The sequence below is a fragment of the Streptomyces sp. NPDC057743 genome (assembly GCF_042798755.1).
In the GTDB taxonomy this organism is placed as follows: Bacteria; Actinomycetota; Actinomycetes; order Streptomycetales; family Streptomycetaceae; genus Streptomyces.
In genome coordinates, this window is record NZ_JBHVJX010000025.1 from 56,351 (window position 1) to 114,021 (window position 57,671).

47 protein-coding genes and 1 pseudogene (2 of these 48 running past the window's edge) are annotated in these 57,671 nt (G+C 68.2%); 19 read left to right on the forward strand and 29 right to left on the reverse strand.

The features are described from left to right. Positions 1-185, forward strand: the 3' portion of a protein-coding gene (locus ACFVFQ_RS26510) for an AI-2E family transporter (protein ID WP_383420384.1). Its footprint begins 1,450 nt before the window's first position; the window shows 185 of its 1,635 coding nt (coding positions 1,451-1,635); its start codon lies beyond the left edge, outside the window; its stop codon occupies positions 183-185. 125 nt (positions 186-310) lie between these two features. Here the strand turns inward: ACFVFQ_RS26510 and ACFVFQ_RS26515 are convergent, their stop codons facing one another. Further along, entirely contained in the window at positions 311-844 is a 534-nt protein-coding gene (locus ACFVFQ_RS26515) for an alkyl hydroperoxide reductase (RefSeq protein ID WP_383420386.1), read from the reverse strand. A gap of 5 nt (positions 845-849) precedes the next feature. Further along, positions 850-1,404 (reverse strand): peroxiredoxin, encoded by a 555-nt coding sequence (locus ACFVFQ_RS26520; RefSeq protein ID WP_274913583.1) that lies wholly within the window; start codon positions 1,402-1,404, stop codon positions 850-852. 140 nt (positions 1,405-1,544) lie between these two features. Between ACFVFQ_RS26520 and ACFVFQ_RS26525 the strand changes: the two genes are divergently transcribed. Then, positions 1,545-2,504: a LysR substrate-binding domain-containing protein gene (locus ACFVFQ_RS26525; RefSeq protein WP_383420389.1), complete on the forward strand. Its 960-nt coding sequence runs from the start codon at positions 1,545-1,547 to the stop codon at positions 2,502-2,504. A 4-nt stretch (positions 2,505-2,508) separates the two neighbouring features. Here ACFVFQ_RS26525 and ACFVFQ_RS26530 read toward each other — a convergent pair whose 3' ends face one another. The 8 genes from ACFVFQ_RS26530 to ACFVFQ_RS26565 all read right to left on the reverse strand — a co-directional run bounded on the left by ACFVFQ_RS26530 (position 2,509) and on the right by ACFVFQ_RS26565 (position 11,401). After that, positions 2,509-3,111 carry a Uma2 family endonuclease gene (locus ACFVFQ_RS26530; RefSeq protein ID WP_383420391.1) on the reverse strand — a complete coding sequence of 201 codons (603 nt, stop codon included), beginning with the start codon at positions 3,109-3,111 and terminating at the stop codon, positions 2,509-2,511. Positions 3,112-3,204: 93 nt separating this feature from the next. After that, entirely contained in the window at positions 3,205-5,622 is a 2,418-nt protein-coding gene (locus ACFVFQ_RS26535) for an FtsX-like permease family protein (protein ID WP_383420393.1), read from the reverse strand. Beyond that, positions 5,619-6,305 (reverse strand): ABC transporter ATP-binding protein, encoded by a 687-nt coding sequence (locus ACFVFQ_RS26540; RefSeq protein WP_383420395.1) that lies wholly within the window; start codon positions 6,303-6,305, stop codon positions 5,619-5,621. The genes ACFVFQ_RS26535 and ACFVFQ_RS26540 overlap by 4 nt, the downstream gene beginning before the upstream one ends. After that, positions 6,302-6,823, reverse strand: coding sequence for a PadR family transcriptional regulator (locus ACFVFQ_RS26545; protein WP_274913578.1), 522 nt, complete (start codon positions 6,821-6,823; stop codon positions 6,302-6,304). The genes ACFVFQ_RS26540 and ACFVFQ_RS26545 overlap by 4 nt, the downstream gene beginning before the upstream one ends. A gap of 122 nt (positions 6,824-6,945) precedes the next feature. Continuing rightward, the gene (locus tag ACFVFQ_RS26550) at positions 6,946-9,318 is read right to left on the reverse strand and encodes an FtsX-like permease family protein (RefSeq protein WP_383420397.1); all 2,373 of its coding nucleotides are present in this window, start codon (positions 9,316-9,318) and stop codon (positions 6,946-6,948) included. Continuing rightward, positions 9,315-10,001, reverse strand: coding sequence for an ABC transporter ATP-binding protein (locus ACFVFQ_RS26555; protein ID WP_383420399.1), 687 nt, complete (start codon positions 9,999-10,001; stop codon positions 9,315-9,317). The genes ACFVFQ_RS26550 and ACFVFQ_RS26555 overlap by 4 nt, the downstream gene beginning before the upstream one ends. A gap of 162 nt (positions 10,002-10,163) precedes the next feature. Continuing rightward, positions 10,164-10,454, reverse strand: a complete 291-nt coding sequence (locus ACFVFQ_RS26560) for a hypothetical protein (RefSeq protein WP_383420401.1) — start codon at positions 10,452-10,454, stop codon at positions 10,164-10,166. Next, entirely contained in the window at positions 10,451-11,401 is a 951-nt protein-coding gene (locus tag ACFVFQ_RS26565; RefSeq protein WP_383420403.1) for an SPFH domain-containing protein, read from the reverse strand. Before ACFVFQ_RS26565 ends, ACFVFQ_RS26560 begins: the two co-directional genes overlap by 4 nt. 274 nt (positions 11,402-11,675) lie before the next feature. On the opposite strand from ACFVFQ_RS26565, the gene ACFVFQ_RS26570 reads away from it, so the two are divergent. Next, positions 11,676-13,982, forward strand: a complete 2,307-nt coding sequence (locus ACFVFQ_RS26570; protein ID WP_383420405.1) for a transglycosylase domain-containing protein — start codon at positions 11,676-11,678, stop codon at positions 13,980-13,982. Positions 13,983-14,055: 73 nt separating this feature from the next. Here the strand turns inward: ACFVFQ_RS26570 and ACFVFQ_RS26575 are convergent, their stop codons facing one another. From ACFVFQ_RS26575 to ACFVFQ_RS26595, 5 genes are all read right to left on the reverse strand, one after another. Next, a complete protein-coding gene (locus ACFVFQ_RS26575; RefSeq protein WP_383420407.1) occupies positions 14,056-15,519 on the reverse strand; it encodes a catalase in 1,464 nt (487 codons plus the stop codon). Positions 15,520-15,758: 239 nt separating this feature from the next. Continuing rightward, complete coding sequence (locus tag ACFVFQ_RS26580; RefSeq protein WP_383420409.1) at positions 15,759-18,266, reverse strand: SpoIIE family protein phosphatase; 2,508 nt, start codon at positions 18,264-18,266, stop codon at positions 15,759-15,761. 87 nt (positions 18,267-18,353) lie between these two features. Then, positions 18,354-19,037 (reverse strand): class I SAM-dependent DNA methyltransferase, encoded by a 684-nt coding sequence (locus ACFVFQ_RS26585; RefSeq protein ID WP_383420411.1) that lies wholly within the window; start codon positions 19,035-19,037, stop codon positions 18,354-18,356. A gap of 246 nt (positions 19,038-19,283) precedes the next feature. After that, a complete protein-coding gene (locus tag ACFVFQ_RS26590) occupies positions 19,284-20,009 on the reverse strand; it encodes a DUF402 domain-containing protein (protein ID WP_383420471.1) in 726 nt (241 codons plus the stop codon). Between the two features lie 68 nt (positions 20,010-20,077). Next, a complete protein-coding gene (locus ACFVFQ_RS26595) occupies positions 20,078-21,472 on the reverse strand; it encodes a class II fumarate hydratase (protein WP_383420413.1) in 1,395 nt (464 codons plus the stop codon). A gap of 635 nt (positions 21,473-22,107) precedes the next feature. Here ACFVFQ_RS26595 and ACFVFQ_RS26600 point away from each other — a divergent pair. After that, positions 22,108-22,311: a hypothetical protein gene (locus ACFVFQ_RS26600; protein WP_383420415.1), complete on the forward strand. Its 204-nt coding sequence runs from the start codon at positions 22,108-22,110 to the stop codon at positions 22,309-22,311. Between the two features lie 414 nt (positions 22,312-22,725). Here ACFVFQ_RS26600 and ACFVFQ_RS26605 read toward each other — a convergent pair whose 3' ends face one another. Next, positions 22,726-24,402 carry a fumarate hydratase gene (locus ACFVFQ_RS26605; RefSeq protein WP_383420417.1) on the reverse strand — a complete coding sequence of 559 codons (1,677 nt, stop codon included), beginning with the start codon at positions 24,400-24,402 and terminating at the stop codon, positions 22,726-22,728. A gap of 302 nt (positions 24,403-24,704) precedes the next feature. Between ACFVFQ_RS26605 and ACFVFQ_RS26610 the strand changes: the two genes are divergently transcribed. Then, positions 24,705-25,415 carry a DUF1707 domain-containing protein gene (locus tag ACFVFQ_RS26610; RefSeq protein WP_383420473.1) on the forward strand — a complete coding sequence of 237 codons (711 nt, stop codon included), beginning with the start codon at positions 24,705-24,707 and terminating at the stop codon, positions 25,413-25,415. A 181-nt stretch (positions 25,416-25,596) separates the two neighbouring features. Continuing rightward, the gene (locus ACFVFQ_RS26615) at positions 25,597-25,959 is read left to right on the forward strand and encodes a WhiB family transcriptional regulator (protein ID WP_383420419.1); all 363 of its coding nucleotides are present in this window, start codon (positions 25,597-25,599) and stop codon (positions 25,957-25,959) included. 108 nt (positions 25,960-26,067) lie between these two features. On the opposite strand, the gene glpX is transcribed toward ACFVFQ_RS26615, so the two are convergent. Beyond that, positions 26,068-27,099 carry a class II fructose-bisphosphatase gene (gene glpX, locus ACFVFQ_RS26620; protein WP_383420422.1) on the reverse strand — a complete coding sequence of 344 codons (1,032 nt, stop codon included), beginning with the start codon at positions 27,097-27,099 and terminating at the stop codon, positions 26,068-26,070. Positions 27,100-27,327: 228 nt separating this feature from the next. On the opposite strand from glpX, the gene ACFVFQ_RS26625 reads away from it, so the two are divergent. Continuing rightward, positions 27,328-27,864: a DUF4245 domain-containing protein gene (locus ACFVFQ_RS26625; RefSeq protein ID WP_383420475.1), complete on the forward strand. Its 537-nt coding sequence runs from the start codon at positions 27,328-27,330 to the stop codon at positions 27,862-27,864. Positions 27,865-27,972: 108 nt separating this feature from the next. Here ACFVFQ_RS26625 and ACFVFQ_RS26630 read toward each other — a convergent pair whose 3' ends face one another. From ACFVFQ_RS26630 to ACFVFQ_RS26645, 4 genes are all read right to left on the reverse strand, one after another. Next, positions 27,973-28,566: a malonic semialdehyde reductase gene (locus ACFVFQ_RS26630; RefSeq protein ID WP_383420424.1), complete on the reverse strand. Its 594-nt coding sequence runs from the start codon at positions 28,564-28,566 to the stop codon at positions 27,973-27,975. 250 nt (positions 28,567-28,816) lie between these two features. Continuing rightward, positions 28,817-29,089 (reverse strand): exodeoxyribonuclease VII small subunit, encoded by a 273-nt coding sequence (locus ACFVFQ_RS26635; protein ID WP_383420426.1) that lies wholly within the window; start codon positions 29,087-29,089, stop codon positions 28,817-28,819. A 10-nt stretch (positions 29,090-29,099) separates the two neighbouring features. Further along, the gene (gene xseA / locus ACFVFQ_RS26640) at positions 29,100-30,356 is read right to left on the reverse strand and encodes an exodeoxyribonuclease VII large subunit (protein ID WP_383420428.1); all 1,257 of its coding nucleotides are present in this window, start codon (positions 30,354-30,356) and stop codon (positions 29,100-29,102) included. 60 nt (positions 30,357-30,416) lie between these two features. Further along, positions 30,417-31,805, reverse strand: a complete 1,389-nt coding sequence (locus ACFVFQ_RS26645) for an APC family permease (protein WP_383420430.1) — start codon at positions 31,803-31,805, stop codon at positions 30,417-30,419. Positions 31,806-31,883: 78 nt separating this feature from the next. Here ACFVFQ_RS26645 and ACFVFQ_RS26650 point away from each other — a divergent pair, with 78 nt between their 5' ends. Next, complete coding sequence (locus tag ACFVFQ_RS26650) at positions 31,884-32,885, forward strand: 4-hydroxy-3-methylbut-2-enyl diphosphate reductase (protein WP_383420432.1); 1,002 nt, start codon at positions 31,884-31,886, stop codon at positions 32,883-32,885. 66 nt (positions 32,886-32,951) lie between these two features. Beyond that, positions 32,952-33,878, forward strand: a complete 927-nt coding sequence (gene ppgK / locus ACFVFQ_RS26655; protein WP_383420434.1) for a polyphosphate--glucose phosphotransferase — start codon at positions 32,952-32,954, stop codon at positions 33,876-33,878. 10 nt (positions 33,879-33,888) lie between these two features. Here ppgK and ACFVFQ_RS26660 read toward each other — a convergent pair. Further along, a pseudogene (locus ACFVFQ_RS26660) lies at positions 33,889-34,581 on the reverse strand (DUF6542 domain-containing protein); the annotation flags it as partial. A 306-nt stretch (positions 34,582-34,887) separates the two neighbouring features. Here ACFVFQ_RS26660 and ychF point away from each other — a divergent pair. The 9 genes from ychF to ACFVFQ_RS26705 all read left to right on the forward strand — a co-directional run bounded on the left by ychF (position 34,888) and on the right by ACFVFQ_RS26705 (position 46,168). Further along, entirely contained in the window at positions 34,888-35,976 is a 1,089-nt protein-coding gene (ychF, locus tag ACFVFQ_RS26665) for a redox-regulated ATPase YchF (protein ID WP_383420436.1), read from the forward strand. Positions 35,977-36,952: 976 nt separating this feature from the next. Next, positions 36,953-37,135: a helix-turn-helix domain-containing protein gene (locus ACFVFQ_RS26670; RefSeq protein WP_383420438.1), complete on the forward strand. Its 183-nt coding sequence runs from the start codon at positions 36,953-36,955 to the stop codon at positions 37,133-37,135. 40 nt (positions 37,136-37,175) lie between these two features. Further along, the gene (locus ACFVFQ_RS26675) at positions 37,176-38,357 is read left to right on the forward strand and encodes a tyrosine-type recombinase/integrase (protein WP_383420441.1); all 1,182 of its coding nucleotides are present in this window, start codon (positions 37,176-37,178) and stop codon (positions 38,355-38,357) included. 852 nt (positions 38,358-39,209) lie between these two features. After that, positions 39,210-40,310 (forward strand): hypothetical protein, encoded by a 1,101-nt coding sequence (locus tag ACFVFQ_RS26680; RefSeq protein WP_383420443.1) that lies wholly within the window; start codon positions 39,210-39,212, stop codon positions 40,308-40,310. Positions 40,311-40,491: 181 nt separating this feature from the next. After that, complete coding sequence (locus tag ACFVFQ_RS26685) at positions 40,492-41,259, forward strand: hypothetical protein (RefSeq protein ID WP_383420445.1); 768 nt, start codon at positions 40,492-40,494, stop codon at positions 41,257-41,259. 62 nt (positions 41,260-41,321) lie between these two features. Next, entirely contained in the window at positions 41,322-43,403 is a 2,082-nt protein-coding gene (locus tag ACFVFQ_RS26690; protein ID WP_383420447.1) for a DNA phosphorothioation system restriction enzyme, read from the forward strand. A 49-nt stretch (positions 43,404-43,452) separates the two neighbouring features. Then, the gene (locus ACFVFQ_RS26695; RefSeq protein WP_383420449.1) at positions 43,453-43,638 is read left to right on the forward strand and encodes a hypothetical protein; all 186 of its coding nucleotides are present in this window, start codon (positions 43,453-43,455) and stop codon (positions 43,636-43,638) included. Next, a complete protein-coding gene (locus tag ACFVFQ_RS26700; protein ID WP_383420451.1) occupies positions 43,635-45,695 on the forward strand; it encodes an AAA family ATPase in 2,061 nt (686 codons plus the stop codon). The genes ACFVFQ_RS26695 and ACFVFQ_RS26700 overlap by 4 nt, the downstream gene beginning before the upstream one ends. Then, a complete protein-coding gene (locus ACFVFQ_RS26705; RefSeq protein WP_383420453.1) occupies positions 45,695-46,168 on the forward strand; it encodes a DNA phosphorothioation-associated protein 4 in 474 nt (157 codons plus the stop codon). The genes ACFVFQ_RS26700 and ACFVFQ_RS26705 overlap by 1 nt, the downstream gene beginning before the upstream one ends. A 63-nt stretch (positions 46,169-46,231) precedes the next feature. Here ACFVFQ_RS26705 and ACFVFQ_RS26710 read toward each other — a convergent pair whose 3' ends face one another. The 6 genes from ACFVFQ_RS26710 to dndB all read right to left on the reverse strand — a co-directional run bounded on the left by ACFVFQ_RS26710 (position 46,232) and on the right by dndB (position 55,929). Continuing rightward, on the reverse strand, positions 46,232-47,974 hold the full coding sequence (locus ACFVFQ_RS26710; protein ID WP_383420455.1) for an ATP-binding protein: 1,743 nt from the start codon (positions 47,972-47,974) through the stop codon (positions 46,232-46,234). A 1,019-nt stretch (positions 47,975-48,993) separates the two neighbouring features. Continuing rightward, positions 48,994-50,712 carry a DUF262 domain-containing protein gene (locus ACFVFQ_RS26715; RefSeq protein ID WP_383420457.1) on the reverse strand — a complete coding sequence of 573 codons (1,719 nt, stop codon included), beginning with the start codon at positions 50,710-50,712 and terminating at the stop codon, positions 48,994-48,996. A 98-nt stretch (positions 50,713-50,810) separates the two neighbouring features. Further along, positions 50,811-51,191 (reverse strand): DNA sulfur modification protein DndE, encoded by a 381-nt coding sequence (gene dndE / locus ACFVFQ_RS26720; protein WP_383420459.1) that lies wholly within the window; start codon positions 51,189-51,191, stop codon positions 50,811-50,813. Further along, entirely contained in the window at positions 51,181-53,205 is a 2,025-nt protein-coding gene (dndD, locus tag ACFVFQ_RS26725) for a DNA sulfur modification protein DndD (RefSeq protein WP_383420461.1), read from the reverse strand. The genes dndE and dndD overlap by 11 nt, the downstream gene beginning before the upstream one ends. Continuing rightward, on the reverse strand, positions 53,192-54,793 hold the full coding sequence (gene dndC, locus ACFVFQ_RS26730; protein WP_383420463.1) for a DNA phosphorothioation system sulfurtransferase DndC: 1,602 nt from the start codon (positions 54,791-54,793) through the stop codon (positions 53,192-53,194). Before dndC ends, dndD begins: the two co-directional genes overlap by 14 nt. Then, positions 54,790-55,929, reverse strand: a complete 1,140-nt coding sequence (gene dndB / locus ACFVFQ_RS26735; RefSeq protein WP_383420465.1) for a DNA sulfur modification protein DndB — start codon at positions 55,927-55,929, stop codon at positions 54,790-54,792. The genes dndC and dndB overlap by 4 nt, the downstream gene beginning before the upstream one ends. A gap of 240 nt (positions 55,930-56,169) precedes the next feature. Here dndB and dndA point away from each other — a divergent pair, with 240 nt between their 5' ends. After that, positions 56,170-57,321 (forward strand): cysteine desulfurase DndA, encoded by a 1,152-nt coding sequence (gene dndA, locus ACFVFQ_RS26740; RefSeq protein ID WP_383420467.1) that lies wholly within the window; start codon positions 56,170-56,172, stop codon positions 57,319-57,321. A 12-nt stretch (positions 57,322-57,333) separates the two neighbouring features. On the opposite strand, the gene ACFVFQ_RS26745 is transcribed toward dndA, so the two are convergent. After that, a protein-coding gene (locus ACFVFQ_RS26745) for a DNA phosphorothioation-associated putative methyltransferase (RefSeq protein WP_383420469.1) crosses the window boundary here: on the reverse strand, positions 57,334-57,671 show its 3' portion. Its footprint extends 1,204 nt past the window's final position; the window shows 338 of its 1,542 coding nt (coding positions 1,205-1,542); its start codon lies off the right edge, out of view — the gene reads right to left on this strand; its stop codon occupies positions 57,334-57,336.

Below are 57,671 nucleotides of genomic sequence, written 5' to 3' on the forward strand. Positions count from 1 at the left end.
GCATCGGCGGCGCGGTGGTGGCCGTTCCGCTGGTGGCCGTCACCAACACCGTCGTCGGCTATCTGCGGGCGTACTCGCAGGAGCGGGCGCTGCGGATGACGGTGCCGCCGCGCGGTGCGACCGCGATGGCGGTGGCCCCGACCCCGCCGCCGCGCCACCCCGAACACCCCTCGGACAGGACCTAGGAGTTGACCCGAGGGCCCACGGCCCGCACGCAAAGACCCCCGCGGACACGAGGTCCGCGGGGGTCTTTGCGTCAGACGACCGGGCGTCGGAGGGCGCCCGCCTCGGCTGGCCTACTCGACGAGGTTCACTCGGCGAGGGCCGCCTCGGAGTCCAGGGTGGCGCCGACGGCCTGGAGGACCGCCGCGATCTTGACGGCCTCCTGGATCGTCTCGCGCTCGACACCGGCCTTGCGCAGCACCTGCTCGTGCGAGTCCAGGCACATGCCGCAGCCGTTGATGGCGGAGACGGCGAGCGACCACAGCTCGAAGTCGACCTTGTCCACGCCGGGGTTGCCGATGACGTTCATCCGCAGACCGGCGCGCAGGTTGCCGTACTCCGGGTCGGAGAGCAGGTGGCGCGTCCGGTAGAAGACGTTGTTCATCGCCATGATGGCGGCGGCCGACTTGGCGGCGGTGTACGCCTCGGCGGAGAGGTTGGCCTTCGCCTCCGGCTCCAGCTCGCGCAGCACCTTGGGGGAGCGCGAGGCGATCGCGCAGGCGAGCACCGTGCCCCACAGCTGCTGCTGCGGCAGATCGGAGTTGCCGATCACCGAACCGAGGTTCAGCTTCAGGTCCTTGGCGTAGTCCGGAACCGCGGACTTCAGGTCATCGAGGGACATGGGTGTCACTCACCAGCCAGCAGGGCGACCGGGTCCAGGGTGTCCTCGCCCTTGCTCCAGTTGCAGGGGCACAGCTCGTCGGTCTGCAGGGCGTCCAGGACCCGCAGGACCTCCTTGGGGTTACGGCCGACGGAGCCGGCGGTCACCATGGTGAACTGGATCTCGTTGTTCTGGTCGACGATGAAGACGGCGCGCTGCGCGAAGCCGTCCTCGCCCTCGATGCCCAGGGCGCGCATCAGCTCGTGCTTCGAGTCGGCCAGCATCGGGAAGGGCAGGTCGGTCAGGTCCGGGTGGTCCTTGCGCCAGGCGTGGTGCACGAACTCGGAGTCGCCGGAGAAGCCGAGGACCTGGGCGTCACGGTCGGCGAACTCGTCGTTCAGCTTGCCGAAGGCCGCGATCTCGGTCGGGCACACGAAGGTGAAGTCCTTGGGCCAGGCGAAGACGATCTTCCACTTGCCCTCGTAGGTCTTGTGGTTGATCTGCTCGAACTCCGCGCCCTTCTCCAGCGAGACGCAGGCGGTCAGGTCGAACTCGGGGAACTTGTCACCGACAGTGAGCACGCGCTCTCCTTGTTGCAAGAAAGTCCCCTATGGGGTCTTTCTGGTCTTTCCTTGAGGCTTGGACGGGATCCACAGTGCCACAGGAGGCATTGATCAGGGAAATAGTTAGACTTGTGGATGTTGATCGGAGGTGGTTATCAGTGGCTTCTCCTACGAGTCCCGGCGGACGGACCCGTCAGCCCAGCCTGGCCCAGCTGAGGGCCTTCGTCGCGGTCGCCGAGCACCTGCACTTCCGGGAGGCGGCGGCCGAGATCGGCATGAGCCAGCCCGCGCTCTCCGGCGCCGTCGCCGCGCTGGAGGAGACCCTGGGCGTGCAGCTCCTGGAGCGTACGACCCGCAAGGTGCTGCTCTCGCCGGCGGGGGAGCGGGTGGCGGCCCGCGCCCGTACGGTGCTGGACGCGGTCGGCGCGCTGCTGGAGGAGGCGGAGGCGGCCCGCGCGCCCTTCACCGGCGTGCTCCGGCTCGGCGTCATCCCCACCGTCGCCCCGTATCTGCTCCCCACCGTCCTGCGGCTGGTCCACGACACCTATCCCGACCTCGACCTCCAGGTCCATGAGGAGCAGACCGCCTCGCTGTTGGACGGTCTGGCGCACGGCCGGCTCGATCTGCTGCTGCTCGCGGTGCCGCTCGGCGTTCCCCAGGTCACCGAAATCCCCCTGTTCGACGAGGACTTCGTGCTGGTCGCGCCCCAGGACCACTGGCTCGGCGGTCGCGGCGACATCCCGCGCGCGGCGCTGAAGGAGCTCGATCTGCTGCTGCTGGACGAGGGGCACTGCCTGCGCGATCAGGCGCTCGACGTCTGCCGGGAGGCGGGGCGGGACGAGAACGCGCCGGTGACGACGAGCGCGGCCGGGCTCTCCACGCTGGTGCAGCTGGTGGCCGGCGGGCTGGGCGTAACGCTCCTGCCGCGTACGGCACTTCGGGTCGAGACCGCCCGCAACGACCTGCTGACGACGGGCTACTTCGCGGACCCGGCGCCGGCCAGGCGGATCGCCCTGGCGATGCGCAGTGGCTCGGCGCGACAGCCCGAATTCGAGGAGTTCGCACGGGCGTTGCGGGGGGCCATGCGGGGGTTGCCGGTGCGGGTTGTGAGCGCTTGACGCCCTAGGGGTGGGCGGCTTCGAGGATCGCTGCGACGTCGAGCGTGACTTCGGCGTCGCCGATGGAGCCGGGGAGAGTGGCTTGCTCGCCCGGGGCGTAAAGGCGGTGTTGGCCGTATTCGTTGGCGAGGGGGTCTTGCAGGACGTGCAGGCGCTCGTGCTTGCGGTCGACGATCACGTACACCGGAATCTTGGCGTTGGCGTAGGCAGCGACCTTGATCTTGAGGTCAGAGTTGTAGTTGGACGAGGTGACCTCAAGCGCCATGCGGAAGACATCGGGGGAATAACAGTTGTTCTCGATTAGGTGATCCCTGAAGTCAGCATCGACGACTGCCAGATCCGGTACTGCGAAGTCGTACGGGCCGCTTGGGAGCCACAGACCGATGCCTTGGATCACGTGAGATCCGCCACCGTGCAAGGGGGCGAAGGCAAAGGTGAGGTCGGTCAGCGACAGTCCGTGGGGGCCGTCGGGCGGTGGGGTCACGGTGATTACTCCCCCGAGGATCTCGATTCGATAGCCGGGGTTCCGCTCAGCGAGCCTCTCGGCCTCGTCGAGCAGAGTCGGTGGCTTACCGTCACAGGGGTGCTCGACCGCTGCGGCAGACATGGCGCCTCCTAGTGGCTGGTGTCGAGGCCATCATCGTAGGCAGAGACGGCCGTCCCCGTCCCGTACGAAAATGTTCGTTCGATGGGGGACGCCTCACTCCGTGCGCAGGCCGTCGGGCCGCATCATGCGCCACAGGGGCGGCAGGCTCAGCGCGGTGACGAAGAGGATGACGGCGCCGCCGATGCCGACCATGCCGGCGACCACCGGCCAGTCGACGACCACCCCGTGGCCGATGATGCCGAGCAGCAGCGAGCCCAGGGACAGGCCGCAGGCGAGCGCCAGGCCCAGGCCGAGGACGACCGGGAGGGCGGTCTGCCACAGCACGGACCAGCCGAGGGTGGCGCGGCGGGTGCCGTACGCGTCGAGGGTGGAGAGCAGTCGGCGGCGCTCGTAGAGCTGCTCGACGGTGGAGATGATCAGGCCCGCGCCGATCAGGAGCAGGGTGACCACGGCGCCGATGAAGAGCGCGTTGCGGATGCCGCCGTACTGCGCGTCGTGCGGGTTGTCGAAGGAGGAGCCCTCGTACATCGCGGGGTTGATCCGGGCCGCGGTGTTGCGGATGTGTTCGAGCACGTCGGGGGTGCCGCGGTCGAAGCGGACGAGCATCTGCACGTTCGGCTCGACGAACCGGGCCGAGTCGAGGATCGAGGGGGTCAGCAGCAGGTCGTAGTAGACGGGGCGGCCGTCGTCGACCGGGAGGAGCTTGGCGGCGCGGGCGTCCGTCGGGATCGTCCAGGGGGCGGGGGTGTGGCGCTGATCGTCGTGACTGCGCCGCTGGTTGAGGTCGAGGAGGGTGCCGGGGACGGGGCCGCTCTCCTTGAGGGAGGCGCGCGCGTTGGCGTCGGTGAGGAAGACGTCGCCGTCCCGGCAGGACGGCAGCGCGGCCAGCTTGCGCAGCTCGGTGCAGCTGCCGACGGCGACGTTCACGGAGAGGTCGCGGCTGGGGTCTTGGCCCGGGGTGGGCATCCCGCCGGCGATGATGCTGATGACGCCGCGGGCATCGGTGACCCCGGGAGTGGCGCGCAGCGCGGAGAGCGCCCGCTCGGTCTCCGGCCAGCTCTGGGCACTGCCCCAGTAAGTGATCTGCGGCAGTCGCCCGGACTTGGCGTAGGCGGCGGCGAACCCGCCCTGCATACCGGTCATCAGCATGTGGATGGCAATCGCCCCGGCCAGCGCGACGGTGATGCCGCTGACCGCGCGGGTCGCCGGGCCGCTGCTGAGCTGGAGGCGGCGGACGGCCAGCTGCCAGGGCACCGGGCCGCCGCGCAGCAGGCCGACGACCCGGTCGACCAGCCACGGCAGCAGCGCGGTGACGCCGAACAGCAGCAGCGTCGCGCCGGCGGCCAGCCGGGTGGTCTCCAACGGATCGTCGACCGGGCCGGGGTCGACGGCCATCGGGACCAGCAGCGCCGCGCCGACGAGCGGCAGCGCGACCCGCCACCACAGCCGGCGGCGGACCGGCGGGCGGTGGCGGACGATGCCCAGTGGTTCGACGGTGATGCCGCGCTGGGCGACGAGGGTGACCAGCACCGCACAGGTCGGCACAAGGACGGCGATCAGCAGGGCGACGAGCGGCTCGGGCGTGACGTCCGAGGGGAAGACGTTGATGTCCCACAGGGTGATGGCCGGGGCGAGTTGGCGGCCGGCGAGGAACAGCGCGGTGCCGCCCACCAGCCCGAGCAGCGAGCCGAGCAGCGTCTCGCCGGAGGCGATCCGGCGGGTGGTGCGGACGTCGGCGCCGACCAGGCGGAGGGCGGCCAGCCGACGTTCCCGGCGCTCGTTGCCGAAGCGGACGGAGGTGCCGAGGAAGACCATCACCGGGGTCAGCAGCGCCACGCAGGTCATGATCACCAGGACCAGGCCGGGCGCCGTCAGCGGCTGTGATTCCCAGTTCTTGCCGAAGTGGTCGATGCGGTAGCCGTCGGGTTCGTGGAGGGTGTCGCTGCCCGCGAGGAAGGTCAACTCCCGCGGGCCTTTGAGGCCCTCGTCGCCGATCACGCCGGCGATGCGGTAGGTGCTCAGGCGCTCGCGGAGCAGCGCGTTGCCGGGGTCGTCCAGCATCTTCTTCAGGGCCGGGGAGACCAGCATCCGGCCCGGCCCGGGCAGGTGGTCCATGCCGGGCGGCACCGGCGGGTGCGCGCCGTCCGGGCGGACCAGGCGGCCGCGGATGGCGGTGCCGTGGAAGGTGGTGTCCGCCGAGCCGTAGAGGACGGTGCGGTCGCTGCGCGGCGGCGGGTGCGCCTGGCCGAGGTTCTCGCGGGCCTTCTCCCGGCCGTGCCAGGCGTTCATCAGGGTCGGGGCGGAGGCGCTGCACAGCAGTACCGCCATGCCGAGCGCGACGCCGGCGGCGGTCAGGGCGGTGCGGATCCAGCCCTCCCGGCCGCCGCCGACCGCGAAGCGCATGCCCAGGGCGAGGTCGCGGGCCCAGGTGAGCGGGCCGGAGCGGGGGGTGGTGGGCACGCCGACGCTCCGCGCGCCGTTGGTGCCGGTCCGCGGGTGGAGCAGGGTCATACCGGGCCCGCCAGATCCTTCACCCGACCGTCGCGGACGACGATCTCCCGGTCGGAGTAGGCGGCGACCCGGGCCTCGTGGGTGACCAGCACCACGGCCGCGTTGGTGTCCCGGGCGGCGTCGGTGAGCAGGCCCATGACGCGCTCGCCGTTGAGGGAGTCCAGGGCGCCGGTGGGCTCGTCGGCGAAGAGCACGCGGGGGGTGGTGGCGAGCGCGCGGGCGACTGCGACCCGCTGGCCCTGGCCGCCGGAGATCTCGCCGGGCCGCTGCCGGTCCACGCCCTCGACCTCCAGGCGTTCCAGCCAGTGGCGGGCCTGGCGTTCGGCTTCCTTGCGCTTGGTGCCGTTGAGGCGGAGCGGCAGGGCGACGTTCTCCAGGCAGGTCAACTCCGGTACGAGTTGGCCGAATTGGAAGACGAAGCCGAAGTCGGTGCGGCGCAGGGCGCTGCGCTGGGCGTCGCCGAGGTCGGTCAGGGTGTGCGGGCCGTAGCGGACGGTGCCGGAGTCGGGGCGGATGATCCCGGCGAGGCAGTGCAGCAGGGTCGACTTGCCGGAGCCGGAGGGGCCCATGACGGCGACGACCTCGCCGGGGTGGACGGAGAAGTCGGCGCCGTCGAGCGCGGGCGTCGGCCCGTACGCCTTGCTGAGGCCCTCCGCGGCGAGCAGGGATCCCTCGGGCGTCATCTGACCGCCTCGGCCAGCTTGTCCAGGCGGGCGGCGGTCAGCTCCAGCCAGCGCAGGTCCGCCTCCAGGTGGAACAGCGCGTGGTCGCAGATCAGTTGGTCGGCGAGGTCGCCGGAGCGCTTGCGCTCGGTCAGGCCGCGCATCAGCCGCAGGTGCTCGGTGCGCTGGGTGTCGAGCAGCTCGGCCGCGTCCCGCTCGGTCAGCAGGGCCAGCACGACCTTGGTGTAGAGGGTCGACTGGAGGTACGGCTCGGGCTTCTCCGGTCGGGCCAGCCACTGGGCGACGTCGGTGATCCCGGCGTCGGTGATGGCGTACCGCTTGCGCTCCGGGCCGGCCCCGGCCTCCACGCCGTCGACCTCGACCAGACCGTTCTTGAGCAGCCGGGACATGGTCGAGTAGACCTGCCCGTAGTGCAGCGGGCGGTCCTGCCCGAAGTGCTCGTCAAAGGCCCGCTTGAGGTCGTAGCCATGGCGGGGGCCGGACTCCAGAAGGCCCAGCAGCGTATGACCGATTGACATGCGGACCACCTTACTCCGGGGTGTATCGCCGGTGTATACGCACGGGGTATACACCGGCGGGTGAGGGCGGGGCGAGGGGGCGGGGCGGCCGAGCCGGCCGGCCGGGCCACCCCGCGGCGCCCTCACTCCGTGCGCAGCCCGTCGGGCCGCATCATCCGCCACAGCGGCGGCAGGCTGAGCGCCGTCACCAGCACCACCAGCGCGGCCCCGGTGGCGAGCGGCGCCCACAGCACCGACCAGTCGAAGCTGGTCTTCCCGGCCATCCGCAGCAGCGACAGGCCCAGCCCGCAGCCGCCGGCCAGCGCCAACGCCAGCCCCAGGAGCACCGGGAGGGCGGTCTGCCACAGCACCGACCAGGCCAGCGTGGCCCGCCGGGTGCCGAAGGCGACCAGAACGGACAGCAGCCGGCGGCGCTCGCGCAGTTGCTCCAGCATCGTCACCAGCATGCTGGCGGCGATCAGCACCAGGGTCGCGGTGGAGGCGACCAGCAGCCAGGTGCGCACGCTGGTGAACTGGGAGTCGCGCTCGACGTTTTGCAGCTCATGGACGCCCATCACCGGGTTGATCCGGGCCGCGGTGTTCCGGACGTGCTCGACGGCGTCCGGCACGGTCGGGTCGATCCTGAGCTGGACGAGGCCCTGCGGGTCGTCCAGCAGCCTGCCGTCCAGGGCACCGGGGGTGACGAAGAGGCCGAAGGAGGAGCGGCCCATCGCGTCCGGGCGGGAGTCGACCGTGCGGGCCGTCTTCGGGACGGTCCACAGCCGGGGTGCGACGGGCGGCCCCTGCTCGTTGTGCACGACGAGGTCCACCGTGGCGCCGGGCCGGGCGGTCTGGGTGATGTAGTCGGTGTCGACCTGGCCGGTGTGGTCCCGGACGACGAAGACATCGCCGTCCTTGCAGGAGCCCAGGCGGGCCATCTCGCCCAGGCTGGCGCAGTCGCCGTAGACGAGCTGGGTGATCGGGACGAACGGCTCGCCCTTGCGCTGCGGGCCGGGCCGGGACGCGTTGGAGGCGATGGTGGCGATGACGCCGCGGACGCCCTCGGTCTCCTGGAACATCCGCTGCGCCGTGCGGATCGTGCCGATGTCGTGCGCGGGCAGCGACGCCTGCAGCTGCGCCCGCGTCGGGTCCTGGCCGGTGACCTTCATGAAGTCGCCCTGCACCGCGGAGAAGAGCAGTTGGAGCGCGATCGCGCCGGCGACCGCGACGGTGATCCCGCTGACCGAGCGGGCGGCCGCGCCCGAGCTGAGCTGGAGCCGCCGCACCGCGAGCTGCCAGGGCACCGTCCCGCGGCGCAGGCGGGCCACCGCCGCGTCCACGGCCCAGGGCAGCATCAGCGTCACCCCGAGCAGGAACACCACGGCGCCGCCGCCGACGAGGTACGGATTGACGCCGCCCCCGGGGGCGTTGAGCCTGCCGTTGGCGATCAGCAGCGCCACGCCGGCCAGCAGGAACGGCAGCCGCCACCACAGCCGGCGCCGGCGGGCCGCGCCGCTGCGGACGACGCCCAGCGGCTCGATGGTCACCCGGCGCAGCGACAGCAGCGTCACGAGGACGGCGGCCAGCGGCACCGCGAGCGCGATCACCGCGGTCAGCCACGGGGCCGGGGTCAGGTCGGAGGGGAAGGCGGAGACGTCCCAGACGGTGATCTTGGAGGCCAGCTGCCGGGCGCCCAGGAACAGCCCGGCCCCCACCAACAGGCCGCACAGCGAGCCGAAGAGTGCCTCGCCGGCCGCGGTCCGCCGGGTCATCCGGGCGTCCGCGCCGATCAGCCGCAGGGCGGCCAGCCGGCGGTCGCGCTGCTCCCCGCCGAACCGGACCGCGGTGCCGATGAAGATCGCCACCGGCATCAGCAGCACCACGAACGCCACGATGATCAGCGCCAGCAGCTTGGGGTCCAGCGGATCGCTGGTGGAGCCGATGCCGAAGCCGGGGATCCGGTGGCCGCCGTTGGCCTCGGTCAGGGTGTCGCTGCCGGCGTAGAAGGTGAGGTCGGCGGGGCCGACCAGACCGCTCTGCGCGATCAGGCCGACGTCCTTGTACGGCAGCCGCTCGCGCAGCAGCGCGCCCTGAGGCGAGTGCAGCAGTTCGCGCAGCGCGGGGGAGACCACCATCTCGTTCGGCCTGGGCAGCGCGGCCACCCCCGGCGGGGCGGGCGCCTTCGGGCCGTCCGGGCGCAGGAGTTCGCCCCGGACGGCCTGGGTCCGGTACGTCGTGTGCACGTCGCCGACGAGCAGCGTGGCGGCGCTCGGCCGCGTGGTCCGGTCGACCTGCGCCGGAGCCTGGGCCTGGCGGCGCTCGCTCCGTTCCGCGGTGATGGTGGGGATGGACGCCGCGGTGAGCAGCAGCATCACGCCCAACCCCACGCCGAGCGCGGTCAGCAGGGTGCGGATCCACCCCTCGCGCCCGCCGCCGACCGCGAAGCGCATGCCCATGACGAGGTCCCGGGCCCACCCGCGCGGCCCGCGCTCGGCGCTTGTCGTGTGGCTGCTCATGCCGCGCCCGCCATCTCCCGCGCGATGCCGTCCCGCACCACGACCTCGCGGTCGGCGTACGCGGCGACCCGGGCCTCGTGGGTGACCAGCACCACGGCCGCGTTGCTCTCCCGCGCGGCATCCGTCAACAGGCCCATGACCCGCTCGCCGTTGAGGGAGTCCAGGGCGCCGGTGGGCTCGTCGGCGAAGACCACCCGCGGGCGGCCGGCGAGCGCGCGGGCGACTGCGACCCGCTGGCCTTGGCCGCCGGAGATCTCGCCGGGCCGCTGGCCCGCGACGCCGTCCACCTCCAGGCGTTCCAGCCAGTGGCGGGCCTGGCGTTCGGCTTCCTTGCGCTTGGTGCCGTTGAGGCGGAGCGGTAGGGCGACGTTCTCCAGGCAGGTCAACTCCGGTACGAGTTGGCCGAATTGGAAGACGAAGCCGAAGTCGGTGCGGCGCAGGGCGCTGCGCCGGCCGTCGCTGAGGTCGGTCAGGGTGTGCGGGCCGTAGCGCACCGCCCCGGAGTCGGGGCGGATGATCCCGGCGAGGCAGTGCAGCAGGGTCGATTTTCCGGACCCGGAGGGGCCCATGACGGCGACGACCTCGCCGGGGTGGACGGAGAAGTCGGCGCCGTCGAGCGCGGGCGTCGGCCCGTACGCCTTGTGCAGCGCGCGGGCTTCGAGCAGGGAACCGGCCGGGGTCATACGTGGGCCTCCGGGAGTGCGAGCAGGGCATGACGAGGGCCGACGCGCTCAGGGCAGCGCCGACCCACGGGCATGTTCCGCACTCTACATGAGGTGTATACGCGTGATGTATAGACGCGGTGTTGAGTTGTCCCTACCGGACGCGCTCGGCGCCGCTCGCCGTCACGCGCCGCCCCCGTCCCGCCCCTCCTCTATCTCCCGTCGCTTGGGCGGGCGGCCGCGGCGGGGAAGGCCGCCCGCGCCGCGGGGGAGGCGGCCGGCGTCGCCCAGGGCCTTGCGCAGCAGGAACTCGATCTGGGCGTTGGCGCTGCGGAGTTCGTCGTCGGCCCAGCGGGTCAGGGCGTCGTGGATCAGCGGGTCCAGCCGCAGCAGCACCTGCTTGCGCTGCTGCGGCCGGCGGGCGGGGGGCCGTTCGCGCTCGGCGTCGGGCTCCTCTGGGGTGTCCGTGCTCACTGGTACAGCGAGCCCGTGTTCAGCACCGGCTGTGCGGCGCGGTCGCCGCACAGCACCACCATCAGATTGCTGACCATGGCGGCCTTGCGCTCCTCGTCCAGCTCGACGATGCCCTGCTCGTTGATGCGCTCCAGGGCCGACTCGACCATGCCCACCGCGCCCTCGACGATCTGCTGGCGGGCCGCGACGACCGCGCCGGCCTGCTGCCGCTGGAGCATCGCGGAGGCGATCTCCGGGGCGTAGGCGAGGTGGCTGAAGCGGGTCTCGATGATCTGCACGCCGGCGGCCTGGACGCGGGCGGTCAGCTCCACGGCCAGCTTCTCGGTGATCTCCTCGGCGTTGCCGCGCAGCGAGAGGCCGCCCTCGTCGTGGGCGTCGTAGGGGTACTCGATGGCGATGTGTCGGACCGCGGCCTCGGTCTGGGTGGCGACGAACTCCAGGAAGTCGTCGACCTCGAAGAGCGCCTGGGCGGTGTCCTCGACCTTCCACACGACGATCGCGGCCAGCTCGATCGGGTTGCCGTACGCGTCGTTGACCTTGAGGACCGAGGTCTCGTGGTTGCGGACCCGGGTGGAGATCTTGCGGGCCGAGGTGAGCGGGTTGACCCACCGCAGGCCGTCGGTGCGGATGGTGCCGACGTACCGGCCGAAGAGCTGGATCACCCGCGCCTCGCCCGGCGCCACCATCTTCACGCCGGTCATGCAGAAGAACGAGCCAACCATCAGCAGGATTCCGACGATCACCAGCGGGGCGGCGGCCGCGCCGTTGCCCTTGTTGCCCAGGACCCCGCCGATGATGATCACGACGATGCCGACGGCGACGCCCAGAACGGTCAGCAGCAGGGCCAGCCCGCCCGGGATGCTGTGCGCGGCCCGCTCGCGGACCTGCGGTTCGGGCATCTCCGGAGCATCCCCGGCGCCGTGCGGAGCGGGTGTCGTGGCGGTCATGTGGTCCCCGTTTCTCTCTTGATGGCGCGCCCCGCGGTGCGTGATGTGCGCCGCAGCGCGCGCTGTCACTGGTCTAGCAAAGTGATAGCACTTTAACGCGCTGGCCTGCTGCGGTCCAGCGGGTCGCGGCTACTGCCCGGACGGTTGCGCTCGATCCCCGTGCTCTTTGTCACGTAGGGAAAAGCCTTGATCGATGAGTATTTGTTGTCAGATGCGGTGTTAGCTTCAACAGCTGAGTTATGCCGGGGGCGGAACGACTGGAGTTGCACGAGCGATGGGCCGAGCTGACGCGAGGCGGGCGGCGCAGAGCAGTGCCCGCCGGACTGGAAAGAACAAGAAGAAGTCCGGCATACGCCGCCTCTTCACCTGGAAGAAGATCCTCGGCACGTTCCTGGGCGTGTGCCTGCTGGGCATCCTGGGGTTCATCGGGCTGTACCTCTACGTGGGCGTGCCCGCAGGCAACAAGAGCGCGCAGCTCCAGAGCAACGTCTTCAAGTACGCGGACGGCACGGTCATGGCGCGGGCCGGCCAGGTCAACCGCGAGACCGTCCCGCTGAGCAAGATCCCCAAGGCCGTCCAGCACACCTTCGTCGCCGCCGAGAACAAGACCTTCTACGAGGACTCCGGCGTCGACCTGAAGGGCACCCTGCGCGGGGTCATCAACACCCTGAGCGGCAAGGGCAAGCAGGGTGGTTCGACGATCACCCAGCAGTACGTCAAGAACTACTACCTGAGCCAAGAGCAGACGATCTCCCGCAAGCTCCAGGAGATCGTGATCTCCCTCAAGGTGGACCAGAAGTTCTCCAAGAACGACATCCTCGCCGGCTACATCAACACCAGCTACTACGGCCGCGGCGCCTACGGCATCCAGGCCGCCGCCCAGGCGTACTACGGCGTGGACTCCGAAAAGCTCACCGTCTCGCAGGGCGCCTACCTGGCCTCGCTGCTCCAGGCACCCAACCAGTACGACTGGGCCATCGCCTCCGACGCCGGCAAGCAGCGCGTCCAGGAGCGTTGGGCGTACACGCTCAACAACATGGTCGAGAAGAAGTGGCTCAGCCCGGAGGAGCGCGCGAAGCAGAAGTTCGACGTGCCCAAGCCGCCCAAGCCGCTGCCCGGTCTGACCGGCCAGACCAGCTACATCGTCGACGCGGCCAAGCGGGAGCTCTTCGCCCAGGGCGTCGACCCGGGCGAGTTCGAGGCCGGCGGCTGGACCGTCACCCTCGGCATCGAGAAGAACCGGCAGAAGGACCTGGAGGCGTCGGTCAAGCGGAAGCTCCTCGACGACCTGAAGCCCGACCAGCGCGCGGTGGACCGTGACGCCCAGCTCGGCGCGGCCTCGGTGGACCCCAAGACCGGCCACGTCGTGGCGATGTACGGCGGCGCGGGGTACCCGAAGCACTACACCAACAACGCCACCCGCGCCGACTACCAGGCGGCCTCCACCTTCAAGCCGCTGGTCCTGGCCTCGGCGCTGCAGAACGGCGCGCAGACCCGGAACGGCGTCCGGATCACCCCCAACACGATCTACGACGGCGCCAACCGCCGCCCGGTCGTCGGCGGGACCAAGCCCTTCGCCCCGCCGAACGAGGACGAGCGCACCTACGGCAAGATCAGCGTCCAGACGGCGACCAACAACTCCGTCAACGCCGTCTTCGCGCAGATGGGCGCCGACGTCGGCCTGGACCAGGTCAAGCAGACCGCGGTCCAACTCGGCCTGAACGTCCCCAAGTCCGAGGTGCAGCCCGCGATGGCGCTGGGCACCATGGGCGCCAGCCCGCTCCAGATGGCGGGCGCCTACGCCACCCTCGACAACCACGGCACCAAGGTCACCCCGACCATGGTCGTCAAGGCGGTGCACACCCAGAACGGCGTCGACAAGGAGGTCCCGCTCAAGGACCCGATCGGCGACGAGGTCCTCTCGCGCAAGACCGCCGACACCGTCACCTCCGTCCTGACCGGCGTGGTCGACGACGGCACCGCGTCGAGCGCGGTGAAGAACGCCTCCTACAAGGCGGCGGGCAAGACCGGTACCTCCGACGACAACAAGTCGGCCTGGTTCGTGGGCTACACGCCCAAGCTGGTCACCGCGGTCGGCATGTTCGGCGAGTCGCCCACCGGCGGCAAGCAGGTCACCCTCAAGGGCACCGGAGGCGGCGGCCGGGTCAACGGCGGCGGCTACCCGGCGCGGGTGTGGGCCGACTACACCCAGTCCGCGCTCGGCGACAGCGGTGGCGGCGAATTCGACCTGGAGACCGACATGGGCGCCGCGGTGCCGCCGCCGCCCACCTCGACGCCGAGCCACACCCCGAGCTCCACCCCGACCACGACCCCGACGCCGACCCACACGCCGTCGGGCCCCCCGACGCCGACCGGCACCCCGACGGACAGCGGCACCGGCCGCCCGACCGGCCGGCCCACGCCGACCGACAGCGGCTCCGGCCCGCCGAACGGCGGCACCGGCGGCAACCCGGGCGGTAACACGGGCACCGGAGGCAACACCGGCACGGGTGGCAACAACGGCAACCCGGGCGGCAACACCAGCACCGGCGGCAACAACCTGCCGAACCTCGGCAACTGACCGGCCCGGCCCCCCAAAGCATCGCGGCCCGCACCCTCAAGGGGTGCGGGCCGCGGCGCTGTTCGCGCGCGGATCAGCCGCCGTTGACCTTCTTGGCGACCCGGTCGCCGAGGTTCTTGTCGACGTTGCGCCAGTACTGGAGCGCCCGCTCCAACACCGGCCGGCTCACCCCGTCCAGCAGGTGCCCGGCGATGTTGTTGACCAGCCGCTCGCGGGCCGCGTCGTCCAACACCTCGCGGACCATCGTGCCCGGCTGCCCGAAGTCGTCGTCGTCCCGGCGCAGCGTGTACGCCTCGCGCACCATCGCACCGCTGGACTCCCAGCCCGCCGGCTCCCCGTAGCGCTCGGTGTCGGCCGCCGGGCCGCCGTAGGAGTTCGGCGCGTACGGCCGGGCCGTCCGTGCCGGGTCGAACCGCATCGGGCCGTCCTTGGCGTACGAATGGGCCGGCACGTGCGGGCGGTTGGGCGGCAGCTGCGCGTAGTTCGGGCCGATCCGGTACCGGTGGGTGTCCGGGTACGAGAACAGCCGGCCGAGCAGCATCTTGTCCGGGGACGGGCCGATGCCCGGCACCATGTTGGACGGCTCGAACGCGGCCTGCTCGATGTGGATGAAGTAGTCCTCCGGGTTCCGGTTGAGCGTCATCCGGCCGACCTCGATCAGCGGGTAGTCGCCGTGCGGCCACACCTTGGTCAGGTCGAACGGGTTGAAGCGGTAGTCCGGGGCGTCGTCGAACGGCATGACCTGGACGTACAGCGTCCACGACGGGGCGTTGCCGCTCTCGATGGCGTCGTACAGATCCCGGCGGTGGAAGTCGCCGTCCTCGCCGGCCAGTCGGTCGGCGTCGGCCTGGGTGAGGAAGTCGATGCCCTGGTCGGTCTTGAAGTGGTACTTGATCCAGAACTTCTCGCCGCCCGCGTTGACCCACATGTAGGTGTGCGAGCCGTACCCGTTCATGTGCCGGTAGGTCTTGGGGATGCCGCGGTCGCCCATCAGCCAGGTGACCTGGTGGGCCGACTCCGGCGAGAGCGTCCAGAAGTCCCACTGCATGTCGTTGTCGCGCAGCCCGTTGTCCGGGCGGCGCTTCTGCGAGCGGATGAAGTCCTGGAACTTGATGGTGTCCCGCACGAAGAACACCGGGGTGTTGTTGCCCACCAGGTCGTAATTGCCCTGCTCCGTATAGAACTTGAGGGCGAAGCCGCGGGGGTCGCGCCAGGTGTCGGGGGAGCCCTGCTCGCCGGCGACGGTCGAGAAGCGGGCCAGCATCTCGGTTTCCTTGCCGGGCTGGAAGAGGTCCGCCTTGGTGAACTGGCTGACGTCGCCTGTGACCTTGAAGAAGCCGTAGGCGCCGCTGCCCTTGGCGTGCACCACCCGCTCGGGGACCCGCTCGCGGTTGAACTGGGCCATCTTCTCGATCAGATAGTGGTCGTGGAGCAGGATCGGGCCGTCCGGGCTCACGGTCAGTGAGTGCTCGTCGCTCTCCACCGGGATGCCGACGTTGTTCGTGGTGGGCGGGACGTTGCGCGCGGTGCTACTCATTGGAGGAACGCCTCCCGTTCGATGACTGGCGGTGGGGTGGGTGGGCCCGGGGCCGTCAGTCCCTTCCGAGGGCGGCTGGTCCCGTTCGGTCCCTTTTGTTCCCCACCCAAGCAGTCAACGCCGCCGGCGGCACCTCGGCAAGGGGTCCCCGGCGTCCGGTCGAGTCCCGAACACGCCGACGGGGACCCGGCCCGGTCCGGGCGCGGGTCCCCGTACGTGTGACGGCGCGGGCCGCGGCCTCAGTGGCGCGTCCCCGGCGGCATCGACAGCTCGAACCAGACCACCTTCCCCATGCTCAGCCGGGTCGCGCCCCAGCGCCGCGCCATCCGGTTGACCAGGTACAGCCCCCGGCCGCCCTCGTCGGACGGCCGGGCGTTCCGCAGCCGTGGCAGCTGCGGCACGTCGTCGCCGACCTCGCAGCGCAGCACGTCGGTGCGCAGCAGCCGCAGTGTCACCGGCCGCTCCGCGTACCGCACCGCATTGGTCACCACCTCGCTGACCAGCAGCTCCAACTGGTCCGACAGGTCGTCCAGGCCCCAACGGGCCAGCGCCCGGCGGGCCAACCGGCGCGCCTGCCCGGCCGTCTGCGCCTTCGGGTCGAGGTACCAGTACGCGACGTCGCTCGGCGCGATCCCGTCGAAGCGGGCGGCCAGCAGCGCGATGTCGTCATCGCGGTCGCCGGGCCCGAGCATGTCCAGCACCTCGTCGCACAGCGGCTCCAGCGGCGGGGGATTGGGCCCGGTCAGCCGGGCCGTCTCGGCCAGCCGCTCGCGCAGCTGCTCGATGCCGGTCCACACGTCCCGGATCCGGGACTCCACCAGGCCGTCGGTGTAGAGCACCAGCGTCGCGCCCGCCGGGGCGTCCAGCTCCACCGCCTCGAAGTCCACCCCGCCGACGCCGATCGGCGCGCCCGGCGGCACCCGCAGCACCTCCGCGCGCCCGCCGCGGTGCAGCATCACCGGCGGCGGATGCCCGGCGTTGGCGACGATGATCCGGTGCGCCACCGGGTCGTAGACCGCGTACAGACAGGTCGCCATCCGGTCCGAACCCAGCCGCTGGGCCTGCTCGTCGAGGTGGTGCAGCACCTCCTGCGGCGGCAGGTCCAGGCCGGCCAGGGTCTGGGCGGTGGTCCGCAGCTGCCCCATGATCGCGGCCGAGGTCATCGAGTGGCCCATCACATCGCCGACCACCAGCGCCACCCGGCTGCCCGGCAGCGGGATCGCGTCGTACCAGTCGCCGCCCACCCGGGCGGTCTCCGCGGCCGGCAGATAACGGCTGGCCAGCCGGACGCCGGTCGGCTGCGGCAGCGAGTCCGGCAGCATGGTGCGCTGGAGCGCGTCGGCGATGTACGCCTCGCGGCCGTAGAGCACCGCCTTGTCCACGCCCAGCGCGGTGTGCGTCGCCAACTGGGCCGCCACCAGCAGGTCGTCCGGATCGAACGCCGGCCGGTCCGGGCGGCGCAGGAAGACCGCCGCGCCGATCACCCGCCGGCGCCCGCGCAGCGGCGCCAGGATGACCCGATGGCCGCCCGGCAGGCGGGTGTCCGGGCCCAGCAGCTCCGGCAGCGCGGCCCGCGCCGCCTGCGCCTCGCCGAACAGCGGCCGGACCCCGCGCAGCACCTCAGCCAGCGGCCCGCCCGCCCGCACCTCGGACAGCTCCGCGGCGCTGCCGCCCATCGCCGGCCCCAGATCCGGCTGCGCCGGCAGCACCGGCAGCCGCAGCCCACCGGTGTCCGGCTCCTCCGGGATCCGGTCGGTACGGCGCAGCCGCAGCACCACCGGGCCGGTCGGCCGCTCGTCGCCCACCGGCAGCGGATCGCGCAGATACACCAGGATCGCGTCGGCGAACGTCGGCACCGTCGCCCGGCACAGCCCCAGCACGATCTCGTCCAGGTCTATCCCGCGCGCGATCCGCCGGGTTGCCGCCCCGATGAACCGCAGCCGGTCACCGCTGGCCTGCCGGGCCGCGGTCGACTCCCGGCCCTCGCCACCCTCGCCGGGGTGCGCCGAGCGGGCCGGCGGCACCGCGGGCGGCTGCGGCGGCCCCGCCTGGGGCGGGAGTTCCGCGCCGCCGGGCCCGCCGCCCCGTACGCCCGGGGGCTGGCCCGGCGGCGGCCCGCCCGTCCCCGGTTCACCGCCGTGCGCCTGGGACGCCGCGCTGCCCTCCCGGGGCCGCCCAACTCCCTCGCCACCGGGCCGCGGTTGCGCGTGCCCCGGCTCCTCGTCCGGCTCGGGCGCCCCGGCGCGACCCAACGCGCCGTGCGCCACCGGCCGGCCCGCCCGGACCGCCGCGCGCTCCCCGTCCGGCACGCCGCCCGGTCGTCCCTCAGCGGACATGGCCACCTCCCCGTACATGTCGTACGAGCCCCCGTACGACCCGGCGCGCGCGCCGTAGGAACTGTCGCGAGACTCGCGGGCCGCACCGTACGCCCGCGCGCCGTCGCCGGCCGGGCCGTGGTCCGCGGTCGGTTCGGCGTCCCCCTGCCGCTCCGGCGGACCCGCGGAGGCCGTGGCGGCGCGTCGGCCGGCCGCGCCGGCCTCGAAGCCGGAGTCGTCGCCGCCGCGCACCGCGAACCCCGTGCCCGGGCCCGGCTCGTGGCCGGCACCGGCGGGCTGCTGGAGGGCGCTGCGCGGGTCGGGTACGCCGCCGAGCGGCGCCGTACCGGCCGTCCCCGCGGGAGGGGACGCCGAGGACGCGGCGGTCGGGGCCGACTGCCGCGTTTCATGGGAGGTGGGGTGCTCCGTCACGCGTGGGGTTCCGTCCGTCCGGGGCTGGCGCCGGCGCGCCGCGTCCGGTGCGCGCCGCCCGAGCGGCCGCGCCCGAAGCGGTGCGTCTCAGGCGCGTCGCAGGTGCAGAAAGAGCTGGATTTCGGGTGGTACGTCCGTGCTCGCCGGGGCATACGCATACGAGTCCTCCCCGACGATGTCGAATCCCGCGTCGCGCACGACCCGGCGCAGGTCTTCCCGCAGATATCCGGATACCCGGATCGTGCTGCCGAGGAACGGAAGGGGGAAGTCGTCGATATCGGCCTCGACCATTGCCAGGGCCAACAGCCCGCCGGGGCGCAGCAGGTCGTGCAGCATGCCCAGCGCACAGGGGATTTCCGCCCGGGGCATCATCAACAACGAGAAATAGGCGGCGATTCCGTCGAAGGAGCCGGCGCCGCCCAGCTGGCCGTCGCGCAGATCGGCGATGTCCAACCGGTGGAATTCGGCGCCCGGGACGTTCTCCCGGGCCAGTTCGACCATCCCGGGGGAGAGGTCGATTCCCACGACCCGGTGGCCCGCGTCGGTGAGTTGACGGGCTGTCGGCAGGCCCGTTCCGCAGCCGGCGTCGAGGATCCGCGAAGCCGCCGGCAGCGCTCCGCTCAACCAGGTGCCGGAGGCGATCTGGCCTTCCTTGTGTGGAAAGGCCGTCTCGTACTGATTGCCGATCGTGTCGAACGCCTCGGCCTGTCCGGCCCGGTCGAGTCCTAACCGGTTCAGACCCTCGTACGCGTCGTAGCTCGTCGCGCTCACGACCTCGCCTCTCCTGCGACCGAAACGGTCAAGTTCGTTTTCTCGTTCTGGAGTTGCGCCTGTGCAGTCTTGCGGAGGACGATCCTACGTTTGAAGGCCCAGGGCGCAGCAAGGGGGCTGACCACCGCTTCTCGTCCAGCGGGAACGCCGTGGGAAGCCAGCGGGAAACAGCTTCGCCCATAGGCGCACCTTTCCACCGTTCGCCCCCTTCACTCGCTTCATTCTCTTCTTTTCGCGTTTGCTACCTCACGGCAGCAAACGATCTGGCGGTCGATCCCAGTTGTCCGGAAGCGTGGGAACCTCCCAGGCGGGATCGGGCCGCCAGTCCTCCCAGCGGTCGGCGAACGGCCCGCCCCACGCCTCGATCTGTGCGACCGCGGCGCGTCCGGCGGAGGCGACCTCGGCCGCTTGCCCGTCCGTCATCAACCCGTCCCGCCGCGCCTGCGCGAACTCGTCCTCGTCCCGCCACTCCCAGCGCCGGTCCGGATAGACGCAGATGTCGAGGAAATGGTCGAGCGAGTCGATTCCGCCCGACCAACGGCGGCGCGGCTCCTCCAGATTGACGTACCAATTCTTGAAGTGCCAGCCGCTCTCCCAGAACAGCCAGACCGACCAAGGATCCCCGGGCCGGGCCAACTTCAACACACCGGTGCCGAACCACTGGTCGCGCTGGGTCCGGCGCGGTGTGGTGTAACGGGTGGCGAGCGGCTCGCGGTGCACCGGCGTGCCGTCGGCGAGCACCGGCTTGATGCACGAGGTGCCCGGCGCCATCCACACCGCGAGCAACTCCTCGGTGTCCCGCACAACGGTCACCGGACGGCAGATGTGGAACCGGCGGGGGTCGGCGTTGTCGCGGTAGCGCCACAGGACGTGGTCACCGGGCGCCCAACGGCCCCCGCCCGCGCCCCGGTTCCCCGCTCCGCCCGTCGGTCCGGGCACACCGCCCGTCCCGCCCTCCGCCGTCTCCACCATGTCCGCTGTCATGCGCAGATCTTAGGGGCGTCGCGTTACGCGCGCGGTGACATGCGCCGCACCGGTGGTTACGGATGGGTCATGCGCAACACATCGAGCGCCTCGTCGAGCTGCTGAACCGTCAGCAGTCCGCGCTCGACATAACCGCCCTCGATGACCACCTCGCGGATCGTCCGCCGCTCCGCCAGCGACTGCTTGGCGACCTTCGCGGCCTCCTCGTAACCGAGGTACTTGTTCAACGGAGTGACCACCGATGGGGACGATTCGGCGTATTCGCGGGCCCGCGCCACATTGGCGGTGATGCCGTCCACCGTCCGATCGGCCAGCAGCCGCGACACATTGGTGAGCAGCCGCACCGACTCCAGCACATTTCGCGCGATCACCGGCAGCATCACGTTGAGTTCGAAATTGCCGGATGCCCCGGCCGCCGCCACCGTCGCGTCATTTCCGGTGACCTGCGCGGCGACCATCAACACCGCCTCCGGAATCACCGGATTGACCTTCCCCGGCATGATCGACGAACCCGGCTGGAGATCCGGCAGGTTGATCTCGGCGAGCCCCGTCCGCGGCCCCGACGCCATCCACCTCAGGTCGTTGGCGATTTTCGTCAGCCCCACCGCAATCGTCCGCAACTGACCGCTGGTCTCGACGATTCCGTCCCGCGCGCCCTGCGCCTCGAAGTGGTCGCGCGCCTCGGTCAACGGCAGCCCGGTCGCCCGCGCCACCTCGGCGATCACCGCCGCGGAGAATCCCGGCGGGGTGTTGATGCCCGTGCCCACCGCCGTTCCCCCGAGCGGCAGTTCGGCCAGTCGCGGCAACGACGCCCGCAACCGCTCCACGCCGTAGCGCACCTGCGCCGCATAACCGCCGAACTCCTGCCCCAGCGTCACCGGCGTGGCATCCATCAAATGCGTCCGCCCCGACTTCACCACCTCGGCGAATTCCGTCGCCTTGCGCTCCAGCGCCGCCGCCAGATGCTCCAGCGCCGGAATCAGGTCATGGAGCACGGCCGAGGTCGCCGCGATGTGGATCGACGACGGGAACACGTCGTTCGACGACTGGCTCGCATTGACATGGTCATTGGGGTGCACCGCGCGCCCCAACCGCTCGCTGGCGAGGGTCGCGATCACCTCGTTGGCGTTCATGTTCGACGATGTCCCCGACCCCGTCTGGAACACGTCCACGGGGAAGTCCTCGTCCCACCGCCCCTCGGCCACCTCCGCGGCCGCCTCCGCGATGGCCCCCGCGAGGTCCTTGCCCAGCACCCCCAGCTCGGCGTTGACCTTGGCGGCCGCCCCCTTGATCCGCGCCAACGCCTCGATGTGCGCCCGCTCCAACCGCTGCCCGGAGATCGGGAAGTTCTCCACCGCCCGCTGGGTCTGGGCCCGCCACTTGGCGTGCGCGGGAACCCGCACCTCACCCATCGAGTCGTGCTCGATCCTGAATGCGCTGTTTTCGCTCATGCCTATGACAGTGCCCGCAAGGCCGGATCTGTTCCCGGCCGCCCACGGATGTCACCTGCCTGCACCGCCACCCACCGCGCCGGCCGGGGACGGGCGGACGGGATGCCTCCGCTTCTGCCCTTCGCCCTCCGTGACGGCTCGCCCCGCCCCTGGCCGCCCTGCCGGCCTCGTGCCCCACCTCCCCTCCTCGCCCGGCGAGTTGACTGTCACAGCCCCCGCCAGCCCCTTCGCCGTCGACCGCGCCGCAGCGCACCACGATGCGCGCCCCCGCCCGACGGCTCAGGCGGTCCCGACGAGCGCGACGGACCACGCCAACTACCCCCGCATCACGGCGGCTTCACGGCCCTCCCGCCCCGCGCCCCCGAACGCGGACACGACCCAATCCCCTTGGCCATGGCCTCACTTCCTCACCTCCCGACTTCTCGTCGACTCATCGACTTCTCCCCGACTTCGCATTCTTACGTCTGTAGGACTCAGCTCTCACTCCTTCCCAAGGTTACGGCGCAGGGTGACGATGGGAACACGGAACGTAGCAATCCGCGGAAAGTTAAGGCGATCCCACGACGGAACCAGGGGAGCCGCCCTCGCACCTAACAGGACAGCGCCAACACCCCCCACCGAACAGGAGCATCACCATGGCCACGAGCGCCGGCCACACATCATCGGGCTCGCGATCCCGGCAGTCACTGATGACCCTGCGCGTCTACACCACGACCCGCGACGGCGTCGTCGTCCAGGAGCGCGCCCAGATCCACGTCGTCGCCGGTGACCGCTTCGATCTCTACGGCCTCACCCAGGCTTGGCCCCCATGCGCCTGCCCCCGCCATCGGGGGCGTTAGGGCCTGTCCGGTGGGTCAAGGGTGGACGGGCCCGATTCCAGGCCCAAGGCCGGGGCGCCTTGTCGACCTGTCGTCGAATGGCCTGGCGCTCTTCGCGCATCCTGCGGCGTGCGCGGGTGACCGGCGCCCGATGAGCTGGTGGTGGGAGTGCGGGGGGGGGGAGTGATGGCGACGGCTGGTGGCGAGCGGGTCAACTCTGCTGATGGTGCGAGGTTTTGCGCGCCTGCCTCCTGGTCGTTCGAGCGTCGCCGAAGAGAACGATTCCGGAACGGACGGCGCCCCACCGGGAATTGCCGAAAGGCTCACGGCCGTCACCCACGCGCGGTGGGTGACGGCCGTGACCGTACCGTCCGTCCGGAAGTCCGGAAGCCCGGAACTCCGGTTATCCGGGACGGAATTGGCGGGGGCGGGGAGTTACGACCCCTGGCGGACCGGGATCGACGTGAAGGTCGGGGTCGTCGGGGCCGGGTCGGCGAAGAAGTCGTTGCCCTTGTCGTCGACGACGATGAAGGCGGGGAAGTCCTCGACCTCGATCTTCCAGACGGCCTCCATGCCGAGCTCCTCGTATTCGAGGACCTCGACCTTCTTGATGCAGTCCTGGGCCAGGCGGGCCGCGGGGCCGCCGATGGAGCCCAGGTAGAAGCCGCCGTGCGCGGCGCAGGCGTCGGTGACCTGCTGGGAGCGGTTGCCCTTGGCGAGCATGACCTTGGAGCCGCCGGCGGCCTGGAACTGCTCGACGTAGGCGTCCATCCGGCCGGCCGTGGTCGGGCCGAAGGAGCCGGAGGCGTAGCCCTCGGGGGTCTTGGCCGGGCCGGCGTAGTAGACCGGGTGGTCCTTGAGGTACTGCGGCATCTCCTCGCCCGCGTCCAGCCGTTCCTTGATCTTGGCGTGGGCGATGTCGCGGGCCACGACCAGGGTGCCGGTGAGCGAGAGCCGGGTCTTGACCGGGTGCCGGGTCAGCTCGGCGAGGACCTCGTCCATCGGGCGGTTGAGGTCGATGGCGACCGCGTCGAGGTCGGCGCCGGCGCCCTCGGTCAGTTCCTCGTCGGTGGTTTCCGGCAGGAAGCGGGCCGGGTCGGTCTCCAACTGCTCCAGGAAGACGCCCTCGGCGGTGATCTTGGCGACGGCCTGGCGGTCGGCGGAGCAGGACACCGCGATGGCGACCGGGCAGGACGCGCCGTGCCGGGGCAGGCGGACCACGCGCACGTCGTGACAGAAGTACTTGCCGCCGAACTGCGCACCGATGCCGATCTTCTGGGTGAGCTCGAAGACCTTGTCCTCCAGCTCCTTGTCGCGGAAGCCGTGGCCGGTCGGGGAGCCCTCGCCGGGCAGCTCGTCCAGGTAGTGCGCGGAGGCGTACTTGGCGGTCTTCAGGGCGTACTCGGCCGAGGTGCCGCCGACGACGATGGCCAGGTGGTACGGCGGGCAGGCGGCCGTGCCCAGCGAACGGATCTTCTGCTCCAGGAACTTCATCATGGACGCCTCGTTGAGGACGGCCTTGGTCTCCTGGAAGAGGAAGGACTTGTTGGCGCTGCCGCCGCCCTTGGCCATGAAGAGGAACTTGTACGCGTCGCCGTCGGTGGCGTACAGCTCGATCTGCGCCGGGAGGTTGGAGCCGGTGTTCTTCTCCTCCCACATGGTCAGCGGCGCCATCTGCGAGTAGCGCAGGTTGAGCTGGGTGTAGGCGTCGTAGATGCCGCGGGAGAGGGCCTCCTCGTCGCCGCCCTGCGTCAGCACGTGCTGACCGCGCTTGCCCATGACGATCGCGGTGCCGGTGTCCTGGCACATCGGCAGCACGCCGGCCGCGGCGATGTTGGCGTTCTTCAGCAGGTCCAGGGCGACGAAGCGGTCGTTGGCGCTGGCCTCCGGGTCGTCCAGGATCTTGCGGAGCTGGGCGAGGTGGGTCGGGCGCAGGTAGTGCGCGATGTCGTGCATCGCCTCGGCGGCGAGCTTGCGCAGCGCCTCCGGCTCGACCTTGAGGAACGTCCGGCCGTCCGCTTCGAAGGTGCTGACGCCCTCCGAAGTCACCAGGCGGTAGGGGGTGTTGTCCTCGCCGGTGGGAAGCAGGTCGGTATAGGCGAAGTCCGGCATCGCGGAAAAATCCTTACTCGGAGGGGTCGTGGCTGGCTTCTACGGCAGCGCCCGACCAGCGTAGAACCCCGGCCCGGCGCCGCTGTTGTGAGGTAGGGCTCAGTCCACGGCAGACGCGCCCGCGGATCCTCTAGTCGCGATCTATCGCGTTTCGGTACGCTGGGCGCGTGGACGCTTCAGGAATCGGGGGACGCCCGGGCCCAGACACCCCGCCCGGGCCGCTTGCTGAGCAGGACCAGCAGGTGGTGAAACTGACCAAGGGCGAGGCGAAACCGCAGGCCAGGCCGGTCGCCGAGGCGGATATGCGGGCCTCGGACGCGGACCGCGACCGGATCGCGGAGATCCTGCGGGAGGCGCTCGCCGAGGGTCGGCTGGACGCCGAGGAGCACGCCGAGCGGATCGACGTGGTCTACCGCGCCAAGACCATGGGCGAGTTGGAGCCCGTCGTCCGGGACCTCCCCGGCGTCGACGGCCGGCCGCAGCCGGAGGCCGGGCCCCACGCGTACGGCCCGGCCCCCGCCGGCGCGGACCAGAACCTCGTCGCGATCTTCAGCGCGGCCGAACGCAAGGGCCGTTGGCGCGTCCCGCCGCGGATCAACGCGGTCGCGGTCTTCGGCAGCGTGGAGATCGACCTGACCGAGGCGGTCTTCCCCCAGCAGCGCGTGCAGATCAACGCCACCTCGATCTTCGGCAGCGTCGAGGTCCGGGTGCCGGAGAACGTCACCCTGCGCAGCAACGGCTCCGGCATCCTCGGCAGCTTCGAGGTCGAGACGCACGAGGCGGAGGACGGCGACGCCCCCGAGATCGACATCAACGGCTTCGCGCTGCTGGGCAGCGTGGAGGCCAAGCCCAAGCGCGGTGCCTGGATCCGCGATCTGGGCAGCCGGCTCAGGGGTGACCACCGCGAGCGGATGGACCGGCGCCGGGCCGAACGGCACGAGCGGATGGACCAGCTGCGGGCGGAGCGCCACGAGCGGTGGTCCGAGCGCCGGGGTCGGCGCCGACTCGGTTAGCGGCAAAGGGTGTTGGGGCCGCGCCCGGCTTTTCCTCGATCGACACGGTGTGCATAAGCCCGCGTACAGCGGGTAGGGCTGGTGCATCGTCTCTCGTACGGCTGCGGGGTGCGAAAAAGCCGTGCGCAGCGAGACGGTCAAGGGTGATTTCTCTCGCCGATGCCGTCGTCAGGAGTAGACCGTGCTGCTACCGCATCAGCCCCTGCAGGATGCCGCTGTCGTTCCGTCCCAGCGAGGGCACGCTCGCGACGACGCCGGTCCCTGGCATTCCGAGGCGGTGTGCCGCCGGGACGAGGCCGGGTTGTTCTTCGCCCCCTCCAAGGAGCCCACCGCCGCCCGATTGGCCAGGGAAGAAGCCGCGAAGCGGGTCTGTGCCCGTTGCCCGGTGATGGTCGAGTGTCGGGAGCATGCCCTGCTCCAACCCGAGCCGTACGGCGTCTGGGGCGGGCTGACCGCCGCCGAGCGCCGGGTGGTGCTGACGCGGCGGCGGCGCCGGGAGAGCGAACTCCAGCGCGCCGCTGCCCCGATGACCGCGGCCGGCTGACCGCAGCACGGCCCGTACGGCGGCCGCGACCGGGTACGCAGCCCGCCCCCGTCGGAACGACCATCCGACGGGGGCGAGTTGTGTGCGGGACGGCTTTGGCCGCCCGGCTCAGCTCGGGCGCTCGAAGTCGATCGAGCTGTAGGCGCGCAGCTTGGACAGCCGGTGCTGGGATTCGATCTGCCGGATGGTGCCGGACTTGGAGCGCATGACCAGGGACTGGGTGTAGGCGGTCTCGGCGCGGTAGCGGACGCCGCGCAGCAGCTCGCCGTCGGTGATGCCGGTGGCGACGAAGAAGACGTTGTCGCCGCTGACCAGGTCCTCGATCTGGAGCACCCGGTCCAGGTCGTGGCCGGCGTCCAGGGCGCGCTGGCGCTCCTCGTCGTCCTTGGGCCACAACTTGCCCTGGAAGGTGCCGCCCAGGCACTTCAGCGCACAGGCCGCGATGATGCCCTCGGGCGTCCCGCCGATGCCCAGCAGCAGGTCGATGCCGGTGCCCTCGCGGGCCGCCATGATGGCGCCGGCGACATCGCCGTCGGAGATGAACTTGATCCGCGCGCCGGCCTCCCGGACCTCCTTGACCAGGCCCTCGTGGCGCGGTCGGTCCAGGATGACCACGGTGACGTCCTCGACCGCGGACTTCTTCGCCTTGGCGATCCGCTTGATGTTCACCGCCACCGGGGCGGTGATGTCGACGAAGTCCGCCGCCTCCGGGCCGGTGGCCAGCTTGTCCATGTAGAACACCGCGGACGGGTCGAACATCGAGCCGCGCTCGGCGACCGCCATCACGGAGACCGCGTTGGCCATGCCCTTGGCGGTCAGCGTGGTGCCGTCCACCGGGTCCACGGCCACGTCGCACTCGGGGCCGGTGCCGTCGCCGACCCGCTCGCCGTTGTAGAGCATCGGGGCGTTGTCCTTCTCGCCCTCCCCGATGACCACGACGCCGTTCATGGAGACGGTGTGGATCAGGGCCCGCATGGCCTTGACCGCCGCGCCGTCCGCGCCGTTCTTGTCCCCGCGGCCGACCCAGCGGCCCGAGGCCATGGCGCCGGCCTCGGTCACCCGGACCAGCTCCAGGGCGAGGTTACGGTCCGGAGCCTCCGGACTGACCTCTAGTTGAGACGGCAGATGATGCTCGGTCATCGAGCGCACCTTTCTGTACGGCGACGGCCGGATTGATGAGGGTGCTCATGACTTTATCGGTACGTCGCGAAAATGAGCAGGGGGGCCTTCGCATGAGCAAGCCACTGGCCGGCGGACGCCCCCGTCGGGCGGGCGCCGACCGCAGAACCGTTTGCCCAGGTGGGTGGTGTCCGAGGGGGCCGGGTCCGGTCGCCGACCGGCATAGGGGACCATAGGGACGTGGCTGGTATGCGAGGCAGGCAAAGAGTGACGGACATGGTTCTGTCGCTGGCGGTGATCGGGATCCTGGTCGGGGCGATCTACTTCTTCATCCCGCACGACGACAGTGCGAGCGCCGAGAAGAACGCGGTCAAGACCGTCGACACCCGGGTCGAGATCCTCACCGCCCGGCGCGCCGCCCCGTACCCGGTCGCGGCGCCCGAGGGCCTGCCGCCGTCCTGGCGGGCCACCTCCGTCTCGTACCAGGCGACCAGCGACGGCAAGGGCGGCGCCTGGCACCTGGGGATGCTCGACCCGGAACAGCAGTACGCGGCCGTCGAGCAGAGCGACGCACCCGCGAAGCAGTTCATCAAGGACGTCACGCTCGGCGCGGAGAAGGTCGACGGTCAGCAGGCCGTCGGCGACAAGAAGTGGGACCGCTACCAGGGCGACACCTACAAGGCGTTGGTCAACGAGCAGCCCGGGGTGACCACGGTCGTCACCGGCACCGCGCCGTACGGGCGGCTGGCCGAGCTGGCCGCGGCCCTGGTCGCCAAGAAGGGCTGAGCCGCCCCGCCCCGCTCGCCGAGAGACAGCACGACGAGGCCGCCGCACCCGGGAGGGGTGCGGCGGCCTCGTCGCGTGCGGTGGCTACCGCGTCGGCCGGCGGACGGCTCAGATGGTGGTCGCGGCCTCGTCGAAGGCCAGTCGCGGCGAGCGCGGGAAGAAGGCGTCGGCGCCCGGCTTGCCGACGTTGATGACCAGGAAGGACTTCTGCTTGCCGTCGCCGAAGAACTCCTTGTCCACGGCGCCGAAGTCGAAGCCGGTCATCGGGCCGGCGGCCAGGCCGGCGGCGCGGATGCCGAGGATGAAGTAGCCGGCCTGGAGGGTGGCGTTCTGGGTGCCGGCGACCTCGCGGACCGCGGCCTCCGAGAAGAAGCTGTCCTTGACGCCCGGGGCGTGCGGGAAGAGGCGCGGCAGCTTCTCGTGGAAGTCCAGGTCAACGGAGAGGATCACGGTCAGCGGCGCGGCCAGGGTCTTGGGGCCGTTGGCGCCCATGGCGTGCGCGACCAGGCGCTTGCGGGCGTCCTCGGAGCGGACCAGGGTGATCCGCAGCGGCGACTGGTTGAAGGCGGTCGGGGCGTACTTCACCAGGTCGTAGATGGCCTGGACCTGCTCGTCCGTGACCGGCTCGTCCGTGAACGTGTTGGCGGTCTGGGCCTCGCGGAAGAGGAGGTCCTGGGCGGCGGCGTCAAGGGCGAGAGTCATCAGCGGCACCTCGGGGCATCGGGTGTGTATGGGGGAATTGCGCAGACCAGTGCTGTCTACGGGTACCACTGTAACCCGGTTAGATTAAGTTTCAACTAACGGGGGGAAACTGTGAGGGGGTTCACGGGGCGGCAGTGACCTTCCGGGATTCGGAAGGTCGCCTCATGGGCGAGCGCCGAGTTCGGCCCAGGCTCCGGCCTCGTCCGCTGGTTCTCTCGCCGCTAGTCCTCGGCTCCGTTGCCCCCGTCCGCTACTCCTGCTCCGCCTCGCCGTCGCCCTCCGACGCCTCCGCCAGCGCCGCGTCCAGCCGGGCCCGCGCGCCGTCCAGCCAGCGGCGGCAGACCTTGGCCAGCTCCTCGCCGCGCTCCCAGAGGGCCAGCGACTCCTCCAGCGTCGTACCGCCCGCCTCCAGGCGGCGGACGACGTCAATCAGCTCGTCCCGCGCCTGCTCGTAACCGAGGGTGGAGTCCACCGGCGCCACCCCGTCCGCCGCCGCGTCCACCACGTCATCCGTCTTCGCCATGTCTCCCACCCTATGAGTCCGCCTGGTCCGCGCCGGTCCGTCCGCCGTCGCCCTCCGGGATCGCGGACACCCGCACCCGGAACGCGCCCTCGGCCACCCTGGCCCGCAACTCCTCGTCCACCGCCACCTCCGACGGCGCCCGCACCGCCGTGCCGTCCGGTCTCTGGAGCACCGCATAGCCGCGCTGGAGCGTCGCCTTGGGGGAGAGCGCCACCACCCGGGCCAGGGTGTGCGCCAGCTCCGAATCGGCGCGGTCCAACAGATGTCCCAGCGTCCGCCGGCCGCGCTCCAACAGGGCGGTGACCTGCTCCTCGCGCTCCCACACCATCCGCTGCGGGTGCTGTATCGACGGGCGGTGCAGCGCCGCCGCCAGGCCCCGCTCCTCGCGGTCCAGGAAGCCGCCGAGCGCCCGCCGGGCCCGCGCCCGCAACTGCTCGACCCGGGCCAGCTCCTCGCCCACGTCCGGCACCACCTTCTTCGCCGCGTCCGTCGGCGTCGAGGCGCGCAGGTCGGCCACCAGGTCCAGCAGCGGGCTGTCCGGCTCGTGGCCGATCGCGGAGACCACCGGTGTGCGCACCTCGGACACCGCCCGGACCAACTGCTCGTCGGAGAACGGCAGAAGGTCCTCCACGCTGCCGCCGCCGCGCGCCACGACGATCACGTCCACCTCGGGCAGCGCGTCCAACTCCTGCACCGCCGCGATCACTTGGGGCACCGCGTGCACGCCCTGCACGGGGACGTTGTGCACCTCGAAGCGGACCGCCGGCCAGCGGTGCCGGGCGTTCTCCAGCACATCGCGCTCGGCGGCGCTGGCCCGGCCGCAGACCAGCCCGATCAGCTGCGGCAGGAACGGCAGCGGCCGCTTGCGCTCCGCCGCGAACAGCCCCTCCGCCGTCAGCGCCCGCTTCAACTGCTCCAGTCTGGCGAGGAGTTCGCCCACCCCGACCGGTCTGATCTCGGCGGCCCGCAGCGACAGCTGGCCGCGCGGGGCGTACCACTCCGGCTTGGCGTGCACCACCACCCGAGCGCCCTCGCTCACCACCTCGGAGACCTTGTCGAAGACCTGGCGGTAGCACGTCACGCTGACCGAGATGTCGTACGACGGATCGCGCAGCGTCAGGAACACCACGCCCGCGCCCGGCCGCCGCGAGAGCTGGGTGATCTGTCCCTCGACCCACACCGCGCCGAGCCGGTCGATCCACCCGCCGATGAGCCGGGACACCTCGCCGACCGGGATCGGCGCTTCGGGAGACGTAGAGACAGCCATGTCAGTGAGCGTAGCGGCGACCACTGACAGTGCCCGGCCGTGCCGGCCCGGTGCCCGCGCTCAGTCCCGCGCCGCGGCCGCCCGCTCCCGGCGCAGGTACTGCACCACCAGCACCACCAGACCCACCAACAGCCAGGCGCCGCCCACGATCTGCGCGGTCGGCGCGGCCTCCACGATCACCGCGACCACCACCGCGAGCCCCGCCAACGGCACCGCCACGTGCCACAGCACGCTCGGCACCGCCGCCTGCCGACGGATCCGGAACCAGCCGATCACCGAGGCGTGCAGCAGCGCGAACGCGGTCAGCGCGCCGACGTTCACGATCGACGAGAGCTGGTCCAGCCCGTCGTCCCGGCTGGCCGCCCAGACCGCCGCCACCAGCGTCACCACGGCCGCCCCCAGCAGCGCCCGGCGCGGCACCCCGCTGCCCGCGTCCACCTTCGACATCGCCCCCGGCAACCGCCGGTCCCGCGCCATCGCGAACAACAGCCGGCCGGCCGCCGCCTGCCCCGCCAGCGCCGCGAACGCCGCCCCGATCGCCTTGCTCACCGCCACCAGGTCGTGCAACCAGCCGCCCACCGCGAAGTCCACCGTCACGTAGAAGGCGGCGCCCTGCTCGCCCGGTTTGGCGGCTAGTTCGGCGGCGCTCATCGGGGCCAGCAGCGCCGCCAGGTACGTCTGCACGGCGAACAGCACCCCGGCCACCACCAGGCACGTCACCACGGCCCTGGCCACCCGCCGCGAACCCCCGGAAGCCTCCTCCGCAAAGGCCGCGATCGCATCGAAGCCCAGGTACGACAGCACCGCGATCGACACCGCCGCCAGCACCGCGCTCGTCGAGAAGCCGCCCTCGCCGGTCAGCGGCACCGCCCAGCCGCGCTGCGGCCCGTGCGCGGCCAGCGCCCACACCGCCGCCACCACGAAGACCACCAGCACCGCGATCTCCAGCGCCAGCACCGCGAACCCGACCACCGCGGCGACCCGCACGCCCCAGAGGTTCAGCAGCGTGGTGACCACCACCGCGAGCGCCGTCCACACCCACTGGTGCACCTGCGGCACCAGCGCGTGCAGCGCGATCCCGGAGAAGAGGTAGGCCACCGCCGGGATCAGCAGGTAGTCCAGCATCGCCATCCACCCGGCGACGAACCCGGCGCCCTCGCCCAGCCCGACCCGCGCGTAGGTGTAGACCGACCCGGCCCGCGGCGCGACCCGCACCATCTGGGCGTAGGAGTACGCGGTGAACGCCATGGCGACCGTGGCGACCACGTAGACCGCCGTGATCGCGCCGTGCGACGTGGCCTGGAGGGTGCCGAAGATCCCCACCGGCGCCATCGGGGCGATGAACAACAGCCCGTAGACGACCAGGTCCCGGAACGACAGCGTCCGGCGCAGCGTTCCGGTGCCGCTGCGCGCCTCATCTCCCACAGTTGCGCCGACCGTCCCCGGCATACCGCCTCCTCACCCGTGCTTTTCACCAGTGTGGGTCACAGATGCGGCCTACCTGCGCCGGGGCACCACGGCCTTACGATGGGAACCATGTCTGCTACTCCCGGTCCGCAGCCCAGCCGCAAGGTCCTCCTCGCCGCCCCCCGCGGCTATTGCGCGGGCGTGGACCGCGCCGTGATCGCCGTCGAGAAAGCTCTTGAGCAGTACGGCGCCCCGGTCTACGTGCGCCACGAGATCGTGCACAACAAGTACGTGGTGAAGACCCTGGAGAAGAAGGGTGCGATCTTCGTCGAGGAGACGGAGGAGGTGCCCGAGGGGAACATCGTGATCTTCTCCGCGCACGGCGTCGCCCCGGTCGTCCACGAGGAGGCCCAGCGCGGCAAGCTGGCCACCATCGACGCCACCTGCCCGTTGGTCACCAAGGTCCACAAGGAGGCCGTGCGGTTCGCCAAGGAGGACTACGACATCCTCCTGATCGGCCACGAGGGCCACGAAGAGGTCATCGGCACCAGCGGCGAGGCCCCCGAGCACATCACGCTCGTCGACGGCCCCAAGGACGTCGCCGGCGTCGAGGTCCGCGACCCGGACAAGGTCGTCTGGCTCTCCCAGACCACCCTCTCCGTCGACGAGACCATGGAGACCGTCGACGCCCTCAAGGGCCGCTTCCCCAACCTCCTCTCGCCCCCCAGCGACGACATCTGCTACGCGACCCAGAACCGCCAGCAGGCCGTCAAGCAGATGGGCGCCCTGGCCGACCTCGTGATCGTCGTCGGCTCCCGGAACTCCTCCAACTCCAAGCGCCTGGTCGAGGTCGCCCTCGGCGCCGGCGCCAAGGCGTCCTACCTGGTCGACTACGCCGAGGAGATCGAGGAGAGCTGGCTGGAGGGCGTCGGCACGGTCGGCGTCACCTCCGGCGCCTCCGTCCCGGAGATCCTCGTCGACGGCGTCCTGCAGTGGCTCGCCCAGCGCGGCTACGAGGACGTCGAGACCGTCACCGCCGCCGAGGAGTCCATCGCCTTCTCACTGCCCAAGGAACTCCGCCGCGACCTGCGCGCCGAGGCCGAGGAGGCCGTCAAGGAGTGAGCGCCGCCGCCCGCCGTCTTCGCCATAGCGGGGGCGGCGGGCGGGGTCCGCGCCTAGCCTTTTCCTATGAAGGTCTTCGGTGTGGACATCGGCGGATCCGGCATCAAGGGCGCCCCGGTCGATCTGGAGCGCGGCGAACTGGCCGAGGAGCGCCACAAGGTACTGACCCCGCACCCGGCCACGCCGGAGGCGGTCGCCGACTGCGTCAAGGAGGTCGTCGACCACTTCGGCTGGACCGGCCCGGTGGGCGCGACCTTCCCCGGCGTGGTCACCGGCGGGACCACCCGCACCGCCGCCAACGTCGACCAGCGCTGGATCGGCACCGACGCCGCCGCGCTGCTCACCGGCCGGCTCGCCGGCGGCTGCCCGGTCACCCTGCTCAACGACGCGGACGCGGCGGGCCTGGCCGAGATGCGGTTCGGCGCCGGCCGCGACCGGCCCGGCACCGTCGTCGTCCTCACCCTCGGCACCGGCATCGGCAGCGCCGTCTTCACCGACGGCCGGCTCGTCCCCAACACCGAGCTGGGCCACCTGGAACTGCACGGCCACGAGGCCGAGAAGCGCGCCTCCACCAAGGCCAAGGAGGACGAGGGGCTCACCTGGGAGCACTGGGCGCACCGGGTCCAGAAGTACCTCGCCCACGTGGAGATGCTCTTCTCGCCCGCGCTGTTCGTGATCGGCGGCGGGGTCAGCCGCAAGGCGGCGAAGTTCCTGCCGCTCATCGAGGGGATCCGGGCCGAGATCGTGCCGGCGCGACTCCAGAACAACGCCGGGATCGTGGGGGCCGCGATGGCCGCGCACGCCCGCACCGCCACCGGGGCGGCCGAGGCCGCGGCCCCTACAGGCGCGCCACCTGCCGCGGATGGCTCCCCGACCGCGAGCGGCCCTGGCCAGGCTGCCCGGAGCCGCCCGTCCCAGGGGCCGTCGTCCGCGGACCAGGCCCCGACTGCCGCTGTCGACTCACCGGTCGGCTGGCCCGACGCCGCGCGCTGAGCAGCGCCCGGCGCACCAGCACCACCAGCGCGCACAGCAGCGTGCCGCCGTAGAGCCAGCCGGCGTTCAGCGCGAGCACGGTGAAGACACCGATCAGCAGCCCGGTGAAGCCCGCCGGGCCGTGCTGCACCGGCACCGCGCCGACGGTGAAGGCGATCGGCAGCGCGACCGGCGCGGCGATCAGATCGCGCGGCCGCACCCACACCCCGGCCGCCAGGCCGACCAGCAGGAAGCCGGCCCCGTACGCGGCCTGCGCGCCGCCCAGCAGCCAGCGGTCCAGGTACCCGAGGGCCAGCAGCGTGCAGGTGGCGAGCAGGCCGCAGCCGAGGCCGGTGAGCTTGGCGGCCGGCAGCCTGCGGACCAGCCCGGCCACCGGGGCGGGCGCGGGCCGGCGGCGGGGGCCCGCCCGGTAGACGGCCGCGACCTCCTCGCCGTCCCGCGGCGGCCCCGCGGCCGGCCGCGGCATCCGTTCCTCCGCCCGCCGGGCCGACGGCCGGGCCGGCGCCCGGAACTCCGCCGGCGCCGGCGCGTAACCGCGGGTGGTGACCTCGGTGCCCGCGGGGACCGAGGCGTAGCCGGACGCCCGCATCGCGGACAGGAAGGCGTCGTCGGGATCGGGGGCCACGGCCTCCGCGGGACGCGGGAGCCGGGCATCCTGCCCCGCCTCCGGACCGCCGCTCAGCGGCCGGCCGTGCGGGGACATGCGCGCTTGGGGGTGCTCCACGTGTGGGTCCACTCGCCAACGGTAGGCAGCGAAGTGGGATTAATTGGTCACAGGACACGCACTTTGACCTCCCTTGGGGGGTGCGTTAGGCGGCCCGGGGCACGCCGAGGGAGCACGCGCCGCACCGCGCGCCCTCGCCGGGGCCGATCCCGGCCCGCCCGGCACCACGGGGCCCGCCCAGTAGACTGGTGGATCGGCCGTCCCAGGCCCGGCCCGGTCCCACCGGCCCGGCCCCCGGGAAACGGCCCGCCCCTCGCCCAACTCCAGCTCCGGGAAGTCGCCACCGTGTCGCTCACGATCGGAATCGTCGGTCTGCCCAACGTCGGCAAGTCGACCCTGTTCAACGCCCTGACCAAGAACGACGTGCTGGCGGCCAACTACCCGTTCGCCACCATCGAGCCGAACGTCGGCGTGGTCGGCGTCCCCGACCCGCGCCTGGCCAAGCTGGCCGAGATCTTCGGCTCCCAGCGGATCCTCCCCGCCACCGTCGACTTCGTCGACATCGCGGGCATCGTCCGCGGCGCCTCCGAGGGTGAGGGCCTGGGCAACAAGTTCCTCGCCAACATCCGCGAGTCCGACGCGATCTGCCAGGTCATCCGCGCCTTCAAGGACGAGAACGTCGTCCATGTCGACGGCAAGGTCTCGCCCAAGGACGACATCGAGACGATCAACACCGAGCTGATCCTCGCCGACCTCCAGACCATCGAGAAGGTCCTGCCCCGCCTCCAGAAGGAGTCGCGGATCAAGAAGGACGTGGCCCCGAAGGTCAAGGCCGTCGAGGAGGCCAAGGCCATCCTGGAGGACGGCCGCACCCTCTTCTCCGCCGGCCTCGTCCAGGGCACCGAGAACACCGAGCTGCTGCACGACCTCCACCTCCTCACCACCAAGCCGTTCCTCTACGTCTTCAACGTCGACGAGGACGAGCTCACCGACGAGGACTTCAAGAACGAGCAGCGCGCCCTGGTCGCCCCCGCCGAGGCGATCTTCCTCAACGCCAAGCTGGAGGCGGACCTTGCCGAGCTCGACGAGGAGGAGGCCCTGGAGCTCCTCCAGTCCGTCGGCCAGGAGGAGCCGGGCCTGGCCACCCTCGCCCACGTCGGCTTCGGCACGCTCGGCCTGCAGACCTACCTGACCGCCGGCCCCAAGGAAACCCGCGCCTGGACGATCAAGAAGGGCGCCAGCGCCCCCGAGGCCGCCGGCGTCATCCACACCGACTTCCAGAAGGGTTTCATCAAGGCCGAGGTCATCTCCTTCGACGACCTGGTCGAGACGGGCTCGGTGGCGGAGGCCCGCTCCGCCGGCAAGGCCCGCATGGAGGGCAAGGACTACGTCATGCAGGACGGCGACGTGGTGGAGTTCCGGTTCAACGTGTGATGGGCGCCATAGCGTTGGCGTAGCGATCTGGCACATGCACAGGTCGGGCGGGGTCGGTCCTATTCGGGGTCGGCCCCGTTGTCGTGCCCGGTGCTGGATCCGTGTTGGATGAACTGGCGTTTCGTCAGCTGTTGTTGTCCCTGGTCATCCGGACCACTGCTGGATCGGGGCTGGATGCGGCTGACGGTCTGTCGGCTGGGCCAGGGTGTGCTCGGCTGCGGACATTCCGCGAAGTTGCGCGAGACACGGTCGGAGCTGTGCCGCAAACGTAGCTGCTTCCGCTACGCCATCCGGTATCGAACAAAGGAAATTCTGCACTGTCGTGCACCCGGCTGGTTGGGCAGTGGCTCGTTGGCAGCTTTCATCTGCATGGGCTGGGGAAACGCGACCGCGTGAACAGGCTTGCTTTGGACGGTGGCCGCGTCCTCCCGCGTCGCCGCATGTCGAACAGTCGCTTTGACGATGACAATTCCGGCCGTCGGTTTCTCTATTACTTCACGTCAGCACCAGACGGATCCGACCCACTCCGGGCGCCATCTGCCGATGTCCGCCGCTCAACCCTGCCGCTTGCCAGCCACGCAACCTCGTACCTCCATCCTCAACGACGGCCATCTGACGCCCTTCCCCTGCCGAGTCGCCCCTCTGTTCCCTGCCCTCGGTCCCCAGGCCCGTTCAACGAACGAGTCCGAACCATGCGGTCAAGATCTGCACTGGCCGACCGAGCCGCGGACGGACGCCCACCCCTACCTTCGCGATCCCGATTACCAGTGCGCACCCATGGGACGAGACGAGGGGCGACCGCCCCACCCCCGCGCAACTTCACCCCGCAAGATCGCAGGCTTGACGACAGGGCCGAGTTGGAGCGTCCATCGTCCATGCCCGGTGCGGTAACCGGACCACCACCGAGCCATGCACCACTGCCTGGAGACACGAGCACAAGGGAGATCGCCATGGATCCGGATGGGGGCGTGCACACATGACGCGTGGTGGAAGCAACCGGCTGCTGACCGTGGAAGAGGTCGCCGCGTGGCTGAGGGTCAGTGAGACCACCGTCAGGAACAAGTACCGCGCCTGGGGGATCAAACCCCAGAAGGTCGGGCGCCTGCTGCGGTTCCGCGAGCGCGACATCGCCAACTACCTGGAGAAGCACTACGGGTGAGACCGAGTGCCCGAAGCGAGCGAGCAAGGAGCCAGGCTCGATGGCCACCGTCTACCAGAGGTGCAAGAGCGACAAACGCAACGTCAACTACCCGTGCACGCAGCCCCAGTGCGGGCACGCGTGGACGGTCCGCTACCGCGAACCGGGCGGCGCTGAACGGCAGCCGAGCTTCGAAAAGAAGTCCCAAGCCGACGCTTTCGCCGACAGGCTGCAGCACGATAAGTATGAGGGCCTCTACCTCGACCCCAAACGCGGTGAGATCACCCTCCGCGCCTACGTCGCGGAGTGGCTGGAGCGCCAGGTCATCAGCGACTCCACCTACCGCAACTACGAGAGCTTCCTGCGGATCCACCTCCTCCCGCGCCTGGGCGACAAGACGATCGCGGGGGTGGCGCGCAAGGACATCGAGGCTTTCGTTGCGACGCTGGGGAAGAAGCTTGCCGCGAGTACCGTGTGCGATCGCATGAAGATGGTCACCAGCCTCTTCCAGACCGCGATCAAGGAGAAGAGAAGAGCGGACGACTCCACTGAGGGCATCAAACTGCCCCGCAGCGCAACGCACGCGGTCGACGAGGACGAGATCCCCACCCTGTACGAGGTCGATCTCCTTGCAAAGCAGATCTCACCTCAGTACCGCCTGACCGTGTACCTGCAAGCCGGAGCGGGCCTGCGCATCAGCGAGACCCTGGCCTTCACCACCGATTGCGTCCGCTCCGACTTCCTGCGCGTGCGCCGGCAGGTCAGCGCGAAGGCGCACCGCGACGACTGCAAGACCCGCTTCATCCCGCTCAAGCACCGAGCCGAAGGGGAGTACCGGGACGTTCCCCTGCCCGCCTTCCTCGCCGAGGAGATCGACGTGCACCTGTGGGAGTGGGGAACGGTGACGACGGCCGGTACGGAGGTGCTGTTCGCGCCGCGCGACCGGGGCAAGGGCATCATGCCCACGGCGAACACCTACGCGTACCACTTCAGGAAGGCACTCAAGGACGCGGGCATCGTCAAGCCGAACGGGGACCCGAAGTACACCCCGCACGGCCTGCGCCACTTCTTCGCTTCCACCGCCCTCGCCCATGGCACCCCCATCCACGAGGTCTCCCGCTGGCTGGGCCACAAATCGATCAAGACCACCGTTGACGTCTACGGCCATCTCGTCCCAGCCTCCTGGGACCGCTGCCGGACCGTTATGCAGACCGCACTGCGCCCCGGATCGCACACGACCTAATCGCGGGCAGGAACGGTGTCGGTCGCGGGCTGGCTAGGACGCGGGATCATGCCCGAATCGGACGATCACCGCAGGTGATAGCGGAGTCGTCGATGTTTTCCGGTTCACCGAGACGCAGAACCTGACGCATGGGGTGGCCGCAGGTTCGAGTCCCCGGCGGGAGCCGGCGACTAGGGCTGGTCGTGCTACAGCTCCTGTGAGCTGCGGAGATTCGCTCGTGGTGGCCATGTCGACGCATCTGCCGAAGACGCGTGCCGGTTGATGCGGTGATCACGCTTCTCACGTCTCTCCTGCGCTGCGCAGGTTCGAGCCCTCGGCGGGGCACGACGCAGACGGGAAAGGGCGCGACGTGCGATTCTCCGGATCAACGATCACTATCGAGGGCGCGTGCGGCCTCTCGTAGCAACTGACGGCAGGTGCGCATCTTGGGGAGGGCGCCGCAATATAGGGTGGCATTGAGGGTGCCTGTCGGAGACCACGTGCAGGCCAGGAGCGGCGATCGGGGCGCCGGTGAACCAGACCACGGCCCGTATGCCCCCTACCGGCTGCTCGGTTTCGGGCATCAATATGATCGGATGGTTCGTTCACGCATCTGCCTTAGGTAACTGTTGAGATCGGCCGCGCCGCGCTGGCAGCCGCGGCCAACGGGCGGACGAGAGCGGGAGCATGCCTATATGGGCACTGCTGGTACGCAGGAAGCGTTGTGGGCCGGAGTGACGAGCCGCCCAGGGGTGTCCCCACATCTCCCTGGGGAGACAAAACCTGCGGACAGGCCAGTGTTGTCAGTCGCGGCGGCTAGGTTTATCTCAATCGAGTTCTACAGCATTGAACGTGTGAGTGCAGGGGGAGGGTATGACCTCAAGCGGAGTCCGGTATCTACCACACGATCCTGCCGAGCCCCCGGTACGGGAGGGCCCGGTAGTCGCCCTTGAGCCGGTCGTCATTGCGCCTGAGCCGATAGCTGAGGGGCCCGCCGCGCCCGGTACTGTCCAGAAGCAGGCGTACCGCTCAGAAGCTGCCCATACTGCCAAACCTGAAGCAGGGCGGGACCTTCCTGCCGATGGTGTCCAGGCAGTCGATACGCTATCAGCCGAACTGGCTGAAGTTGCATCCGTCTTCGCTGCCGAAGCCGACACCCAGTACGGGAACGACAGCGAAGGCGAATCCGAGACCCTCTTCCTCGCTTCCCCGAGCAGCCCTTCCAGCACCTGGGATGCTCTCCTCCCCGTCCGACTGAAGCAGTTGGTCGATCAGGCCTATGGCAATTCCGGCAGCGACGCCCCCTCGAACTCGCGTCAGGTCACGGCGGCCCTCGCTCCGAGAGCGCAGCAATCTACACTGCGTCAGTGGGAGGAAAATCATCAGCTCCTCGCCTCCGCCGGCTGGGACGCTCGACCCATTGATGTTCTTCGCCTCCGCACCGGCATGCCGCTCGACTGCGACACCACCCACCCCTTCGTGGCTACGTGCCGCAACGGCGACCGCCTCGATGCGATCGAGTCCCTACTCCGTAAAGTCGATCGCCCCTTGGCCCTTGATGAGTTGAAATCCCGAAACGGTATCTCGATTAGCTCGAACTACCTTCGGCAGCAGATCAACGCCGACCCGCGCTTCAGCCGCAGCCACAAGGACGAGTGGGCCTTGGTCGAGTGGGGGCTGCCCGTATACAAGCCGATCAAGGAGCTGGTGTCGGACATGCTCGATGAGCACGGTGGTGCCGTCGATGCGGACCAGGTTGTGCATGTGCTCCGTCGCGACTTTGCGATCAAAGAGACCAGCCTTCGCCAGGTTATGTCTTCCTCACCGTTCACCGCACGCGGCGGCGTAGTCCGCCGTCTCACGGACGTGGACCTCCCTGGGCCCGCCGCACCACCCACGCGCTTCTCTGATGAACAGCCCAAGGACGAAGCACCTGACGTAGATGCCCTGATGGACAACATGGGGCTGACCTGACCTGGGGCCAGGAGCTACCAAGGATCAGCGGCACCATGCGCGAGGGCGAGAGCACCCCCAGACCGGTGAGAATGGGAAACGCGGCAGTGTTGGTAGACCCATGGCACACAGACGAGGAGACATGACCACCGAGGGCTTGTGGAACGCTTTCCATGATGCAACTGGTCCGCATGGTCCTAGCTTGGAAACGGACCCCTTGATTGTGCAGTTGCGCCGGCTCGCGGCCCTCACCTGCAGCACGCCCCAGGACGAGTGGACCATCCCCACCCTCGGCGTCGTCCTAGCTCGAGCTGACGCGTGGCCAGGGGAGTTGGGTAGGCTCGCGCGCGCTCTCCGCGACGCTGTCCCGTGCACGGACAGCACATGGCATCTGCCGTCGAAGGAGGCTGCCGAACAGTGGTGGCCTGATGCCGCCGCTCCGGCAGGGAGCGGCTCGGCGAAGGGCGCTACAGAGGTCACAGAGCAGCGGACTGCGAGCTCGCGCGACCCGCTGGGCACCGTCGAGGCAGCGCTTCGCTCAGAGGGCAGGCCGCTCAGCACAGAGAAACTGCTCTGTGTTGCCAAGGTGCAGCTCGATAGACGCGCCCTGAAAGAACTGCTCTCCCTCGACGAACGCTTCACCCGTGCCAGTCGGCGTACGTGGGCCCTTGCTGATTGGGGGCGCGACGTCTACAAGTCACCTGGTGACCTGATAGGGGAACTCGTAGATGCGCATGGCGGCCAGGTGCCGGTCGCTGAGGTCGTCCGCGTTCTCACCGACGACTATGGCTATCAGGAAAACAGCGCCAAAAACTTCATCTCCCAGCCGCCCTTCACCTCCCGAAACGGGTTCGTACGTCGCCGCGGGGTTCTGGGCACCCGGAAGGAGACCTCTAGGCCGTCTCCTCTCACAGCTGACCACGCACCGTCTGTGGACGACCTCATCGATTCGATTGGACTTGACCGGTGATCGCCGCTTGCCCTTTGCGGGACAGTGGCCTCGCGTCCGACTACCGCAGTGACCGAGGCAACATGGTCGAGGCTTTCTACCTCCCAGCCCTCGCCTCGTCCGTCAGATACGACCGGGCCGTCGGCTACTTCACCGCCTCTGTGTTGGCGGTTCTAGGGCAAGGTGTCGACGAGTTTGCGGCGCGCGGCGGCACGATGCGGATCGTCGCCTCGCCGTATCTCGAACAGGCGGACATCGATGACATTGAGGCCGGCTACGAGGTGCGTGCGGTAATTGAGCGTGCTGCCCTGCGCGATTTGAAGCAGGCTACGGAGGACCCTCGCGCGGCACGTGGTCTGGGCAAGCTCGGGCGACTGGTTGCTGCGGGCAGGATCGACTTCAAGCTGGCATTCGTCGAGCAGCCCGGCCGAGTCGGGATGTACCACGAGAAGATCGGCATTTTCCGCGACGGTCAGGATGTTGTCGCGTTCAAGGGGAGCGCAAACGAGACTCGTCCGGGCCTCGTTGGCAATTTTGAGGCGATCGAAGTCTTTCGCAGCTGGGATCCGCGCGACGCTGACCGTGCTGCGCGTATCAGTGAGGACTTCGACGACCTGTGGAACGATCGCACACGTGCGCTGCGTGTCGTCCCGTTCACCGAGGCCGCAAAGAGAGTAGTCGAGCGCATTGCACAGACGATGGCCGGCCGGGACGATCTGGACGAGCTGCCGATCGGCGCCGCCCCCATCGCCACTGCGGCTCAGGCACTGACCGGCATGCTCGCCATCCCACAGAGCCTGGCCGTGCGTGACTACCAGAAGCAGGCGGTACAGAACTGGTTCCGCAACCAGGGGCAGGGCATCCTGCGCATGGCAACCGGCACCGGAAAGACACTGACCGCGCTGTCGGCCGCTGCGCAACTCAGCTCCTTCCTCCGCAAGAAGGACGACGCCTCGCTGCTCACGGTCGTCGTCGCTCCCTACCAACACCTTGTTGACCAGTGGGCGAAAGACATCGAGTGGTTCGGCATCACGCCGATCCGCGCGTACGAATCGACCAGCAGCTGGGCCCCGCGCGTACACGAGCTGCTTCAGGCGCTCACTCTCGGCGCTGCCCGCGGCGCCGTCATCATCTCGACGAATGCCACGTTCGGCGGCGAGCCCTTCCAGAACCTCCTTGACGCCTACACGGGGCCGCTCCTGCTCATCGCCGACGAGGCACACAACCTCGGTGCTCGCCACCTGCGCACCCAGCTGCCCGACAAGGCTCAGTACCGGCTCGGTCTGTCCGCGACCCCGGAACGCTGGCTCGACGACGCAGGCACGGACGCTCTCAAAGATTATTTCGGCGACATTGTCTTTGAGATGGGAATCGGTGAGGCCATCCGCCGCCGCGCCTTGTGCCGCTATACGTACACACCAGTCCTGGTCGAGCTGGAAGACGAGGAGGCGGAGCTGTACGCCGAGGTCAGCGATAAAATTGCGCGTTTGATCGCGGCCGGCACGGACCTCAACGAGTCTGCCGCCACGGACAGCCCGCTCGGCAAACTCTTGAAGAAGAGGGCAGACATTGTCGGTCATGCTCGCGGAAAACTGGCGGCCCTGCACCAAGAGATCGAGAAACGACAAAGGAGAACCCACCAGCTGATCTACTGCGCGGAGGGCAAGCACCCCCTCCTCTATCAGCAGGGTATCGACGGACCGCGCCAGGTCGATCAGGTGATGAGCATGGTTGGCAACCACCTGCACATGACCGCGGCGCGTTACACCTCCCAGACGAAGAGGACCGAACGCCAGGACATCCTGCGCCGCTTCGAGCGCGACGAGCTGCAGACCATCGTCTCCATGCGCTGCCTGGACGAAGGCGTCGACGTACCCGCCTCGCGTACCGCGTACCTGCTGGCGAGTTCCTCCAATCCCCGCCAGTTCATTCAACGTCGCGGACGCGTGCTGCGCAAAGCCCCGGGCAAGGATCGTGCCGACATCGTCGATTTCGTTGTCGTCCCACCCCAGGGCGGTGACGCGATCCAACATGCGACCGAGCGCAGTCTTCTGCGCCGTGAGCTGGTTCGCGTCGAGGAGTTCGCCCACCTAGCCGACAACGAAGCGGTCACACTCGACGTATTGCGTCCGGTTCGTGAGCGCTATGGCCTCTTCGACACCTGACTGCCTCCATGCTTACCCACTCCTTCCGCATCGACATTGGAGCACACCCGTGAGTGACGTAGCCGTCGACCAGCCCCCGACAAGGACGGTGCGCGACGTGCTGAGCGAGCTGTCGCCCGCTGCCCGAGCCCTCGTTCAGAAGGTCATTGACCTGGAGAACGAGAACATCCACATCCGGAACTCGACGAAGGTTGTCCCGGGCATCGTGGACGCTGCAAGGGGGCTCATCAAGTGAAGCTGCTCAAGCTCACCCTGAAAAACTTCCGCGCCTTCTACGGCGAGCAGGTCCTTGATCTCTCTGTGGATGACGACAAGCCTGCCGTGCTCATCTTCGGGAACAACGGCGCGGGCAAGACCACCCTGCTCAACGCCTTCGCCTGGGCTCTGTATGGCACCTTCTCGGACGACGTCGAGCAGCAGCAGCGCGTCATCCATGACAAGAAGTGGGCCGACACGCCCTTCGGTGAGCCGGTCTCCGCCTCAGTACGCCTCGACTTTGAACACGAGGGGACCCGCTTCTCCGTCTCCCGCGATGTCACCCTCCCCAAGCAGTCGGACGACCAGCAGGCAGTGGTTCCCACTCTCACCGTTACCGAGATAGGCCCGGACGGAGAAACGCGAACTGTCGCCAACGGGCAGGACCGGATCGAGAAAATCCTGCCCCAAGGGCTGCGCCGTTTCTTCTTCTTTAACGGCGAGCGTATGGAGAAAATGTTCTCCGGCGACGAGAATAACGAAGAGGTAAAGAAGGCGATCAAGACCCTCCTTAATCTGGAGGCCATTGAACGTGCCATTGACGACCTTCCCAAGGCCGCCCGCAAGCTCGCTCGCGAGATCGATGCCAAGGGTGATAGCCGTCTGAAGCGGCTCACAGACCGTATGGAGGAGCTGGAGACGCGGCAGCGAGCCGAAGTGGAAGAGATGCTGCGTCTCTCTGCAGACATCAGCTCCTTCCAGCGGGAGATCGAGGCCATCGGCCGCGCCCTGCGCCAGAACGAGCAGGCGGAGCCGCTGCAAAAAGAGCGCGAGCGTCTGACGCGCCACATCGGTCAGGAAAGGGGGAAGCTCGCTGACCTCAAGAGTTGCAAGCGCGAGCTGCTGTCCAAGCATGGGTTCCTGGCCTTCACCGGCGGACTCGACGACAAGGTGATCGAGCTCGCCAACCGGATGCGGGAACGGCGCCAACTCCCGGCTGGTATTCAGCGCAGCTTCATCGAGGAGCTCTTGGAGGACCGCTTGTGCATGTGCGGCCGCCCGGTCGCGGAAGGCACCCCCGAATACGAGGAGCTCAGTAAGCGCCGGTACAACGCTGGCCTTGCGGATGTCGAGTCCCGCTGGCTTTTCGTGAACGGCCAGATGCGCAACTTGCGTGATAAGCGGCAGGAGGTGCTGGACCAGCTGACCTCTAACGCCGCGGATATCCAGAAGTCGGACGCAGCCATCAGCCAGCTGGAGGCTGAGCGCACCGAGGTCGACCGCCAGCTGGAAGGTGTGAACGTACAAGATGTGAAGCGGCTGGTCGACCGCCGCAAGGAGTTCGGAGAGAAGGAGACCGAGGCCCGAGTCGCGCACCGGGAGGCTGAGAACCGGCTCGCTGCGATCAAGCAAGACTTGGAGGTCGTCGCTCGCCAGTACAAGTCAGCGGAGGCGAAGGACGAGGAGTCTCGCAAGATCCAGAGTCAGGTGAACTTGGTTAACGAGGTCCGTGAGGCTCTTGTCGAGATTCTAGCGATCAAGACGGAAGAAGTCCGCAACCAGCTCGACAAGAAGGTCAAGGAGGTCTTCTCCCGCATCTTCATCAAGACCTACACCCCCGAGCTGAACGACTCTTTCGAACTGGAGCTCCGCTCGCCGAGCGGCGTCGCGATCCGCTCCACCGGAGAGAACCAGATCCTCGGCCTCAGCTTCGTCGGAGCCGTCTCCGAGGTCGCCAAGAACATCAACGACCGAAAGAACCACGCGTACGAAAGCACGCTGGAAGGAAATGGTGGCGGCATCTACCCCGTCGTCATGGACGCTCCCTTCGGTAGCCTCGACCTCACCTACCAGGAAGAGATCTCGAAGGCCCTGCCGGTTCTGACGTCACAGATCATCACGCTGCTGTCGCAGTCACAGGCGCGAGGCAAGGTCATGGAGAACCTGCAGCGCGCCGCTAGCCGTATGTATGTGCTGCGTTCCTTCACACCGAACAAATCGGCCGAGGAAGAGACTATTGAGATCAATAACCGTGCTGTGCCGTATGTCTCCCACGGCGGCTTCGAACACACCGTCCTGGAGAAGGTGACTGTCTGATGGCCTCTGTGGACCGCTTCCGCCGCCCAAGCACACACGAGGAGCTTCTCGACGCGCTCACCGAAAAGAAGACCGGCCTGTTCGGAACCATGGTCGAGGCGATGATGTTCGCTGCCATGCTCGGGCGCCGCAAGGGGCGCCGCGAGTCCTTCGAGCAGCACGACGAACCAATCCGTCTCGCCCTCATGGAAGGCCGACTCTACGGCGATGTCCTGCTCGACATACTTGCTGCCGTGGAGGAAGAGAACGACCCGAAGATCCTCGCCGACGACCGGCTGCCTGACCGCATCCTCATCTTCGAGGAGTACGCCAATGGTGGCCTCGGTTACCTCCAAGCCGAAATCAACCGCCAGCCCGCCCAGGATCTTGATGCGATCGTTGCTGCTCTCATTTTCGAAGCTCTCCAAGCCCCGCAGGAGACCGGAGAGGACGACATCGGGCAATTGATGACGAGTGCTTCTCTGAACTGGTGACGGGTGAGGAAAGGGGTGGTGCCGGCGGAGGTCTTTCCTGCGCCACCCCTGCCTGTTGTGCGTCTACTCCTCATCCTTGCCTGTGCTCATCAGCGTGTGGAGGAATATACCCCAGTAGCCGCGGAGCTGCCCATAGCGCACGTCCGAGCCGGGGTCCATAGCTTCAGCCCTTGCGTACGCCAGGAGCATCAGGCTGAGGGCATCCAGCACCTGGTGGGCCCTCCGGCGGATCTCTTCGGTGCCAAGGGCACCCGGCTTCGCGTCGACCAGTTCGGTGAGCGGGACCCACGTGTCTTGGTAGAAGCGGTGCCGTGCGTTCAGCCGAACGACCTGCTGGCCGGCCAGAAGCGTGATGTCGATGAACTCTTTGCCAGGCACGTCGACCGTTTTGAGAACGAAAGGCCGGTTGCGCTCCCGCTCGATGAATTCGGCCTTCTCTTCCGCCTGGGCTGCGGGCCCCAGGACATCCCTGGCCAGATCCTCGAATGCCTGGACCGGGTCCGTGGCCCCGCGTGGCACGACCGGTAGCGCGGGCAACTCACTGGCCATCCGGGATGCGGCATCGCTGACGTCGTGGTGCTCACCAAGGTGCTTCCGGCCATCCCGGTCGGCCTCCTGCCACCGTTCCGCGAGAATCTTTCTTGCGGTCTTGAGAGGCTTCTTGAGCTCCTTGCGAAGTCGGTCACGGAGCTCGGCGTGTGGCTCTGCCCCACGCTTCACGTGGCGCACGCCGAAGTAGTCATCCAGCTCCGGGGCGAAGGCCACCTCGATGCCGATGAACCGATCAGGCTCCTCAACACGGCGACCGAAGATGCGGGGCACGTTGGTGTAGCTGATTTCCCGCCCTCGCCGAACGAAGCTGATGCGCCCCTCGTTCTCCGGAATGCGCATCTTCCGTGCGACGTCATCGCCGCCCATCTGTCGGCTGCGGGTAACGGCCGGTGGGTACAGGGTTACCCGCAGCTGCGCCGTGTGTGTTCCGATCAGGAGCGGTTCGTCTGCGATCAGCACGGCATCACGGTTTTCCGTGGTGAAGGCGCTGCCCATGTCCTGGCCACTCTCGGACTTTGAGTACTCATCCAGGACTGACTCTGCCCACGTACCGGACAGGAGGAAAAGTGGATCGTGTGCCAGCAGTTGTTCCCCGTTGACCTGGATGCGCTGACCATCAGTAATGAAGTAGCGGAAAGTACGGGCCAGCTCCTTCTTGACCTCGCCGACCAGAGACTTGAAGTCCTCGGAGTGGCGTCCGTCCTCTAGGCGGTCGATCTTGGACCACACTACGAGGGTCCCGACGTCGTGTGGTACGAGGTCGCGCAAGTCGTCGGGGAAGGGCTTGCTGGTCGGAGGATCCACGCCTGCGGATTGGCCGTTAGCCAGTTCCTCCTCTGCCAGTGCATGGTCGAGGTCAAACCAAACGTGCCGCCAGTCCGAGGCGCCGCTGGTGCGGGACCAGATGTCGATGCGCTTGCCGTAGTTCAGGGCGGAGAGCTTGGCGCCGACTCCGTACTTTCCAATGGTGTCGGTGCGCATATAGCGGCTGGAGTGGCCGACCTGTGGGTAGCGATGCAGCGCATCGTCGTCCATGCCGATGCCATCGTCTGCGAAACAGATGCGCCACACGCGGCTCTTGTCACCTCTACCCCCAGCCGGCTCCTCATCCATGCGAACGAGAATGTTCTGAGCTGCAGCCTCAAGAGCGTTGTCGACCACTTCGCTGATCGCTGCGGGCAGGCTGTAGCCAGAGTCCCGAAACGAGGCAAGCGCCTGGCCGGCCAAGAATAGGGGAAGACGCTGGGGAGACACTTTTCCTCCGCTTTTTCTTTCTCGAAGTTAACCAGTGCATGCCGTAGGAACGCACCAGCTCCGGGTAACGGGTGGGTAAGAAGTACGGGATATCGAATGAATGGGGCTAGCTGGTCGGACGACAGGAGGGAAGAAGGCTCCGGCTAACAGACGTGCGCAACCGGCATGAGCGGAACTTATGCGGAATGCTCCTCGCCCGTCCCGCGTATTTTTCGTGAAGCCTCGATTGCTCCAGGCGCGACGTCCAGGGGCGTCAACCGATGGACGTAGCTACAGTTGCAACAATGCGAGTTTTGCGCCTTGTCTGGCTATTCCAGGAATGAGGCGGCACCTCCGTCAGTCCAATTACGGGATCCACCACACTGGCTGCGGTGACCGTCGATAGCTGCTGCGTGCGAGAAGAATCGTTGCCCGTAACTCAAGGAGATGTCAAGTCGAATTCTTCACGAAAAGCGGAATGTCGCGTTCAATGGTTGACGCATTTCTTTCATTTATTTATGCGTGCCTCGATTGGAACAGGCATGCCGTCGTGGCTGCGTTCTTAAGGAAGCTAGACCCAAGTAAGGGAAGCGTTGCTCCGTGGTAGTCTCATACTCGATCGTCGTGCAGGGGCAAGGTCTGTTGCCTATCCCCACGGAGCATCGTTGAGCCTAGGTGCGCGTTGAAGGGATGCCGCAGCCGCGGGGCGCTGCTGGTGGGGGAAAGCTGGTGGGGGCGAAGTTGGAAATAAGGACACCTTTCGCGGTGCATCTCACCCCTGGAGCCACCATCTCGTGGAGTGATTTTCGGGTGCTGAGGTGAGAATCGGGCCTGTCGACGCCCAATGCGTCAATTGGCTCTGTGGGTCGCGCACGGGGAAACGTATGCGCTTCCGAATTGCGTGAAGGTTAAAGTGCTTTGCAGCCCTTGGGTGCTGTCAAGTAGGGCATGCCCCTTCGCTTGGGGGCATGCCCTACTTCTATGCTGGGCGAGATCTGCTTTTGCCAGCGATGGCAGGCATCACCCGTCATTGCTTCCCTTTATCTTGGCCAAGTTCGCACGGCCAGGGTCGCCAGACGTTCCTGCCGGGCCTGGATCGCCGCAGGGGTCCAGGTGGCACACTCGCCGACCTCGCGAGTCAGGGCGAGCTTTGATTGCTGGAAGATTTCAGCCTTGTCTTTGAATGGCTTGTTGCCGAGACGCGAGTTGGAACCGGAGGGCAGCAGGACCATGTTGCCGAGGCGATAAACCCAACTATCGGCGTCTTCGCGGTTGCCGCTTGCGGCGATGAACTCAGACCAGTCCTCGGCCACTGCGTTCTGCGGGAAGACGTGCTCTAGGTTTACTTCGTTCGGATTGTCGTTGGGGACGAACTCTGGTTGCCCCTCCTTCTTGCAGGTCTTCTCCAGGGCGCTCAAGTAGTAGCGAGCAATCTTGCTGGCGTCCCCCCGTCCGAGCAGGGTAGCCAGGGTGAACTGCGCCTTGAAGTCGCTATCGGACGGGATGAGGTCGTTGAGCCGTTCCCGGACCTGAGCGGCGCTCGTGATCGCGCCCTGGCGAATCCCCATGGCAATCTGCGAGTACAGGTCCTCGTAGCGCCCCCGGTTCATTGCACTCATGACCATGCCGCGCACGGACCAGTTGACCATAGCTTTGAGCAGCTTCTCGATCTGAACCGGCGGAAAGTGCTCGACGGCTGCGAGTAGCAGGATCTTATTGGGGACCAAGTTGAACAGGGCGAGTGTGTCAAGAGCTGGACGCCGGCTCGAACACTTTTCGTTCCAAATTTCGTGACTGGAGTCGGAGAGTGCGGCGTAGATGCGCGCGCCCGACAGAAGCTCCTCCGAGAACGTCAAGGCATCCTGGCTCCGCACTACCCGCTCACGCATCTTCGCGTACAGGTCTCGTTCGGTGACCTTACCGACTCTCGAACTCCAATAGTGCCGCAGGAATTTCGTGAACTTTTCGTTCGCAGTCGTGAGGGATAGGGCGCCGATTGCCTTATGCCAGTTGTTACGCACGGAGTCGAGGTGCAACTTAGCCGCACCGAAGAGATGGTTCTTCAAAAGGTCCGCGGTGGTCAGGTCGGCGCCACGGTTGTTGAGCGTTTCGAAGATGACGTATGCATCAGCCTCGGAGGGGGTTTCCACGACGGCGAGCTGTGCACGCTGCTGGAGGTACTTGACCCATTTGAGTAGCTCATGCGTGGCTTCTGCACCGTACCGCTGGGTGAGCTTGTCGAGCTCTTCGCGAAAGAAGCAGTACGCCCTGACGATGTCAGAGTCTGTGCGCTTGGCCGGGTGGGCAGGCAGCGTGCTGCGGGTAACGATGCCATGGAAAGACGGATTGTCATCCTCGTTGAGCTTGAGGTGCGGTTCCGTTCCCTCGGCGTCCCAGGCTTGGCTCGCGAGGAACTCATCGCCAATGAGGTGCGCGCGGGCGTAACCCAGTTGGTGCAGCGCGTCGCGGATTGCGGCGATTAGGAGTGAGGATGTGACAAGCCGCTGCTGTCCGTCGATGATCTTCTTGCGGTCTTCCGGTCCGTCCTGAGTCAGGACGATCGTCCCGAAGAAGTATTCCTCGTCTGTCCCTATCCGGATGGCCCGGTCCATGTCGGTCCAGTAGGCCTTGACCTCCCGGTCCACCTTCCAGCAGTACGCGCGCTGGAACTGGGGGACGACCAGTCGGTCGTTGCGGAGAATCTCGCCGATACCGACGAGGTTGAGTTGGAGGGTGGTGCTGCCGTGACCTGATGCCATGCGGGGCAGTCTAGCTGCGGCGATACGCATTCGGGTGACGTATTGCTGGTTGCTGTTTAGCGGCGCGCCACTCGAACTCGCGTCCGTATTTGCCCAGTTCAGGCTGCGACCGACCCGATCAGTCCCTCAATCGTCGTCAACTCCTTCTGCCCCCCGAGGTATCCGATGCCACGGTGCAGATGAACCGTGAGCGTCTTTGCGACGTTCTCTTGTGTCGGAGCCTCACCGTCCTCGACGCAACGCTGCTTCAGGAGGGCAAGGTAGATGTCGCCGTGGGTCGTGCCAGCGAAGGTCTTCCAGTCCATCACGACATTGGAATCAGTGACGATGTCACGGATGAGCGGGGTCGAGGCATCCTTCAGGGAGAGGATGAGTGCCCAGCGACACAGGACGTTCCACTGAGTGATTCCAGTAGTGCGCTTGAGACGGATGAGACGGTCCTTGGCTGGCTGGGAAAGGCGGACGTTCTCAAGCGACATTGTTGGCTCCTGCGTTCCACAAGTATCCCTTGACGACCTTGGTGGTGAGCTCGATGTCGTCGTGGGAGAGGGTATAGGTCTGTGCCACTGACTTGTTGAGGCGGCCCAAGAGGTCCTCGTCGATCTCCTCGTCGGTAGAGAGGAGTAGAACCTGGCCGCTGGCGTGGGGGAAGTAGCGGTCGACGAGGTGCTCGCGGTGGCGGCTATCGAGACGGCCGAGCGGCGTGTCGATGACGCTGGGCAGCCGGTTGCCGGCAACCTTCATCAGGCCCCACAGCAGGGAGACGGCAAGCAGTTGGCGCTCACCGGCGCTGAGTCGCCCGGGGTTGATCTCCTGCCCTTCTGCATCGGAGAGCGTGAGGGTGAAATTGTCCGTGTCGATGCGGATGTCCTTCACCAGTCCCTGTTTGTGCATCAGGCTTTGAAAACTTTGCAGCATTGCGACTTCGAGACGGCTGATGTGCCGTTGTAGCAGGGCACCGGAGAAGTGCGCGAGGGTCTCGCGGGCCTTCTCTGAGAAGCGGATGATGCGCTTGACCTCCTCCGCCTTGACCTTGGTGCGGATGTAGTCCTTGTGGGCGCGGTCCAATGCAGTATTGACGTTGGACTCGTGCCGTTCGACCTCTTCAACGCGCTGGCGGGCCCGATCGACGGCGTCAGCCGCGATGGCGACGGTACGCATTTGCTCGGCGCGCTTTTCCAGTAGTTCGTGCACATCGTCCTTTTCAGGGACGCCTGCCAGCTGGCGGTCCAGCTGCGCGAGCTCTTCGGTCGCGGCTTCGGCTTCGGTGAGCAGCTTTTGGGCTTGATCGCGCTCTGCGTCCAAAGACTGAGTGAGAGCCTCCAGCTGAGACAACATGTTGGCAGGCAGATGCAGGTCGACGTCGAGTTCGGCGTCGGCGGCGCGTTCGGCCCTGTCAGCTTCCATGGCCTTGAGTGCATCCTCGCGGGCCTGTTCGGGCAGGCGGTCCAGCAGCCAGGTGTCACGCTCGGCGAGGACGTCGAGGACTTCGCGTGTCTGGGCGGCCACGCGCTCACGGCGGGCTTGCTCGGAGACGGCCTTGAGTTGGGCGTCAGCCATCAGAAGCGGAAGAGAGCCTCCGGCGCTCGCGATGAGCGCAGTACGAGTGTCGGCGAGGCGGGCGGCGGCAGCCTTGTGGGCACTCTCCAGGGTGACGCGCTGTTCGAAGAGGGTACCGCCTTCGTCCTTGTACGCCCGCTCGGCCTTCTCAAGCTCCTCCTTGGCTTCGTCGTGCACCTCGCTCAGCTGATCGAGCTCTTGCTGAGCACGCTTGCTTTCCTGCTGAGCACGCTTGCTTTCCTGCTCCTGCTCTCGCACTTCGTCCAGCAGGTGCTGCTCCTCGTCGGAAATCGCTTGGCGACGTTGTAGAGCCTGCAGGTCGGTGCGGAGCTGTTCGACGGTGCTGATGCCGAGGAGTGAACGGATGGCTGATTTGATGAAGGAGGCGGCGCGATCGGGGTCGGCCAGCGACTCGATCTTTTCGCCGTCGAAGAACGACAAGGAGGCGACCTCCAGCGGCAGCAGATCCTCGACGTGGTCGGCCCACCCCTCGCTGAGTACCTTGCTGAATTTGAGCTCGGGTCGCTTGCGAGTGCTCTTGGCGCGCTCGCCGTAGTGCTCGTCGACGAAGACGTTCAGGAATTCCTTGACCGACTTGCCTGACAGACGCCAGCTGCGGATAACCGAGTAGTAGTGCTCGCGGCCCTCTACGGCGATGGTGAAGTCGAGCGTGACGGAGGCGCCGCGGGTGGGGTCGGCCTGGCGATTGATGGACTCGTGCAGGTAGCTCTCGTACGCCTTGTTGCCGCGGCCGGAGCAACGGGCGCGTCGGCCGTACAAGGCGAGCTGGATGGCATCGAGCAGGGTGGTCTTGCCGCAGCCGTTGAGACCACCGATGAGGATGATCGGCTTGTTCTTCTTCGGCGTGAGGTCGAGGGACTGCTCACCCCGGTAGGCCCCGAACTCGGAGAGGGTGATCTTACGCAGGAGCATCGAGTTCGTTTTCCTGGTCGAAGGTGAGGGTCTGAGCGAGGGGCTGGGAGGTGTCGACGCGCGTCTCTTTCTTGCGCTTGGCGAAGGCTACGGCGTCCTCGCCGTCCTCGTAGTAGCCCTTCTCGACGGCCTGTTGCAGTGCTTTGAAAAGGCCGGCACGGCGGGTCATGGTGCGGTACTTGCGTTCGACGGAGAGTAGCTCGCGGACCATGCTGTAGTGCAGTTCGTCCTCACCACAGAGATCCTTGAGGATCTTCATCTCGTCGGCGCCCATGACTAGCTGCTCGTCCAGCGGGCCGCCAGGGAACTCCTCGCCGGTGGCTTCCTGATAGATGCGCGGGAGGGTGTCCTCGACCTCGTGCTTGTCGAAGACCCAGATACGGCGGATCTCGTGCAGCTCGCCGGGAGTGATTAGCTCGATGCTGCGGACGTGTTCGGGGGCGTCGGCGTTGGTGCGGATCCAGGTCTGGGCTTCCAGTAGCTCGCGCAGCCACTGCTCGCGGTAGTCCTGCTTGTATGGGCCGTGAATAGCGCCGTCATTGAAGAGCATGACCTTGCCGTTTATACGGCGGAAGTCACGGGCTGGCTTGTCTGGGCGGGGGAAGGGAGCCTTGCGGCCAGTAGGTAGATCCGGGTCACCCTCGTCGTAGTAGCCGAAGGGCGCGTCTAGCTTGTTCCGGAGGCTGAGGAGCGGGAGCATCCACTCCTTCTCCTCGTCGTTCTGGATCATCGCCGACATCGACTTGTCCTGCTCGACCAGGGTGCAAGTCCAGCAGCCGAAGCGGGAAGAGCCGCAGGACGGGGTGGTGGAGTCGACGACGAGCGGGCACTCTCCGTCAGCGGACGCCCCTTGGTACATGCTGAGGAGGTCCTCGTTGTTATAGCCCCAGGGGTTGGAACGTTGCATGAGGAACTCCCAGACGTCGTCGTCGGTCCAGTCCTCGACGGGGCTGTAGACGAGCGAGTTGGGCAGGTTGGCGTTGGGGGAAAGACGATCGCGTACCCGGCGCTTCTCGTGCTTCTCCATGACCCGAGCACGCGCCTGACTCTCGGTCTTACGGATACCAAGAACCATGATTGCCTCGCCGTGGGCAGCAACGACGCTGCGGATGAACGAGTTCGATGGCTTGATCTTGAGACGCTCGGTGCACCAACGGAACTTGGGGCGGGGAGCAGGGTAGCCGCGGCCGATCAGGTTGACCCAAAAGGTGTCTTTGACATCTGGTGTGAGCCGGTGCGGCTCGATTGGCAGACCCTGCTCACCGGCGGCCTTCGCCATGGTCTCAAGTGAGTTGGTGACCCAGGCGGCGACGACCGGGTTCTCGACCAAGGTGTCGGTGGAGATCACATGGACCTGCTTGGTGAGCTGCTCGGTGGGGAGCTCCTTCAGAGCTGTCCAGACGAGTTGGAGGACGGCAGTCGAGTCCTTGCCTCCGCTATAACCGATCACCCACGGGACCTGGTCGGCGGTGTACAGCTCGCGGATCTCCTCGGCGAGCTCGGCCGTCACCTCATCCAGAGAGCGGCCGTTGAAAGCGCGCCGGCGCTGGGCTGGCATGCCGAGCGGGATGGGGATGGTGGAACTCATTCCTCGCCTCGCAGGTAGGCGTCTTCCACTCGCTGCTCTTCGGGGCTCAAGCCCAGGCCGAGGTGGCGACGCAGGTAGTTGACGGTCAGGGTGACTTGCTGATGGCTCTTGGAGACACGGCCGCCCACGATGGCCCGGCCCTCCCAGTCGCTATTGGCGCGCGACCAGTTAACTTTCTTCAGCTGCGCAAGCTGTTTCTTCCAGTGGCTCACGGCCGTCGAGTCGCGCAGTAGCGAGTTACCGACCCGACCGAGGGCGTGCAAGGCGATGCCATGACTGTGGATGAAGTCACGGCGCATCTCGGCAGCCGAGAGCTGCTGCTGGCGGACCATGCTCCACTCCGGCAACGCCTTGTCGATTGTCTCCCAGTATGCCTGGGTGAGTTCGGTGGCTTCGTCTGGCTTGAGTTCCAGTCCCTGCAGCAGCGCCTGGGTGCCGTAGTAGAGGGCGCTGAGGGTGAACATTTTCTTGGAGCGGGCGGAGAGGTTGCTCTTCTCCATCTCCACGTAACCCCTGAAGACGACCGAGCGGCTGGCGAGAGTGCGGGCGACCTGGGCCTCAGCGTCACGGTGATCGTACAGAACGCCGATGGAGCGAGCCGGCCGCACGGCGTGCCGGTTGAGGTCGGCGAACATCTGCTGCGAGCGCGCGAGACCGGAGTCGTGAAAGAACACGACGGCGATGGTCTCCTCGCCGAGATCGGACTTCTGACGCAGAGCGAGCTCGATCGCGGCACGCCGATGCTGCCCGTCGTTGATCAGGAACCGGGCGTCCATGGCAATGCGAAGCTGGCCGGTGCGGAATTCGACGTCCTCAGCGCTGAAGGCATCGAATTGCATGTTGCCGTCGACAGAGGCGGTAAGCGCACTAAAGACGTAATCGTCCGAATTGTCCAAGATGTACTTGGACAAAGCAGGGAGTCGACCCTTGTTCACTACGCGTTGGGCGCGCAGCTCGGGGGAGAGGCCCTCGTCATCCAACCGGAAGATTATCGGGATCAGGCGTAGCGGGCACATCGTGACGTAATACTCGCGCCCTGCCTGGATGCCCCGGATGGCGGGGAAGCGGTACTCGAAACCGGTCGAGGTACAGGGCGCTGCCACACGTTTCACAGGTGTCGCAGCTTCAGTCTCCACCTGCAAACCGTAGCGTACGTCATCGGGGAAACGTACATGGCTCTGGACTTGACGTAAGTGGGGCGTGAAGAAGGACGTACTCATCTCGGCTAGGTGCATGACGGGCAGGGAACAAACGGCGAAGGCGGTGGGCTGTCCCGTGGGGAAGGTGAGCTGAGATGTCTGCGACCTTCTGAGCGTGTACGTTAACGACTTGACGTACGTGCGAGAAGCTGAGTGCCGGGAAGCAGGAAAGAACGGGTGAGTGCCGTGGTGGCGTATCTGGATGCGGCGGCGACGACTCGGGTCGAGCCGAACGTCGCCGAGGTGGTGCTGCACTGGATGACGGAAGAGTTCGGCAACGCCGGCAGTCGCACCCACGAGTATGGGCTGCGTGCCAAGAAGGCAGTCGCCGCAGCCCGCGCCTACCTCGCCTCCACCCTCGATGCTCAAGCTGAGGAGATCATCTTCACCAGTGGTGCCACCGAGTCAAACAACATCGCGCTGCTCGGCCTCGCCGCTCACGGAGAGAAGAGTGGGCGTAAGCACATCGTGACATCTGCCGTCGAGCACAAGGCGGTTTTGGAGCCGCTGGAGCACCTGCGCGACGCCCGCGGATTCGAGGTCGAGTTTCTCCAACCGGGCCCCACTGGCCGGCTCACCGCCGACGAGGTCCTGGCTCGTGTCCGCCCGGACACCCTCCTCGTCTCCCTCATGCACGTGAACAACGAGACTGGTGTCATCCAGCCCGTCGCCGAACTCGCCCAGGCGCTGATCAAGACCCCCACCTTCTTGCACGTCGACGCTGCCCAGGGCTACGGCAAGCGGACCAAAGACCTCACCGCCCCTATCGACCTGGTCAGTATCTCCGGCCACAAGGTCGGCGCCCCCAAGGGCATCGGTGCCCTCCTTACCCGTCGCCGAGGCTGGAACAGGGTCCCCCTGGAACCGATCATGTACGGCGGGGGGCAGGAACGAAAGCTCCGTCCGGGAACACTTCCCGTTCCTCTGATCATGGGGCTGCACGAAGCGGCCCGAAGCTTCCATGCGAAGCATGACGGCTGGGAGCGCGACGCCTTGGCCTTGCGTGAGCGCCTCCTCACCGCCCTGGAGAAGACCCGCTATGCGATCAACGGTGACCCCGAGCACTCCGTCCCCCACATCCTCAACCTCAGCTTCGACAAGCTGAACGCCGAGGCGCTGATTGTGAGAATCAAGGACCAGGCCGCCGTTGCCACGGGCTCCGCGTGCACCAGTGCCTCGTACACCCCTAGCCATGTGCTTACCGCCATGGGGCTACCCGAGGACCGGGCATCGAACGGGCTGAGGCTGTCGTGGTTCCCGTCGCAGGTGACAGAGTTCGATGCCGAGGCGTTTGCGGAGACCGTGGCCCGTATGCAACCCAGCGCATGAGGCCGCCCCTTCTCAGCTATCGGCTGGGCGGCGTCGCACGAGGCGGTGGCCACGCAGTTCGCGCCCGCAGCGGACCAGCTCTGCATCCCAGCCCCGCTCCGTTCCGATCAGATGCGGATACTCATACAGCCCGGCTTTCACCTCTGACTCGGTCAGTCGCCGATAGCGAGGCCCGTCCGGGTCGTTCGAGTCCAGGAACTCATGCTTCCGGTGGAGCAGCGGACGATTCTCGGACTTCTCGTAAGAGATGCGAGATGACTCCAGCGTTCGCATGTCAACCGTGTAGGAGGAGTGGATGCGAGGGTGCGGGTCTGTGTCGAACTCCGGATAGTCCAGCCACGAAACCGTTC

What these genes read in the sequence shown, in the direction of transcription:
- ACFVFQ_RS26610 (WP_383420473.1), top strand. Translation starts at nt 24,705, where the DNA reads ATGCGGGCCTCGGACGCGGACCGCGACCGGATCGCGGAGATCCTGCGG.
- ppgK (WP_383420434.1), top strand. Translation starts at nt 32,952, where the DNA reads ATGAAGGTCTTCGGTGTGGACATCGGCGGATCCGGCATCAAGGGCGCC.
- dndD (WP_383420461.1), bottom strand. Translation starts at nt 53,205, where the DNA reads ATGCTCCTGCGTAAGATCACCCTCTCCGAGTTCGGGGCCTACCGGGGT.
- ACFVFQ_RS26555 (WP_383420399.1), bottom strand. Translation starts at nt 10,001, where the DNA reads ATGACCCCGGCCGGTTCCCTGCTCGAAGCCCGCGCGCTGCACAAGGCG.
- ACFVFQ_RS26650 (WP_383420432.1), top strand. Translation starts at nt 31,884, where the DNA reads ATGGGAACCATGTCTGCTACTCCCGGTCCGCAGCCCAGCCGCAAGGTC.
- ACFVFQ_RS26590 (WP_383420471.1), bottom strand. Translation starts at nt 20,009, where the DNA reads ATGGTGGAGACGGCGGAGGGCGGGACGGGCGGTGTGCCCGGACCGACG.
- ACFVFQ_RS26530 (WP_383420391.1), bottom strand. Translation starts at nt 3,111, where the DNA reads ATGTCTGCCGCAGCGGTCGAGCACCCCTGTGACGGTAAGCCACCGACT.
- dndC (WP_383420463.1), bottom strand. Translation starts at nt 54,793, where the DNA reads ATGAGTTCCACCATCCCCATCCCGCTCGGCATGCCAGCCCAGCGCCGG.
- ACFVFQ_RS26515 (WP_383420386.1), bottom strand. Translation starts at nt 844, where the DNA reads ATGTCCCTCGATGACCTGAAGTCCGCGGTTCCGGACTACGCCAAGGAC.
- ACFVFQ_RS26715 (WP_383420457.1), bottom strand. Translation starts at nt 50,712, where the DNA reads ATGGCATCAGGTCACGGCAGCACCACCCTCCAACTCAACCTCGTCGGT.
- ACFVFQ_RS26675 (WP_383420441.1), top strand. Translation starts at nt 37,176, where the DNA reads ATGGCCACCGTCTACCAGAGGTGCAAGAGCGACAAACGCAACGTCAAC.
- ACFVFQ_RS26595 (WP_383420413.1), bottom strand. Translation starts at nt 21,472, where the DNA reads ATGAGCGAAAACAGCGCATTCAGGATCGAGCACGACTCGATGGGTGAG.
- ACFVFQ_RS26645 (WP_383420430.1), bottom strand. Translation starts at nt 31,805, where the DNA reads ATGCCGGGGACGGTCGGCGCAACTGTGGGAGATGAGGCGCGCAGCGGC.
- ACFVFQ_RS26605 (WP_383420417.1), bottom strand. Translation starts at nt 24,402, where the DNA reads ATGCCGGACTTCGCCTATACCGACCTGCTTCCCACCGGCGAGGACAAC.
- ACFVFQ_RS26550 (WP_383420397.1), bottom strand. Translation starts at nt 9,318, where the DNA reads ATGAGCAGCCACACGACAAGCGCCGAGCGCGGGCCGCGCGGGTGGGCC.
- ACFVFQ_RS26625 (WP_383420475.1), top strand. Translation starts at nt 27,328, where the DNA reads ATGCGAGGCAGGCAAAGAGTGACGGACATGGTTCTGTCGCTGGCGGTG.
- ACFVFQ_RS26630 (WP_383420424.1), bottom strand. Translation starts at nt 28,566, where the DNA reads ATGACTCTCGCCCTTGACGCCGCCGCCCAGGACCTCCTCTTCCGCGAG.
- ACFVFQ_RS26680 (WP_383420443.1), top strand. Translation starts at nt 39,210, where the DNA reads ATGACCTCAAGCGGAGTCCGGTATCTACCACACGATCCTGCCGAGCCC.
- ACFVFQ_RS26545 (WP_274913578.1), bottom strand. Translation starts at nt 6,823, where the DNA reads ATGTCAATCGGTCATACGCTGCTGGGCCTTCTGGAGTCCGGCCCCCGC.
- ACFVFQ_RS26635 (WP_383420426.1), bottom strand. Translation starts at nt 29,089, where the DNA reads ATGGCGAAGACGGATGACGTGGTGGACGCGGCGGCGGACGGGGTGGCG.
- dndE (WP_383420459.1), bottom strand. Translation starts at nt 51,191, where the DNA reads ATGTCGCTTGAGAACGTCCGCCTTTCCCAGCCAGCCAAGGACCGTCTC.
- ACFVFQ_RS26600 (WP_383420415.1), top strand. Translation starts at nt 22,108, where the DNA reads ATGGCCACGAGCGCCGGCCACACATCATCGGGCTCGCGATCCCGGCAG.
- xseA (WP_383420428.1), bottom strand. Translation starts at nt 30,356, where the DNA reads ATGGCTGTCTCTACGTCTCCCGAAGCGCCGATCCCGGTCGGCGAGGTG.
- ACFVFQ_RS26565 (WP_383420403.1), bottom strand. Translation starts at nt 11,401, where the DNA reads ATGACCGCCACGACACCCGCTCCGCACGGCGCCGGGGATGCTCCGGAG.
- glpX (WP_383420422.1), bottom strand. Translation starts at nt 27,099, where the DNA reads ATGACCGAGCATCATCTGCCGTCTCAACTAGAGGTCAGTCCGGAGGCT.
- ACFVFQ_RS26540 (WP_383420395.1), bottom strand. Translation starts at nt 6,305, where the DNA reads ATGACGCCCGAGGGATCCCTGCTCGCCGCGGAGGGCCTCAGCAAGGCG.
- ACFVFQ_RS26575 (WP_383420407.1), bottom strand. Translation starts at nt 15,519, where the DNA reads ATGAGTAGCACCGCGCGCAACGTCCCGCCCACCACGAACAACGTCGGC.
- ACFVFQ_RS26690 (WP_383420447.1), top strand. Translation starts at nt 41,322, where the DNA reads ATGGTCGAGGCTTTCTACCTCCCAGCCCTCGCCTCGTCCGTCAGATAC.
- ACFVFQ_RS26705 (WP_383420453.1), top strand. Translation starts at nt 45,695, where the DNA reads ATGGCCTCTGTGGACCGCTTCCGCCGCCCAAGCACACACGAGGAGCTT.
- ACFVFQ_RS26570 (WP_383420405.1), top strand. Translation starts at nt 11,676, where the DNA reads ATGGGCCGAGCTGACGCGAGGCGGGCGGCGCAGAGCAGTGCCCGCCGG.
- ACFVFQ_RS26535 (WP_383420393.1), bottom strand. Translation starts at nt 5,622, where the DNA reads ATGACCCTGCTCCACCCGCGGACCGGCACCAACGGCGCGCGGAGCGTC.
- ACFVFQ_RS26670 (WP_383420438.1), top strand. Translation starts at nt 36,953, where the DNA reads ATGACGCGTGGTGGAAGCAACCGGCTGCTGACCGTGGAAGAGGTCGCC.